The organism is Lelliottia sp. 7254-16, from assembly GCF_002922995.1.
Lineage (GTDB): Bacteria > Pseudomonadota > Gammaproteobacteria > Enterobacterales > Enterobacteriaceae > Enterobacter > Enterobacter jeotgali.
In genome coordinates, this window is sequence record NZ_PQVS01000017.1 from 1 (window position 1) to 57671 (window position 57671).

The following is a 57671-nucleotide window of genomic DNA, read 5'->3' on the forward strand; positions in this document are numbered from 1 at the left end:
CCTGGCGGCTTTAGCGCGGTGGTCCCACCTGACCCCATGCCGAACTCAGAAGTGAAACGCCGTAGCGCCGATGGTAGTGTGGGGTCTCCCCATGTGAGAGTAGGGAACTGCCAGGCATCAATTAAGTGAAGAGGCCATCCGGAAGGATGGCCTTTTTGCGTTTTTGTTATTTATATAAATAAGCCATAAAACTGAAAAACCGCTCAATTATTTCCCCGCCATCCACGCCTGAATAAACTCGACGATCGCATTAGTATCATTTAAATCCAGCACTGGAACTTCAAGCGACAGCGAAACGTCAGTGGCCACCGCAATAACATGCTGATCCACGGTTAACTCATCGATCTCATGCCCCGCATCGCTTCTAAAAAGCAAAATCTTGGGCACGAATTCATGTTTAAACCCCTCGACCAGCACCAGATCCAGCGTTGAATGGTCCATTCGGCTTACAAGATAATTCAGATCCAAACTTTCTGTTTCGGGGGTCTCCGTCATTAATGCCCATCGCTGCGCGCTGGCTACCATAGTTTGCGCCGCGCCGGCTTTACGCAGCTCGTAACTGTCTTTCCCCGGCTTATCGATATCCATGTTGTGGTGAGTGTGCTTAATCAATCCTGGACGGATTCCCTTAGCACACAGAGCCGGGATCAACTTTTTGAGAAGCGAGGTTTTCCCGGTACCGCTCCATGCGGCAATCGCTAAAACAGGTTTCATTCTTTCCCCTGCATCATTTGCAAATCCTCAGTAGTGTTCACGTTAATAAAAGCAGATTTCAAATCACTAAAATCAACGGAATGGCCGCCAGACTGATGCATAAACACCATGACTCGTCGTTCTCCCGCAGCCAGATAAGCTTCTAATTCAGGGATTAATTTCCGGTTAACAAGCGCAATCGTTGGATGATCGCGCTCGCCGTCATGAACCCAGACAACGGGCGCATCTTCACGTTGATGAATCAGCCGCTCAGCAAGGCTGGAGGGGATAAACGGCGTATCACACGGACAAAAGAGGAACCATTCCTCGTCAGATTGCTGCATAACGCTCAGCATTCCGGCCAGTGGACCAAGGTAATCTTCTTGGTTATCCTGGTAGACCGGATTCCCGCTTTGCCGATAAATATCGATGTGGCGGTTAGCGCTGATAGCGATGGTTTCCACTTGATTACTAAGCGTAGCGGCAACATGCTGCCATAATGGCTTGCCATTAAGCTCTTGTAAGCCCTTATCTTTCCCGCCCATTCTCGTCGCTCTTCCCCCGGCTAGAACGACGCCGATCACTTCTCGGCACTGATTCACTAATGTCGCCTCTTTTATTGTGGGATTGACCCTGCTAACGTGTTCCTATCAATGAAAGGAGCACGACAATGAAATGTAAACGTCTGAATGAAGTTATCGAACTTCTCCAGCCAGCCTGGCAAAAAGAGCCGGAACTGAACCTGATGCAATTTTTACAGAAACTGGCGAAAGAGTCAGGTTATGACGGTGAACTGACCGACCTTTCTGATGACATCCTGATCTACCATCTTAAAATGCGTGATTCTGATAAAGATGCGGCCATTCCGGGCATTAAGAAAGATTATGAGGAAGATTTCAAAACTGCACTGCTGCGTGCCCGTGGCATAATTAAAGAGTAAAACCTTGTAAGCGGCGCCACCGAAATCGCTGTGAAATGATATCCTGAATCATTCGTATAATTTCCGGATGATCGGATGAACGACACGGCTTTTACTTTCCAGACATTAAACCCGGATACCATTATGGATGCCCTCTTCGAACAGGGTATTCGGGTGGATTCCGGGCTAACTCCCTTAAACAGCTACGAAAACCGCGTCTATCAATTCCAGGACGAGGATCGTCAGCGCTTCGTCGTCAAATTTTATCGGCCCCAACGCTGGTCGGCTGAGCAAATTCAGGAAGAGCATCAGTTCGCTCTCGATTTGGTCAACGATGATGTTCCGGTGGCCGCACCCATTCAGTTTAATAACCAGTCACTGCTCACGCATCAAGGATATTACTTTGCTGTTTTTCCGAGCTTGGGTGGCCGCCAGTTTGAGGCGGATAATATCGATCAGATGGAGTGGGTTGCTCGTTATTTGGGGCGAATCCATCAGACGGGACGTAAAAAAGCCTTCAACGTACGCCCTACGATCGGGATTCAGGAATATTTGACGGAACCCCGCCAGGTATTCGAAACATCAACGCTGATTCCGAAAGCCTTGAAAGCGAATTTCCTGAAAGCCACGGATGCCCTTATTGCGGCGGTAACTGAGCGCTGGGACGATCAAACAGATATTCTGCGCCTTCATGGTGACTGCCACGCCGGGAATATTCTCTGGCGCGACGGCCCGCTATTTGTCGATCTCGACGATGCGCGTATGGGGCCAGCGATTCAGGATCTGTGGATGCTGCTGAATGGCGATAAAGCCGAACAGCGAATGCAGCTTGAAACTATCATTGAAGCCTACGAAGAGTTTAGTCCCTTTAATTCAGACGAAATCGCCCTGATTGAACCTTTACGAGCTATGCGACTTGTATATTATCTCGCTTGGCTAATCAGGCGTTGGGACGATCCCGCGTTTCCTAAAAACTTCCCGTGGTTGACCGGGGAAGATTACTGGCGTAGCCAGACAACCACCTTTATTCAGCAAGTTAAGGTTCTACAGGAACCGCCACTACAATTAACGCCAATGTATTAATCGGACACATCAGGAGAAATTTGATCATGAAAAAAATATGGCTGGCGCTGGCAGGTATGATTCTGGCATTTAGCGCATCTGCTGCTCAATTCAGCGATGGCAAACAGTTTACTACCCTTGAAAAACCGGTCGCCGGTGAGCCTCAGGTGCTTGAGTTCTTCTCATTCTATTGCCCTCATTGCTATCAGTTTGAAGAAGTTCTGCACGTTTCTGATAACGTGAAGAAAAAGCTGCCTGAAGGCACCAAAATGACCAAGTATCATGTCGAATTCCTGGGTCCTTTGGGTAAAGATCTGACGCAAGCCTGGGCTGTTGCTCTGGCGCTGGGCGTGGAAGATCAAGTGACGGCGCCAATGTTTGAAGCCGTACAGAAAACCCAAACCGTTCAGACCGTTGCCGATATTCGTAAAGTTTTTGTTGATGCCGGCGTGAAAGGTGAAGATTACGACGCAGCATGGAACAGCTTCGTGGTGAAATCTCTGGTCGCTCAGCAGGAAAAAGCTGCCGCTGATCTTCAGTTGCAGGGCGTTCCGGCAATGTTTGTTAATGGCAAATATCAGATTAACCCGCAGGGCATGGATACCAGCAGCATGGATATCTTCGTGCAGCAGTATGCCGAGACCGTGAAGTATCTGGTTGAGAAGAAATAAAAGTGAAAACGCCGGTCAGAGACCGGCGTTTTTGTTTGTAGATTTTAAATCGTTTATGAGCACATCTTTATCATTCCACAACGTATTCAGCCACAGCTGGAAGCGACGTTTGAAATTCTTATCATTGATGTAATCACCGTGTAGCTCTTCATTCACGGGCACCAGATTTACTCTCACCACGATCCGCGTCAGCTTTCCGCTCAACATATCGTAGAACGGCGTTGCGTCATTTTCTGGATAGCACAGAGTGACGTTCAGCAATTTATCAAACTGCTCTCCAAGAACATTAAGCGCCATCGCAATCCCTGCCGCTTTAGGCGGCAATAAGTTTTTATAAGGGGAGCGAGTTTGCTGGCGCTTCATTTCCGTGAAGCGTGAGCCTTCCACGAAGTTAACGATCGTCGTCGGATGTGCGCGGAATTTTTCGCAGGAGCGCCGCGTCGTTTCAACATCTCGACCGCGACGTTCCGGGTGACGAATAAGATAGCCGCGAGAATAGCGTTTCATAAACGGCATATCCAGAGCCCAACAGGCCAGCCCGATAAACGGTACCCACGCCAGTTGCTGCTTAAGAAAGTATTTATTCATTGGGATATGTTTGCGAAACAGCACGCATAACACCACGATATCTGCCCAGCTATGGTGATTACACAGCAGCAAATACCAATTTTTCTTGTTCAGGCCTTCTAGCCCTTCGATATCCCATGTCAGATGCGGATTCAGACGCAACAACAGCGCCAGACCTTCACACCAGCAGTACATCATAAAATTGCAGAACGCAGATACCGCTCGCCAGACGCCAGGAACAGGCAATAGCAGCTTAATGATTCCGGCAATGATGATCGGAACAGAACAAGCGATGGTCACCAGGATGGTTAAAATGATGCTTAACAGTAATGTTATCGCAGCGAGTAATCTCGACATGATGAGCTTTTTCAAGTAGTTAGCTGGATTCTGGCGGCCAGATCGCTGCGCAGGGCGCTGATTTTACCAGAAAACGAATAAAAGCAGGCGGCTTTCACTCTGAGAGGGTGGGGCAAATGTGCCTCAACAGAGTATTTGTCTGCAAAACAGGATTCACCGTTTCTTATATCCACATAGAGCAAATAGTCATCAATTGGAAATATGTCAACAAGATCTATTTATAACCGACTGATAAAATTGGATAAATAATTAAAACAAGATCCGGTAGTGACACGATTATTCATATGAATTAAAAGTATGCACAAACTTATCCACAGTTTGATTTTGCGAGCGATCCTGACGATCGCAAAATCTTTTCCTGTATTCCGAGCTAAAAACTGATGTTTTCATCCTTCTGTGGCATCCTTTAGCCATTAATTGATTAAAGGCACGGACATTATGGTTCAGATCCCAGAAAACCCTCTTATTCTCGTCGACGGCTCTTCATACCTGTATCGGGCGTATCATGCGTTTCCTCCTCTGACCAATAGCGCAGGAGAGCCAACCGGCGCGATGTACGGCGTGCTGAATATGCTACGCAGCCTGATCCTTCAATATCAACCGTCCCATGCAGCCGTGGTATTCGATGCGAAAGGTAAAACGTTCCGCGATGAGCTGTTTGAGGATTACAAATCCCATCGTCCGCCAATGCCGGACGATCTGCGCGCGCAGATTGAACCACTGCACACTATGGTGAAAGCAATGGGCCTGCCGTTGCTGGCGGTCTCTGGTGTCGAAGCTGATGACGTCATCGGTACCCTGGCACGTGAAGCGGAGAAACTGGGCCGTCCGGTGCTGATCAGTACGGGTGATAAAGACATGGCGCAGCTGGTTACGCCTGGTATCACCCTGATCAATACCATGACTAACACCATTCTTGGGCCGGAAGAGGTCGTCACCAAATATGGTGTACCACCAGAACTGATCATCGACTTCCTCGCCTTGATGGGTGACTCCTCGGATAACATTCCGGGCGTGCCGGGCGTAGGTGAGAAAACCGCGCAGGCGCTGCTGCAGGGACTCGGTGGATTGGATACGCTGTATGCCGAATCAGACAAAATCGCCGGGCTGACGTTCCGTGGTGCCAAAACCATGGCCGCGAAGCTCGAGCAAAATAAAGATGTGGCTTACCTTTCCTATAAGCTGGCTACCATCAAAACTGACGTTGAGCTGGAACTCACCTGCGAACAACTCGAAGTTCAGCAGCCAGTTGCAGAAGAGCTCCTCGGCCTGTTTAAGCAATATGAGTTTAAACGCTGGATAACCGACGTCGAAGCCGGGAAATGGATGCAGGCGAAAGGCGCGAAACCTGCCGCTAAGCCAAAAGAGACCATCGTTGTTGATGCCGAAGAGGAAGTGGAAGAAGCAGCCAGTACGCTCTCCTTCGAAAACTACGAAACGGTACTCGAAGAAGCGCAGCTCGTCGCCTGGATTGAGAAACTGAAGAAAGCACCGGTCTTCGCATTCGATACCGAAACCGACAGCCTCGATAACATCTCTGCCAATATGGTCGGACTGTCCTTTGCCACAGAGCCGGGTATCGCCGCCTATGTTCCTGTCGCGCATGACTATCTGGACGCGCCGGACCAAATCTCCCGTGACCGCGTGCTTGAGCTGCTCAAACCGCTGCTGGAAGATGACAAAGCGCTCAAGGTGGGGCAAAACCTGAAGTACGATCGCGGCATCTTGCAGAACTACGGCATCGAGATGCGCGGTATCGCCTACGACACCATGCTGGAATCTTACATTCTGAACAGCGTGGCGGGCCGTCATGATATGGATTCGCTTTCCGATCGTTGGCTGAAACATAAAACCGTCACCTTTGAAGAAATTGCCGGGAAAGGAAAAAACCAGCTGACGTTTAACCAAATTGCCCTGGAAGAAGCGGGTCGCTACGCGGCTGAAGATGCTGACGTGACGCTGCAATTGCACCTGAAAATGTACCCGAAACTGCAAAAGCAGGAAGGGCCGCTGAACATTTTCGAGAATGTCGAAATGCCGCTGGTGCCTGTGCTGTCGCGTATTGAGCGCAACGGGGTTAAAATCGATCCAGCCGTTCTGCACAAGCATTCGGAAGAGATTGCCCTGCGTCTGAACGAGCTGGAACTTAAAGCACACGATATTGCTGGCGAGCCCTTCAACCTGGCGTCGACCAAACAGCTGCAAACGATTCTGTTTGAAAAACAGGGTATTAAACCGCTGAAGAAAACCCCGGGCGGCGCACCATCGACGTCTGAAGAGGTGCTGGAAGAACTGGCGCTGGATTACCCGCTGCCCAAAGTCATTCTGGAATACCGTGGTCTCGCGAAGCTTAAATCGACGTACACCGATAAGCTGCCGCTGATGATCAACCCAAAAACCGGTCGCGTTCATACTTCTTATCATCAGGCGGTTGCCGCGACAGGACGATTGTCATCAACCGATCCAAACCTGCAAAACATTCCGGTGCGTAATGAAGAAGGGCGTCGTATTCGTCAGGCCTTTATTGCCCCGAATGACTACCTGATTGTCTCTGCCGACTACTCGCAAATCGAACTGCGCATCATGGCGCACCTGTCACGTGACAAAGGTTTGTTGACCGCGTTTGCTGAAGGAAAAGACATTCACCGCGCGACTGCAGCTGAAGTCTTTGGTTTGCCGTTAGAGAGTGTCACTGGCGAACAGCGCCGCAGCGCGAAGGCGATCAACTTCGGCCTGATTTACGGCATGAGCGCTTTTGGCCTCTCCCGTCAGCTCAATATTCCGCGTAAAGAGTCGCAGAAGTACATGGATCTCTACTTCGAGCGTTATCCTGGCGTTCTGGAATACATGGAACGCACTCGCGCCCAGGCGAAGGAAAAAGGCTACGTTGAAACGTTGGATGGCCGTCGTTTGTATCTGCCTGATATTACGTCCAGCAATGCGGCTCGCCGTGCTGGCGCGGAACGTGCGGCAATCAACGCCCCGATGCAGGGGACAGCTGCGGATATTATCAAGCGCGCCATGATTGCGGTTGATGCGTGGCTGGAAAACGACAAACCACGCGTAAAAATGATCATGCAGGTTCACGATGAACTGGTGTTTGAAGTGCACAAGGATGATCTGGAAGCCGTCTCGAAAAAGATCCATGAACTGATGGAAAGCAGCATGAAATTAGATGTGCCATTGCTGGTGGAAGTGGGGAGTGGGGTGAACTGGGATCAGGCTCACTAAGGGTTAGACGACAAAGCGGCTGATTATGTAAGTAAGCAACATAACAGCCCGCTTTTTGTGACAATCATTAGATTTACCTATGTAAAGAGTGAAAAAAAACTACAAAAAGTGCTTTGTCCAGCGATAAAAAAAGAGTAGAGTTATCGATGTAGGGTACAGAGGTAAGATGTTCTATCTTTCAGACCTTTTACTTCACGTAATCGGATTTGGCTGAATATTTTAGCCGCCCCAGTCAGTAATGACTGGGGCGTTTTTTATTGCGGCAAAGAAAATATTTGGACCAAAAAAAAGCGCGGTCATCGCCGCGCTTTTTTATTACTCTTCCGCTTCTGTCGCGGGTTCTATGCCGTTATACCAGCTGTCGAGCTTGTGACGCAGTACATCCACGCCCTGCTTTTTCAGGGATGAAAACGTTTCGATCTGCACATCACCGCCAAATTCTACAGCCGCATCCCGCACCATTTTCAGCTGTGCTTTACGCGCCCCACTCGCCAGTTTATCGGCTTTGGTCAGCAGCACCAGCACCGGGATTTCGCTCGCCACACCCCAGTGGATCATCTGTTGATCGAGATCTTTAAGCGGATGGCGGATATCCATGAGCACAACCAGACCTTTCAGGCACTGGCGTTTTTCAAGGTACTCACCCAGCGCACGCTGCCATTTGATTTTTACCTCTTCTGGCACTTCTGCATAACCGTATCCCGGTAAATCCACCAGGCGTTTGCCTTCGGCGACTTCGAAAAGGTTGATCAGCTGAGTACGACCAGGTGTTTTTGAGGTACGCGCCAGGCTTTTCTGGTTAGTGAGCGTATTCAGGGCGCTGGATTTACCCGCATTGGAGCGGCCAGCAAATGCCACTTCAATACCCGTATCGGGCGGTAAGTGGCGAATATCAGGCGCACTGGTGACAAAATGCGTCTGTTGGTAGTTCCAGTTAGTCACGGGGTCGTCTCCTAAAATCTTATTCTGAAGGGGAGTATACCTGAATGCAGACAAAAGGCTTTTCACTTCGCTCCTGGGCAAGATTAAAACCATTGGCATTGTAAGACATCGGCCATCATCGCTATGGGAGATTTAAGAGGATCCTCATACGGAAAAAAACACAAAGCATTTAAAATCAGTTGGTTGATTATCTGGAATTATCCGAAAGTTCTATTTTGGACTATTTAGCGGCTTGTCTGACGCACTGAAAAAGGTAAAGTAGCACCCACGGCGAGGATGCCAACAGGATAAAGACTTAAGGAAGAGGGTCAGGAGCGCCAGGAGGCGAAGACTCAGGACCACAAGGGATGGTACACGCCTGGAGGCGTTTAAAAGGGAAAAGGAACCGTATCACGGACGGTATCCGCTAAAGGATAAACAGGGCGAGTTGTTGGCAAACACGGAATGTTTGACCCGTTAAGGGTTGAGAGTCAGGAAAAAAGGCGACAGATTGCTCTGTCGCCTTTTTTCTTTGCTTGCTTTCTGCTAGATTTCGCCGCAATTCTATACTGAAGAAAACGGCTTAAAGACAAGGCATCATGAAAAAACCGACATCCACAGCGGGCGCTAAACGCCCGGCAAAAGCGCACCGCAAAACCCGTGAAGAACTGAATCAGGAAGCTCGCGATCGCAAACGTGCGAAAAAGCACAGTGGTCATGCTTCGGGTAGCCGTGCGACCGGTAGCAATGCATCCGGTTCTGCCGCGCAACAATCTAAACTAAAAGATCCGCGTATCGGGAGCAAAACTCCTGTTCCACTGGGCGTGACAGACACCCCGGTTACCAAGCAGCAAAAACCGAAGAAGAGCGAGAAACCTATGCTTTCACCGCAGGCTGAGCTGGATATGCTGGAAAATGATGAGCGCCTGGACGCGCTGCTGGAACGCCTTGAGGCAGGCGAATCCCTGAATGCTGAAGAGCAGAAATGGGTAGATGCCAAACTGGATCGTATCGATGAACTGATGCAGCAGCTCGGTCTCTCCTACGACGATGATGAAGACGAAGAAGAAGAAAAGCAGGACGATATGATGCGTCTGCTGAAAGGTGGAAACTAACATTTGCACCCGGCGGGCTCAATAGTCCTCCTTATAACCCTTCCGGTTATATGTTATCTGGTGTGGTTATTCGTTAAACTACGGCGGTTGTCGCGGCGACAGAAGTGGCTGCGCACCCGAGTTTTAGCCCGCAATGGGGTTAAAACGGGCCGCCGTATACGAACGCGACACCAACGGAAGGAGTGAGCATGTCTGTACCAAGCATCGACTGGGATCTGGCCCTGATCCAGAAATATAACTATTCCGGGCCGCGTTATACCTCATACCCGACCGCGCTGGAGTTCTCTGAATCCTTCGGCGAGGCTGATTTTTTGCAGGCGGTTGCGCGTTATCCTGAGCGCCCGCTTTCGCTCTATGTTCACATTCCTTTCTGTCATAAGCTCTGCTATTTCTGCGGCTGCAATAAAATCGTTACTCGTCAGCAGCACAAAGCCGATCAGTATCTGGATGCGTTAGAGCAGGAAATCCTGCACCGTGCACCGCTGGTGGCTGGCCGCAACGTGAGTCAGCTTCACTGGGGCGGCGGTACGCCAACCTATCTCAACAAAGTGCAAATCAACCGTCTGATGAGCTTGCTGCGCGCTAATTTCCGTTTTGATGCCGATGCCGAAATTTCTATTGAAATCGATCCGCGTGAAATAGAGCTGGATGTTCTCGATCACCTGCGTGCCGAGGGCTTTAACCGCCTGAGCATGGGCGTTCAGGACTTTAACAAAGAAGTTCAGCGCCTGGTCAATCGCGAGCAGGACGAGGAATTTATTTTTGCGTTGCTGAATCACGCACGTGAAATTGGATTTACTTCCACGAATATCGACCTGATTTATGGCCTCCCTAAGCAAACGCCGGAAAGCTTCGCCTTCACGCTGAAACGCGTGGCTGAGCTGAATCCTGACCGCCTGAGCGTTTTTAACTACGCGCACCTGCCGACGCTGTTTGCCGCCCAGCGCAAAATCAAAGATGCTGACCTGCCCTCTGCGCAGCAAAAGCTGGATATCTTGCAGGAAACCATCACTTCTCTGACACAAGCTGGCTACCAGTTTATCGGCATGGACCACTTTGCCCGCCCTGATGACGAGCTGGCGATTGCCCAGCGTGAAGGCGTGTTGCATCGTAATTTCCAGGGTTATACCACTCAGGGTGATACGGATTTACTGGGGATGGGCGTGTCGGCGATCAGCATGATTGGCGACTGTTACGCGCAGAATCAAAAAGAACTGAAGCAGTATTATCAGCAGGTGGATGAAACCGGCAACGCTCTGTGGCGCGGTATTGCGTTAACGCGCGATGACTGCATTCGTCGGGATGTCATTAAGGCGCTGATCTGCAACTTCCGCCTCGATTTTGCGGACGTCGAGTCCCAGTGGAAACTCACCTTTACCGACTACTTTGCTGAAGATCTGAAGCTGCTTGCGCCGCTGGCGAAAGACGGGCTGGTGGAGGTGACGGATAAGGCGATTCAGGTGACGCCGAAAGGACGCTTATTGATTCGTAATATCTGCATGTGTTTCGACGCCTATTTGCGCCAGAAAGCGCGACTGCAGCAATTCTCTCGCGTGATCTAAAATTTCCCGGTGGTGCTGCGCTGACCTGGCTGACAATACGTAGGCCTGATAAGCGCAGCGCCATCAGGCGTTATTCCATCCCTAATTCTTTCAACTTCCGCGTCAGGGTGTTTCGACCCCAGCCTAACAAGCGAGCCGCTTCCTGTTTGTGCCCCTGCGTATGACGCAATGCCGTTGTCAGCAAAGTGCGCTCCATTTCAGGTTGCGCTTCGGAAAGCAGGTTTTGATGACCGGAACGCAGCGCGCGATCCGCCCACTGTGCCAGCAGCGTCGCCCAGCTATCGGGTAACGACTGTCCGGTACTGCTTTCTGGTGCGGTGGCTTCAAACAATTCGCTGGGCAGATCCTGAATCAACACCTCCTGACCGGCCGCCATCACCGTCAGCCAGCGGCAGGTGTTTTCCAGCTGACGCACGTTGCCCGGCCAGGCCAGACGCGTCAGCGCTGCATCCGTTTCCGGGTGCAGCAATTTGGCTTCGACGCCCAGTTCGCGAGCGGCCACCTGCAGGAAGTGACGCGCCAGACGAGGAATATCTTCCCGACGTTCACGCAGCGGCGGGAGATGAACGCGAATCACGTTCAGGCGGTGGAATAAGTCCTCACGGAACTTACCTTCCTGCACGCGCTGCTCCAGATTCTGGTGGGTTGCGGCGATAATGCGCACATCGACTTTCACCGGCGCATAGCCGCCGACGCGATAAAACTGCCCATCGGCAAGAACACGTAGCAGACGCGTTTGCACATCCATCGGCATATCACCGATTTCATCGAGGAAAAGTGTCCCGCCGTCAGCCTGTTCGAAGCGGCCCTGGCGAATGGTATTCGCGCCAGTAAACGCGCCTTTTTCATGACCAAACAGCTCCGACTCGATCAAATCTTTCGGGATAGCGGCCATATTCAGGGCGATAAACGGGGCTTTTGCGCGTGGGCTGTGGCGATGCAGCGCGTGAGCGACCAGCTCTTTACCGGTCCCTGATTCACCGTTGATCAGTACGCTGATGGACGAACGCGACAGACGACCGATGATGCGAAAGACATCCTGCATCGCGGGCGCTTCGCCAATGATATCGGTTGTCGGGCCAAACACCGGTGCGTTGCGCGGCTGTTGCTGTTCCTGATAATGGCTGATCGCACGTTCCACCAGGGCGACGGCTTCATCAATATCAAAAGGTTTTGGAAGATAATCAAATGCGCCCTGTTGATAGGCGCTGACGGCGGCATCCAGGTCAGAGTGAGCGGTCATTATGATGACCGGAAGCATCGGATGGCGTTGCTTGATTTGCTTTAACAGCGCAAGCCCGTCCATGCCCGGCATCCGAATATCTGAAAGCAGCACGTCCGGAGTTTTGGTGATGAGCGCATCAAGCACTTCGCTGCCGCTTTCAAAGGTGGTGCAGTTTAACCCTGCGCCCGTGAGCGCGCGTTCAAGCACCCAGCGGATGGAGCTATCATCATCGACTACCCAGACTATCCCTCGTTGCATCGTCGTCACCTTATTTTTTTATTGGCAGGTAAACCGAAAACTCGGTATGACCCGGCCAACTGGTAAATTCAATTTTGCCGGAGTGTTGGTCGATCAAATTACGGGCAATGGATAAGCCCAGCCCGGTTCCGCCTTCGCGCCCGCTGACCATCGGGTAAAACAGTGTGTCCTGCAGATGCGAAGGAATACCCGGCCCGTTATCTTCAACGTCGATTCGTGCGGCGAGGCGATAGCGCACGCCATGCAGCGTCAGTTGGAACGCGGTGCGTGTGCGCAGAATGATTTGCCCGCCTTCAGCGCCAAGCGCCTGCAGAGCATTTCGTACAACGTTCAATAGAACCTGTTCAATCTGATCGGGATCGTGTGGCAATTCCGGCAGGCTCGGATCGTAGTCTCGAATCAGCGTCACGTTGGACGGTAGCTCCATCGATACCAGCTTCACGACGCGCTCAGCCACTTTGTGGATGCTTTCCGTGACGTGCATACCCGGCTGTTGCGGGCCCAGCAGGCGATCCACCAGATTGCGCAGGCGATCGGCCTGTTCAATGATGACGTTGGTGTATTCGGCAAGTGCCGGGTCGGGCAGCGCTTTGGTTAACAGCTGTGCGGCGCCCCGCAGGCCACCCAGGGGGTTTTTAATTTCATGGGCAAGGCCACGTACCAGATCGCGGGCCGCGATTTGCTGAGCGTGCTGGAGCTGCTCCTGGCTGAGTCGACGGAGATTATCCATCGGTGCCATTTCCAGTAAAATTAATCCGTCCGGCAGGCGCTGTGCTGTTAGCGAGAGAATATGCGAACGTCCGTCGATGACCAGGGTGACTTCGTTGTCGGTAAAGCCCTGTCCGGCGGCTAAACTCTCCTGCATCAGCGCAATATTCAGCGAAAAATAACTCAACAGTTCCGGGAGCGGTGTACCAAATAATTTACGCGAGCTTTGGGCGAGCAATTGCTGTGCCGCAGGGTTGGCGTAATGCACCGCCAGCTCATCGTCGACCAGTAAGATACTGTTGATTAAAGAATTGAGGATCTGCCCAGCATCGGGCAGCGTGCCAGTTGCCATTAAGCAGTCTCCTGGAGTTGGGTGCACTAATTTAGTGCAGTATAGCTTTTTCAGTGTAAAAAGCGCGTGAGATCAGTTTGTTGGTGGAGAAAAAAGCCCATCCGGAGATGGGCTAAAAAGTTTCCACGGCAACAAAAAATCTGCTTTCGATTTCAGGCGTAAAAGGTCGCCTGAAATCGTCAAACTTAAACGCTGTAGTACAGTTCGAACTCAACCGGATGTGGAGTCATGCGCACGCGGTCGTTCTCTTCGATACGCAGGGCGATGTAAGCATCGATGGCGTCGTCAGTGAACACACCGCCAGCCGTCAGGAACTCACGGTCGGCGTCCAGCGCGTTCAGCGCTTCTTCCAGAGAACCGGCAACCTGTGGGATCTCTTTCGCTTCTTCTGGCGGCAGGTCGTACAGGTTTTTATCCATCGCTTCGCCTGGGTGGATCTTGTTCTTAATACCGTCAAGACCCGCCATCAGCAGCGCTGCGAAGCACAGGTATGGGTTAGCCGCTGGGTCCGGGAAGCGCACTTCGATACGACGCGCTTTTGGAGACGCAACCACTGGGATACGGATAGAAGCAGAACGGTTACGGGCAGAGTAAGCCAGCATAACAGGCGCTTCGTAGCCTGGGACCAGACGCTTGTAAGAGTTGGTGGTTGGGTTCGCCAGGGCGTTGATCGCTTTAGCGTGTTTGATAACACCACCGATGTAGAACAGCGCCTGCTCGGACAGACCGGCATATTTGTCGCCAGAGAACAGGTTGGTTCCGTTCTTGGACAGAGACATGTGGCAGTGCATACCGGAACCGTTATCGCCGAACATCGGTTTTGGCATGAATGTCGCGGTTTTGCCGAAGCGGTGGGCAACGTTGTGAACCACATATTTGTAGATCTGAATCTCATCCGCTTTTTTGGTCATGGTGTTAAAGCGGGTTGCGATTTCGTTCTGACCGGCTGTCGCCACTTCGTGGTGATGCGCTTCAACCACCAGGCCCATCTCTTCCATGATCAGACACATGGTAGAACGAATGTCCTGAGAAGAATCGACCGGAGGAACCGGGAAGTAACCGCCTTTCACGCCTGGACGGTGACCTTTGTTACCACCTTCGTATTTGGTGGAGGAGTTCCATGCGCCTTCGATATCGTCGATAGCCACGTGGGAACCGGAGATAGATGCACCAAAGCGGATGTCGTCAAACAGGAAGAACTCTGGCTCTGGCCCGAACAGCACGGTGTCCGCGATGCCGGTAGAACGCAGGTACTCTTCAGCGCGTTTAGCGATGGAGCGTGGGTCGCGGTCGTAGCCCTGCAGCGTGCCTGGCTCAAGGATGTCGCAACGGATAATCAGGGTAGACTCTTCGTAGAACGGGTCAATGAGCGCAGTGGTTGCGTCTGGCATCAGAACCATGTCGGATTCGTTGATACCTTTCCAGCCGCCGATTGAGGAGCCGTCAAACATTTTGCCTTCTTCGAAGAATTCGGCATTTACCTGATGAGCAGGAATTGTGACGTGCTGTTCTTTGCCTTTGGTATCGGTGAAGCGCAGATCAACAAACTTCACTTCGTGTTCGTTCAGCATCGTCAAAACGTGTTCAGCGGACATACTTAACTCTCCCGGATTGGTCATTGTCGTCGTGGTAACGAGGTCTTCAATTCTGTTTAAGGCTGGCGTGGTCGCCATGTTTTTGCCGTATTTTTATAAAGCGAAATCTGTGCCAACTTTTAAATCACCCCAAAAAGGCGTTATCATGCACGTCATAGTGCAAATGAACTGCACCACGAAAGTCATCTTGCACCAGTATAGTGCTTCATTGTGAACATTGAGCACCATATTGGTGCAATTTTCGTTAAAGTGCACTTTTTACGCTGCGTGAAAGCGGTCACAAAGCAACTCTGCGATACTTGTTTGCGGAGGATGTTTGTGATCCTGTTTAGTCCTGCGATTAATCCGTGTACAATAACGCGCTATTTCTAAATGCCTGAGGCAAAGTTGTGATCGAAAATCTGCGTAATATCGCCATCATCGCGCACGTTGACCATGGTAAAACTACCCTGGTTGATAAGCTGCTGCAGCAATCCGGTACCTTCAGTAATGATCGTGCTGAAGCCACCGAACGCGTGATGGACTCCAACGATTTGGAGAAAGAGCGTGGGATTACCATCCTCGCTAAAAACACCGCTATCAAATGGAATGACTACCGTATCAACATCGTTGATACCCCAGGCCACGCCGACTTCGGTGGTGAAGTTGAACGTGTAATGTCCATGGTAGACTCCGTTCTGCTGGTCGTTGACGCAATGGATGGCCCAATGCCGCAGACGCGCTTCGTAACCAAAAAGGCATTTGCCCATGGTTTGAAGCCAATCGTGGTTATCAACAAAGTTGACCGTCCTGGCGCGCGTCCTGACTGGGTTGTGGATCAGGTGTTTGACCTGTTCGTAAACCTGGATGCGAGCGACGAGCAGCTCGACTTCCCAATCATCTATGCATCAGCATTGATGGGTATCGCGGGCAACGATCACACTGATATGGCGGAAGACATGACCCCGCTGTACCAGGCGATTGTTGACCACGTTAAAGCACCAAGCGTTGACCTCGATGGTCCGTTCCAGATGCAGATCTCCCAGCTGGATTACAACAACTACGTTGGCGTAATCGGCATCGGTCGCATCAAGCGCGGTAAAGTGAAGCCTAACCAGCAGATCACTGTTATCGACAGCGAAGGTAAAACCCGCAACGGTAAAGTCGGCAAAGTTCTGACTCACCTCGGTCTGGAGCGTATTGAATCCACCGAAGCCGAAGCTGGCGACATCATCGCGATCACCGGTCTGGGCGAGCTGAACATCTCCGACACCCTTTGCGATCCGCAAAACGTCGAAGCACTGCCAGCGCTGTCTGTTGATGAACCGACTGTAACCATGTTCTTCAACGTCAACACCTCTCCGTTCTGTGGCAAAGAAGGTAAATACGTTACCTCTCGTCAGATTCTTGACCGCCTGAACAAAGAGCTGGTGCACAACGTTGCACTGCGTGTTGAAGAAACCGAAGATGCGGACGCGTTCCGTGTATCCGGTCGTGGTGAGCTGCACCTGTCCGTTCTTATCGAAAACATGCGTCGTGAAGGCTTCGAACTGGCTGTGTCCCGTCCGAAAGTTATTAACCGTATGATCGATGGCCGTATGCAAGAGCCGTTCGAGAACGTGACTCTGGATATCGAAGAACAGCATCAGGGTTCTGTGATGCAGGCTATGGGCGAGCGTAAGGGCGATGTCAAAGACATGATCCCTGATGGCAAAGGCCGTATTCGTCTGGATTACCTGATCCCGGCACGTGGCCTGATCGGCTTCCGTACCGAGTTCATGACCATGACTTCCGGTACTGGTCTGCTGTACTCCACCTTCAGCCACTACGATGACGTTAAACCGGGTGAAATCGGCCAGCGCCAGAACGGCGTGCTGATCTCTAACGGCCAGGGTAAAGCAGTTGCGTTCGCACTGTTCAGCCTGCAGGACCGCGGTAAGCTGTTCCTGGGTCACGGTGCAGAAGTTTACGAAGGCCAGATCATCGGTATTCACAGTCGTTCTAACGACCTGACTGTAAACTGCCTGACCGGTAAGAAACTGACCAACATGCGTGCTTCCGGTACTGACGAAGCAACCACGCTGGTTCCAGCACAGAAAATGTCTCTTGAGCAGGCTCTGGAATTTATCGATGACGACGAACTGGTAGAAGTTACCCCTACCTCCGTACGTATCCGTAAACGTCACCTGACTGAGAACGACCGTAAACGTGCGGGCCGTGGCAGCAAAGACTAATACGATACCTCTCTGAGGTGCGTAGTGCGAAAAGCCGCTGAGTTTCAGCGGCTTTTTTATTTGTATAAATTCCAGGACTCTCCCTGCCTTTAACCTGAATCTGGCGCATAGCCAAAGCCTCTCTTTCCCGCTACAGTTATTTCTCCACGGCGCGAAGGGGATAAACATGCTTTATATCTTTGACTTAGGAAATGTCATCGTCGATATCGATTTCAATCGAGTGCTGGGGGCATGGAGCGATTTTAGCCGTGTGCCGCTGGCGACGCTTAAGCAGAATTTCACTATGGGAGAGGCTTTCCATCAGCATGAGCGGGGTGAAATCAGCGATGAAGCCTTCGCTGAAGCCATGTGTCATGAGATGGACCTGCCCTTAAGCTACGAGCAGTTTGCTCACGGCTGGCAGGCGGTCTTTGTGGCGCTCCGCCCGGAGGTCATCGACACCATGAATAAACTGCGCGAGCAGGGGCATCGCGTGGTCGTGCTATCCAATACCAATCGTCTGCACACCACCTTCTGGCCCGGTGAATATCCGCAAATCCATGACTCCGCAGATAAAATATACCTGTCGCAGGAGATGGGGATGCGCAAACCCGAAGCACGAATTTACCAGGCAGTATTGCAGGCAGAAGGTTTCTCGGCTGCCGATACGGTCTTTTTTGACGATAACGCCGATAATATAGAGGGAGCTAACCAGTTGGGTATCACGTCGATCCTGGTGACCGGGAAAGAGACGATACCGAACTATTTTGCGAAGTTGTTATGCTAAAAACCGTTCATCAAAAAGCCACTCATCATACGCGTCCGTTTCGGGCGTGGATAAAACTGCTCTGGCAGCGCATTGATGAGGACAACATGACCACGCTGGCGGGTAATCTCGCCTATGTGTCGTTGCTCTCGTTAGTGCCGCTGGTAGCGGTGATTTTCGCGTTGTTCTCTGCCTTTCCGATGTTTGCCGACGTGAGCCTGCAACTGCGTCATTTCGTTTTTGCGAACTTCATTCCCGCTACCGGGGATGTGATTCAGGGATATATCGAGCAGTTCGTCGCCAACTCCAGCAAGATGACCGCCGTGGGCGCGTGCGGATTAATTGTCACCGCGCTGCTGCTGATGTATGCCATCGATAGCGCGCTGAATACTATCTGGCACAGTAAAAAGGCGCGGCCCAAAGTGTACTCCTTTGCGGTGTACTGGATGATTCTGACGCTGGGGCCGCTGCTGGCCGGGGCCAGTCTGGCAATCAGTTCTTATCTGCTCTCGTTGCGCTGGGCGAGCGATCTCAACAGCGTTATCGACAACGTGTTACGCATCTTCCCACTGATTTTGTCCTGGCTCTCTTTTTGGCTGCTCTATAGCGTGGTGCCGACCACGCGTGTTCCGAATCGAGATGCCATTGTCGGGGCGCTGGTCGCCGCTGTTCTCTTCGAACTGGGTAAAAAAGGCTTCGCGGTTTACATCACTATGTTCCCGTCGTATCAGCTGATTTATGGCGTGCTGGCGGTGATCCCGATTTTGTTTGTCTGGGTCTACTGGACCTGGTGTATCGTCTTGCTAGGTGCCGAAATAACTGTCACTCTCGGTGAATATCGCAAACTCAAACAAGCCGCAGAACAAGAAGAAGCAGACCAACTATGATTGCATTGATTCAGCGCGTAACCCGGGCCAGCGTCACCGTGGAGGATGAGGTGACGGGTGAAATTGGCCCAGGACTTTTGGTGTTATTAGGTGTCGAAAAGGATGATGACGAACAAAAAGCGAACCGTTTAACCGAGCGTGTGCTGGGTTATCGCATCTTCAGTGACGCTGAAGGGAAGATGAATCTTAACGTACAGCAGGCGGGTGGCAGCGTGCTGGTGGTGTCTCAGTTTACCCTGGCCGCCGATACGGAACGCGGAATGCGTCCTGGGTTCTCCAAAGGGGCAGCTCCTGAGCGTGCAGAAGCGCTCTATGAATATTTTGTTGAACGTTGTCGCCAGCAGGAAATGAATACGCAAACCGGACGATTCGCTGCAGATATGCAGGTTTCGCTGGTGAACGATGGCCCCGTCACGTTCTGGCTCCAGGTATGAGCCAGCTGGCGGCATGGCCGCGGGTAACAAGAGAGAGTACAGCTATGTATCACCTTCGAGTACCGCAAACAGAAGAAGAATTAGAGGTTTACTACCACTTCCGCTGGGAAATGCTGCGTAAACCATTGCATCAGCCAAAAGGCTCCGAGCGCGACGCCTGGGATGCGATGGCGCATCATCAGATGGTGGTCGACGAAGAGGGCAACCTGGTTGCCGTCGGGCGTTTGTACATCAACGCGGATAGCGAAGCCTCAATTCGTTTTATGGCCGTGCATCCTTCGGTGCAGGATAAAGGTCTTGGGACCCTGATGGCGATGACACTCGAATCCGTTGCCCGCCAGGAGGGCGTCAAGCGCGTCACCTGTAGCGCCCGTGAAGATGCGGTGGAATTCTTCTCCAAACTGGGTTTCGTCAACGAAGGCGAAATCACTGCGCCGCAGACTACCCCGATTCGTCATTTTTTGATGATCAAACCCATCGCCACCCTCGATGATATTCTCCACCGTGCCGACTGGTGCGGTCAGTTGCAGCAGGCCTGGTATCAGCATATCCCGCTGAGCGAAAAGATGGGTGTTCGCATCCAGCAATACACCGGGCAGAAATTCATTACCACTATGCCGGAAATCGGCAATCAGAACCCGCACCACACTCTGTTCGCCGGTAGCCTGTTCTCACTGGCCACCCTGACCGGCTGGGGCCTTATCTGGTTGATGCTGCGCGAAAGGCATCTCGGCGGTACGATTATCCTCGCCGATGCCCATATTCGTTACAGCAGTCCCATCAGCGGAAAGCCGAGCGCGGTGGCGGATTTAGGCTCGCTCAGCGGCGATCTGGACCGTCTGGCTCGCGGACGCAAAGCGCGCGTGCAGATGCAGGTTGAGCTGTTTGGCGATGAGACCTCCGGTGCGATCTTCGAAGGTACTTATCTTGTACTGCCTGCAAAACCCTTCGGCCCGTATGAAGAGGGTGGAAACGAGGAAGAGTAAGCTCCATTCCTGATTAATCCTTACGGCCTGGTGAGCTCACTCGCCAGGCGATATCTCTCATTACATCTCGCGCAGCCTGGCTTACACCGCCCAGTTGAAAGAATCCGTGGATGACACCAGACCAGCGCTGACACGTACAGTCAACGCTCTGGTCCGTCATACGTTGATACATCGCTTCGCCTTCATCACATAGCGGGTCGAACTCGGCAGTAATGATGTGCGTTGGCGGTAGTCCACTAAAATCATCACGCCATAATGGACTGGCCTCCGGATGATGGCGATCGGTTCCAGCAAGGTAGAATTCATAGCCGCTGAGGAGCGTATCGCGAGTAATGACATAATCCGCGCCGTTACGGGTGTAGCTTTCAAAGTAGGCCGTTGCATCGAGCATCGGATAGATCAGGAGCAACTGTGCCGGTTGCCATTCTCCGACTGCTTTTAACCGCATAGCGGTCACCAACGCCAGATGCCCGCCAGCACTGTCACCGGCAAGGGTGATCCGATTTTTATCTGCACCAAATCTTTCGGCATATTGCCAAATCAGACGAGCGGCCTTCTCTGCATCATCATGAGCGGCGGGGAAGGTATGCTCCGGTGCCAGCCGATACTGAACGGCAATGACCCGACAGCGACTGTAATACGCCAGCTGACGCAGCTGGTTATCGTGCGTGTCAAAGCCACCGCTGATAAAACACCCGCCGTGAAAATAGAGGACTGCCGGTAGCGTTTCGGCGGAATCCAGCGGCGAGTAAACCCGGAACAGCAGTCCTTCGAGTTCAGTCGTTTCAATGTGAACACGGGTTTCCGTCACGCCCGCCAGTACCGTGCTGGCAACATACCCTGCGCGTCGGTCATCAATACTCTGCTTCCTGGCAGATGGCCCCCCGGAGGAAACAAAATCTTGAACCAGTTCAGCAATTCCTTTTTCCAGAGCCATAACCATTCCTGATAACTGTTTGGATATACAGTGTTATAACCTGGTTTTTGGCAGAAGAAAATGATGGATTTTAGTGGGCATGAAAATCTGGAAAGAGGCTCGCAAAATTGATCATACCTGCAAAATTACGCTTTAAAACCCTATTGCTGGTGTGTACTTTGTCGGTTAAATAACCACGATGATATACTAAGGGTATATATGAGCATAATGGTTGGAATCGATATGGGTAGAATACTCCTCGACTTGTCAGACGATGTCCTTCAGCGGCTTGATGACCTCAAGCAACTCCGTAATAAGCCGCGCGCCGAATTACTACGGGAAGCAGTTGAACAGTACCTCGACAGGCAAAGTACCTCGGTGATTCGCGAGGCTCTGGGATTATGGGGCGATAAAGTGGAAGATGGGCTTGAGTATGAACGTAAGCTGCGTGAGGAGTGGTAAAGCATGGAGCGCATGGCGGTATTCGATACCAATATTCTGATCGATCTTCTGAATAATAACGCTGACGCAGCGGATGCTATTGAAAAAGGGGCTGCTCATCGGGCAATCAGTATCATCACCTGGATGGAGGTGATGGTCGATGCACGAAAGCATAACCAGGAAGAGAAAACAGCTGCGGTATTGGGAGCATTTGAACTTATTGATGTCTCGCGGGATGTGGCGGAGCGGAGCGTGCAGCTGCGTGCAGAATTTGGCATGAAGCTGCCAGATGCCATTATTCTTGCCAGCGCCCAGATTAGACATTGCCAGCTGATCACGCGCAACACGAAAGATTTTGCCGGCATTCATCGAGTCAAAACGCCCTACTTTCTGTAGGCCGGGCAAACAAGCTATGCCCGGCAATATCACAGAAAATTACTCCCCTTCACCCGGGAACAGGAACGGGTTGATGGAGCTGCGGGCGAAGCCCTCTTGTTCCATGCGTGCGTCGAGTACCAGTGTAGCGAGATCGTCGGCGACGGCTTCCACTTTTGGGTCCTTTTCCTGATAGAGAATCTTCAGGTAAGTCCCGCAGTCACCGCAGCTTTCTGCTTTAACCGCCGCATTCTCGTTTTCCAGAGACCAGTAGTTCAGATCACGGGTCTGCTCGCAGTTACTGCATTTGATGCGCACCACGTGCCACTCGGTCTCACACAGGTTGCAGTGCAAATAGCGCAAACCTTGTGTGGTGCCAATTTGCACCATGCTGGTCACCGGCATCGAGCCGCACACTGGGCAGAACTGACGCGCTTCACCGTATTCGGCGCGGGCTTTACCTGGAATCAGGCTGGCCATTTGCGCCCAGTAAAGCGAAAGAGCGGCCCAGATAAATGGCGCTTTATCGCTGCTCACCAACGCGAAGTCGGATGCAAACAGCGCGTTCGCCATCTCTTCCAGCTCCAGTTCGGAGGCTTTTTCCAGGTTCTCGATAACCGCTAATGCGGGACCGCTCATCTCAGGTTTTAGCTCAGCAATCAGCGAGTGCAGCAGCTTCTGCCAGTGCTTATCACGCGGCAGCACGTGGATATCCAGCGGCGGCTTACCTTGCTCGTTGGCTTCTTTGATGCGCGCAGCCAGGTCCATTTGCAGCGGATGGTCGTACAGAACCACTTCCTGCGCGTGGGCGATCAGTGCAGCAAAGCGAAGAAATTCACCGAGTGGATTGTTCTCTGCCAGCTCGCGCAGACGCTCTGCGCGGCGGTTGTAGAGGTTTTTGAGTCTGGGGAATAGCAGCGGCGGAATGTATTCCGCCGTGCGTTTCTCGCTCGAACCCAGCTCATCTTGCGGGATTATGCGAATACTCATTCAGATGACTTTTCCTGTTTCTGGCGGACTTCACGGTACCAGCGCGGGTGATGCTTTTTCGCCCACGTGCTGGTTACCCATCCTTCCACCATCGCGGTAATGGTGCCTTTCACCCAAAGGGCGGCGTAGATATGCACCATGATAACCACAATTAATGCTACTGCGGCAAATGAATGCAGCATTAGCGCAAATCGGATCACCGGGATTGAGAAAGCAGGCGCAAAATACGGACGCCAGATGATCACGCCGCTTGCCAGCAACAGGACCAGGAAGATAATCGCCGCCCAGAATACGCATTTCTGGCCGAAGTTATAACGCCCGGTATCACCCACTTCCTCGTTGACGACGATCTTACGAATATTCTTCGCCCAAAAGATATCATCCCGATTGATTAGGTTATGGTGCCAGTAGCGGAAAAACATGATGATAAACGAGGCAAACATAATCACACCGACAAACGGGTGCAGAATACGCGCCAGCTGCGGAGTGCCCATAATTTGCATCAACCAGTTGAAGGACGGGAAGAAGAACCCCAGCCCGCTTATCGCCGCCAGCATGAAGCAGAAGGCGGTGACCCAGTGGTTGATACGTTCCGGCGCCGTATAGCGCACGATGGTGTCACGTCTTTTCATTTGCGCACCTCGTCTTTCTCTTCATGCAGATTATCGTCTTCCTCTTCCGCACGGTTCGGACCGACGCCGACGTAATGGAAGATACTGGCGGCAAAGGTCGCAGCAAAGCCAACGGCGGCCAGCGGTTTCCAGATGCCTTTCCAGAATTTCACCGTGGCGCTGATTTCCGGGTTCTCCGGCAGGCCGTGATACAGATTCGGCTTGTCAGCGTGGTGCAGCACGTACATCACGTGCGTCCCGCCAACGCCCGCCGGATCGTACAGACCGGCGTTATCGTAACCACGGGTTTTCAGCTCTGACACACGTTCTCCCGCCAGGGTTTTCATATCCTCTTTGGAGCCAAAGTGGATAGCGCCTGTCGGACAGGTTTTTACGCAGGCCGGTTCCTGGCCGACGTTCACGCGGTCGACGCACAGCGTACATTTGTAGACGCGGTTGTCTTCCGGGTTCAGTCGCGGCACGTTGAACGGACAGCCGGCAATGCAGTAGCCGCAGCCGATACACTGCTCAGACTGGAAGTCGACGATGCCGTTGGCATACTGAATGATAGCCCCTTCTGACGGACACGCCTTCAGGCAGCCCGGATCGGCGCAGTGCATACAGCCATCCTTACGGATCAGCCACTCCAGTTTGTCGTTCTGCTCCACTTCCGAGAAACGCATCACCGTCCAGGATTTGGCGGTCAAATCGGCGGGGTTGTCGTACACCCCGACGTTATGACCCACTTCGTCACGGAGATCGTTCCACTCCGAACACGCCACCTGACAAGCCTTACAGCCGATACAGGTGGTCACGTCGATGAGCTTCGCCACTTCCTGCTGGTGGTCCCGCGCCTGAGGCGCGGGCGTGAGACCGTTAGTCGCGGAACGACGAATAATGTCTTGCGATTGATAAGCCATAAGTCGTCTCCGTTACACCTTTTCCACGTTCACAAGGAAGGCTTTGAACTCCGGCGTCTGCGTGTTCGCATCACCGACGAACGGTGTCAGGGTGTTGGCGATAAAGCCTTTCTTCGCCACGCCCTCGTAACCCCAGTGAATCGGGATACCGATGGTGTCCACCTGTTGCCCATGTACATTCAGCGTGCGAATACGTTTAGTCACCACTGCCTTGGCCTTGATGTAGCCACGGTTAGACGAGACTTTCACCGTATCGCCGTGCGCGATACCGAGCTTGTTCGCCAGCTTCTCACCGATTTCCACAAACTGTTCCGGCTGCGCGATGGCGTTAAGCAGCGCGTGTTTGGTCCAGTAGTGGAAGTGTTCGGTCAGACGGTACGTGGTGCCGACGTACGGGAACTTATCTTTTTTACCCAGCGCGTCAAAATCGCCTTTAAAGATACGGGCAGCCGGGTTAGAGATAACGTTCGGGTGCAGCGGGTTGGTGCCCAGCGGCGTCTCAAACGGCTCGTAGTGTTCCGGGAACGGACCTTCTGCCATCTTGTCGATCGCAAACAGGCGGCCCATGCCTTCTGGCTGCATGATAAACGGCCCAACGTCGCTACCTGGTGCGGCTGCGCTGTAGTCCGGAATATCCACGCCGCCCCATTTCGCGCCGTCCCATTTCAGGAGCTGACGCTTCGGATCCCACGGTTTACCCTGCGGGTCAGCGGATGCGCGGTTATACAGAATGCGGCGGTTCAGCGGCCACGCCCATGCCCAGCCCAGCGTATTGCCGAGGCCCGACGGATCGGCGTTATCGCGGTTCGCCATCTGGTTGCCTTTCGGCGTCCAGCTACCTGCGAAAATCCAGCAGCCGCTGGCGGTTGAGCCGTCATCACGCAGATGTGCAAAGGTGCTCAGCTGATCGCCTTTCTTCGCCAGCACGGTGCCGGTGGCCGGATCAATCACATCCGCCAGCGCTTTACCGTTGCTCTCCATCGCCACCTCTTCAGGGGCTGGATTATCTGGTGTCGAATAGTTCCAGGTCATGTTCAGAACCTGCTCTGGATTCGCACCGCCTTCTGCCGCGTACATCTTGCGCAGACGCAGGAAGATACCGGCCAGGATCTCGCCGTCGTTCAGGGCGATGCCTGGGGCGTCCGCGCCTTTCCAGTGCCACTGCAACCAGCGACCGGAGTTGACAATTGAGCCGTTCTCTTCCGCGAAGCAGGTGGAGGGCAGACGGAACACTTCGGTCTGAATTTTGGACGGATCGACGTCGTTCGATTCGCCGTGGTTCTGCCAGAACGTTGACGTTTCGGTATTGAGTGGGTCAATCGTCACCAGGAACTTCAGCTTCGACAGCGACTCCACCACCTTGTTCTTGTTCGGGAACGAGGCGACCGGGTTAAAGCCCTGGCACAGATAGCCGTTCACTTTTCCCTGATGCATCATGTCGAAATACTGCAGAACGTCGTAACCCTTGTCCCACTTCGGCAACCAGTCAAAGCCCCAGCTGTTTTCCGCCGTCGCTTTATCGCCGTAGAAGGCCTTCATCATTGAGACGAAGAATTTCGGGTAGTTGCCCCAGTAGTTCACCTGGCCTTCCAGCAGCGGTTTCGGCGTGTTGGCGGTCAGGTAGGTCTGGATGTCGGTCTGCTTTTCGCTTGGCAGCGTCATGTAGCCCGGCAGGCTCTGCGACAGCAGGCCAAGGTCCGTCAGGCCCTGAATGTTGGAGTGACCGCGCAGGGCGTTTACGCCGCCGCCTGCCATTCCCATATTGCCAAGCAACAGCTGAACCATCGCCATAGTGCGGATGTTCTGTGCGCCGACGGAGTGCTGCGTCCAGCCCAGTGCGTAGAGGAACGACGCGGTTTTGTCATGAGCGCTGGTTTCGGCGATGTACTCGCAGACTTTCAGGAAGTCGGCTTTCGGTGTGCCGCAGATGTTCTCAACCACCTCTGGCGTGTAGCGGGAAACGTGCGTTTTCAGCAGGTTCCATACACAGCGCGGATGGGTCAGCGTGGTGTCGCGTTTCGCAAAGCCGTTTTCATCCAGCTCGTAGTTCCAGCTGGTTTTGTCGTATTTGCGTTTATCCGCGTCGTAGCCGCTGAACAGACCATCTTCAAAGCTGTAATCCTCACGCACGATCAGGCTGGCGTTGGTGTAAGCCTCGGTATATTCGCGGTTATATTTTTCGTTAGTTAACAGATACAGCAGTACGCCTGACAGGAAAGTAATGTCAGTACCTGAACGAATAGGGGTGTAGAAATCCGCCACTGACGCCGTACGCGTGAAGCGGGGATCGATAACAATCAGTTTCGCGCCATTGTGGATTTTGGCTTCCATCGCCCAGCGGAACCCGACTGGATGCGCTTCTGCCGCGTTTCCACCCATCACGATGATGAGGTTAGCGTTTTTGATGTCGACCCAGTGGTTGGTCATCGCACCGCGACCAAATGTTGGAGCAAGACTTGCTACCGTTGGTCCGTGTCAGACACGCGCCTGGTTGTCGACCGCGAGCATACCGAGTGCGCGCGTAAATTTCTGCGTTAAATAGCCGGTTTCGTTGCTGGATGCCGAAGCACAGAGCATGCCGGTGGAGAGCCAGCGGTTAACGGTGACGCCGTCGGCATTCTGCGCGACATAGTTGGCATCACGATCTTCTTTCATCAGTTTAGCGATACGATCAAACGCCGTTTCCCAGCTGATTTGCTGCCATTTATCGGAGCCAGGGGCGCGATATTCAGGGAATTTCAGGCGGCTTTCGGAGTGGATGAAGTCCACCAGACCGGCCCCTTTCGGGCACAGCGCGCCACGGTTGACCGGATGGTCCGGATCACCTTCGATATGGAAGATAGATGCTTTAGCGTTTTTCGCGCCGTCGCCGAGGCTATACATTAACAGCCCACAACCGACAGAACAGTACGTACAGGTATTACGGGTTTCACGGGTGCGCAGCAGTTTGTACTGCCGTGTCTCCGCCAGCGCTACGCCGGGGGCAAAGCCCAGCGCCGCTGCCGTCGTGCCTGCCATACCGCCAGCGCAGATCTTAAAGAACTGCCTTCTGCTGACCTGCATGGGTCACTCCTTGTTTCGACATTACTCGTTTTTTGTTTTTGCGCATGATTGCAAAGTAACCATAACGCTCAAAATTTGATGTATTCCCTCAATTCCACGAGGGATATGATTTGAGAATACCACAATGTCGGTAAGCCTGTTCCGATGGGGTTAATACAAAGTGAACGTATTATCACTCTGATGATTATAAAGTGTGATATTTATCACATTTCGGTCCTGGCTTGTTAAAGAGCTGTATCAGCACTTCAGTTGTGCCACTCCCAAATGAGTAGGTAAACTTGATGAGTATGGCTGCCGAAAAGTTGATCCATACTATGCGTAAGGCCTGCGGTTTGTGATGCAATAGCAGGCTCACTTTTGTGGTTGCTCAGGAATACCGTTGTGTTTAAACAAAATCGTGATACCCAGTCGTCTCCACTGCCTGTGGGCGTAGTGGAACATTCGGTACATCGACCCCCTCACATTGCGCACGCCGTCCCCGATTTTTTGGCGGAGGAAGTGCCTGTTGCCCTGGTTTACAACGGTATTTCACATGTCGTGATGATGGCCTCGCCAAAAGATCTTGAGCTGTTCGCGATGGGCTTTTCTCTTTCCGAGGGCATTATCGAGCGCCCGCAGGAAATTTACGGCATGGACGTGGTGAAGGTCTGTAACGGCCTCGAAGTGCAAATCGAGCTTTCCAGCCGCCGTTTTATGAATCTTAAAGAGCGCCGTCGTGCACTCGCAGGGCGCACGGGCTGCGGTGTGTGTGGCGTCGAGCAGCTCAACGATATCGGCAAGCCGATAGTCCCGCTGCCTTTTACCCAAACCTTTACGCTTAAACACCTCGATCACGCGCTCGAGCATCTCAATGACGTCCAGCCAATCGGCCAGTTGAGCGGCTGTACGCACGCAGCGGCGTGGGTTTTGCCTTCCGGGAAAATTGCCGGCGGCCACGAAGATGTCGGGCGTCACGTTGCGCTGGATAAACTGCTCGGGCGTCGTGCTGGTGAAAACGATGAATGGCAGCAGGGCGCGGCGCTGGTATCAAGCCGTGCGAGCTATGAGATGGTGCAAAAAGCGGCCATGTGCGGGGTCGAGATTCTGTTTGCCGTCTCGGCGGCGACCACCCTAGCGGTGGAAGTGGCGCAGCGCTGCAACCTGACGCTGGTGGGGTTTTGTAAGCCAGGAAGAGTGACCATTTATACCCATTCTCAGCGTCTTATTTTTGATCAATAAATTTGAATGACGTGAGCAAATCCTTCCGCTTTTAGTTGTCAGTGATGAAGCCTATTATTATCACATCAAGGCACAACGCCTTATCTAAACAACTTACTGAAGGATTTACATCATGAAAAACATCAAAACTTTTGTTGCAGTTATCGCTCTGGCCGCTTCTTTTGGTTCATTCGCTGCACAGACCGTGACAGCAACTTCTTCCACCATTGACGGTGCAGAAGCCAAAATCGCCGCTCAGGCTCAACAAGCTGGCGCATCGTCTTACACCATTACCCAGGCTTTCTCCGGTAACCGTGTGCACATGACCGCTGAACTGAACAAATAAGAACAGTAGCCACTGTCCCCTGCTCTTCGGAGCAGGGACAGGTCTTAGCGCAGTAACGCAATAAACCCCTCGTAGTCTGCAATTTTCTCGATTGTCTCCACCGAATGGCCGTTCAGTACGTTGGCCAGAAAGCTAAAAATTTTCAGCTCCTGTCGATTCGCCGCGCTGGCGCAAGCCATCACCAGATGCTGCACCTCTTCACCGTTCACCAGCAGTCCGCGTTCAAGCGTAACGAAAAATCCGCGAAACGGTTTTTGCCGATCGCTCCAGCAGTGGGGAATCGCGATGCGATTCACGATAAGATTTTCACCTTCCTGTTCTCGCTGACACATCCGCTGTGACTCTTCGGGCGTTAACCGCTTTTCGGCACACAGACGCGTTGCGATCGCCTCGACAATCTGCGCCCAGCTTTCGCCCGCCGCGTTGTGATAATGAAAATAGCCCTCAGGCGGGAAAAAGCGTTCCGGCTGCTGGCGAATAAACGCCGAGGCGAGGAAGTCTTTAATCTGATCGATGCCTGCTGAAGTGATGATATTGCGGATGGTCAAGACGTGACGCGGCCCGCCATCAAGTGTGTAAGGACCGTTGTTGACGATAAGCGCTGGCGTCAGCTCTTCACAGATGGCTTCGACGTCATCAGGATTGCGCGCCACAATCACCCGGCAGTTCAGCACCTCGCGCTCAATCGCCATTTTGTTGATTGCGGCAATGGCGTTCTGGTCAGCCAACAGGATAACCGGCGTCGATTCGTGCTGATGGCGCTCCAGCGCACAGGCGAAGTAGAGTCCCGGAAGATCGCTGTCAATCAGCGGAATATCCATCACCGTTCGCAGATGATTGATAAATTTCACGCTCATATCAAATGCGGCTGGCCACGCGGTCTTAAGGTTATTCATCGATCCCTGACGATTTTCCACCAGCCACTGCGGCATCGCCACGCAGCGCTTAAGATGACCAGTCAGATCGTCAATCAGCTGCGCATCTACCACATGCGGTGAGCCCGGGCTGGAACTGGCGGTGAGTAACTCCCTGACATACTCGGGCGTCATACTGTCGGCCTGGTCCTGCAAATGATTGAGCCGTTCCCGCACTTTCTCTGGAATCGTTGGGCCGGGGCATTGTGGACATTCCCGCAGCGCACAGGCTGCAAGGATCATACTCACCCGATAATCAGCGGAGATATTCGGCCAGCCTGTCTGCCGACGACCCTCTTCCAGCAGTCGGGCGTAAGCGTCAGGCGTGATACCCGGCAGAGGATACACAAAGGGGTCTTTGCGAAAGACATTGGCGAGCAGGAGAAAACGTTTTGCTTCATCAACTGCCACGAAATGGCCCGCACCGGGACGGCTCGCCAGGTTGAACGCCCTCTGGTGGCGGGTTTTCAGCCGGGGTAGGCGCTCGGCGACCCAGCTATCAGGCAACTTGAGCGCGTCGGCTAATTGAGCGCGGGTAATCACCGGATGGATCAGCAGCAGGGCCAGCATCCGGTCATCATTATCATGGCGCTGTAAAAGCTGGAAATAGCTTTTGCGATCAACGATATCCAACTGATACAGGGCGTTGCCCGCCGTGCGAATGTGCGCCTTGCCGCTCAGGGTAAAGTTCAGATAATCAATATCACGCAGAATAGTGCGCGCCGAAACGCCAGTCTGCCGCGCCAGCACGCTCAGCGATACGGGCTGTGATTCAATGGCATCGAGTAGGGAAAACTGGCGTTCATTCAACATGCTGTATCCTTAGCGAAACTGCGTAAACGCGGCGACGTGCTCCTCGTCGAGGGACATCAACAGCTCATAGACAATAGTGAATGCCGCGTCGTAATCCGTTGCTGAAATCATACCGCTATTGGCGTGCAGATAACGTGTCGGCAGGCAAAGCGCCACCACCGGGCGGCCACCGCCCATCACGTTATACCGCCCGCCGTCAGTGGCACCGGTTTTCATGGTGCTAAATTGCAGCGCCGCTTCCTGTTTTTCTGCGCTCGCTTTCAGCGCCGCCAACAATTTCTGATTCGGGAAGTAGCGTTTGTCGAACAACATCACGCCCGGCCCATAACCCAGTTTCAGCGGATATTTCACCGCGTCGATGCCCGGAACATCGCCCGCTACGGCGGTATCCAGCACGATCACCACGTCCGGTTTAATCGACTCGGCGGAGGTTTGCGCCCCGCGAAGCCCAACCTCTTCTTCTACACTCCCGACGCCATAAAGGGTGATATTCGGATTATCGACGCGTTGGAAAAGCTCCGCCATCAGGGCGCAGCCGACGCGATTATCCAGCGCTTTGGCGACAATTTTGTCCTCGCCCCAGCGGGCGAAATTGGCTTCCGGGCTGATAAAGTCTCCCATCGCAATGCCACGATTGACGACCTCTTCACGGCTGTTCGCACCAATATCGACAAACATCTCGTCAAAGATCATCGGCTGCTGCTTCTGCTTTTCGCTCAACGCATGGGGCGCAACTGAACCGATCACGCCGGGGATTTTGCGCCCGCTGCGGGTACGAATCGTAACGCGATGGTTGAGCATCGATTGGCTCCACCAGCCGCCGATGGTGTCGAAGCGGATAAACCCCTCGTCGGTAATATGAGTCACCATAAAACCCACTTCGTCCATGTGCCCGACGATGGCGACTTTCGGGCCGCGCGCGCCTTTGCGGGCGATAAAACTCCCCAGCCCATCAAAGCGGATTTCATCAGCGTGTTCTTCGAGGGTGTCGATAAGCACATCGCGCACCTCCTGCTCATCCCCGCTAACCGCGCTGCAATCGCACAATGCTTTCAGTAACTCAATGTTCATGAGACATCTCCAGACGGGCGGCCTGACGTTTCAGCCACCAGCCTTTCAGTAAAATAATCAGTGAGATATTCAGCGCCAGCCCAATCGCCAGCACCAGATAGAAAGAGCCTGCCGGAGACATCAGGCCGATCAGCGGATCGAATACGCCCAATCCCGGCGCCAGACGCTGAATGCCAAACGAAATCGTCAGCATCCCCGCAATACCGCCGCTCAGGGTATTCGCGGTCAACATCGGCAGCGGCGCGGCGAGGGCGTAAGGAATGGCCGGTTCGGTGGCGACGGTCGCGCCCACCACAATCGCGCTACTGGCTGCCGCTTTTTCCTGGGCGGTAAAGAGTTTCGGCGCGAGATAGGTCGCAATACCCGCCGCGACAGGCGGCATCAGGGCAACCACGCCGACGATGGCGTACCAATCGTAGATATGTTTTTCCAGCAGGGAGAAGCAGAAGAACCACGCGGTTTTGTTGACCGGGCCGCCCATATCAAAGGCCAGCATCGCGCCGACCAGGAAGGCCGCGCCGAGCTTCATCGACGGCGGAATGGTGTTCAGGAAATGCAGCAGGCCGCCCATTAAATCGGACATCAGCGGGCCAATCACGTAATACGTCAGCACGCCAAATACCAGCAGGGTAACAAACGGGATCAGCATCGACCCCAGCAGCGGTTGCAACGCCTTGCCCAGTTTCACCTTGCGGAACCACAGTACGAAATAACCGATTGCCAGCCCCAGCACCACCGCACCGAGAAACCCCGCGCCGGACTGGGTGCCGAGCAGCCCTTTGTCGTTCGCCAGATAGCAGACCAGAAACGCCGGGGCGAACGCCGGTTTATCGGCAATCGACAGGGCGATGTACGCGCCCATAATCGGGATCATAAAGGTGAATCCCAGATAACCGATGGACTCGATAACCCAGGTAAACGACGGTGCGCCTTTGGCCATATCGGTGTACGGCAGGCCAAACTGCACCAGCATATTGGCGAGGGCGACGAGAATACCGCCGCCAATCACAAACGGCAGCGCCGCTGAAACACCCGCCATAAGGTGGCTCATCACGCTGCCCTGCGGCACATCCTGCTTACCCAGCTTCACGCTGTTATCGGCGGCAAACCTCTGCGATTGCGCGGGTAAATTTTCAAAAATGGCGTCGATATTTTTCAGCGCCTGGGATATGGGAATCTGATAAACCTGCTTGTCCGCAAAGCGCGCGCGGTCATCGGCGCTCAGACCGCGCCCGGTCGCCAGAATCACATAATCGGCGGCAAGAATGGCGGCGTCGCTGAGGTGATTCTCCACGCCGCTCGACCCCTGGGTTTCCACCTGAATAGTGTGGCCTAAATCGCGTGCTTTACGTTCCAGCGCTTCCGCCACCATATAGGTGTGGGCGATGCCTGCCGGGCAGTTGGTGATCGCCACCAGGCGTAAGGATTTTTCCATGATTGACCCCTTATTGGCTGAGCGTCTGGTTTAGCAGCGTCAGAATCTGGTCGGCATCGCCTTGTTTGAGTTGGGCGATAAAATCGGCGTGGATAATTTTGCGGCACAGGCTGCCGATCACTTTTACCTGATCGTCCTCGCCCTCCTGCGGTACACCGAGGCAAATCCAACAGGTGACGGCCTCGTTATCGCTGGCTTTCCAGTCCACCCCTTCGGTTTGACGGGCAAAGAGAACAAAAGGCTGTTTGACGGCGACACTTTTGCCGTGTGGCACCGCAATGCCCGAGCCAAACCCGGTGGAGTGCAGTTTTTCGCGCAGTAACAGTGTTTGCAAAAAGGCGCTGCGATCGGTGATAAAGCCATTCTGAAAGGCCATATCGGACAGCGCTTTCAGCACAGAATAGGGACTGTTGCCGCGAATGTTGAGGTCAATACAGTGAGGCGTAAGAAGGGCCATGATGCCACTCCATCAGAGAATGTCTGCTGCCATTCTACGGGGGCGATGCGCTGGCTATGAGAGGGAATATGTCAGTGAAAAGTGACAACAGAACAGGGAAGCAAAGCGGCGTTTTGTGGGCGAAACCACACTTTGACGTGTGAGGTTTCCCTGATGAATCTTTCATCATCAGGGAATGTGTTTTATCAATGGATGCCCGCTATGCGCAGCAGTGCCGTCACTACTGCCGCCGCGATAATCACCACGATCAGCGGCACTTTGCGCCACGCCAGGAACACCGCAAACGCCACGCCCAGCACCCGAGCCATTCCGGCAAAATGTTCGCCTTCGTAGAAAGTGGTCGCCAGCGCCACGGAAAACAGCAGAACCGTTGCGGCATCTGAGAGCAACGCCTGGGACCGCTCAGAGAGCGCCAAACGGTTGCCGAGTTTCGCCCCGCCGAGGCGCATCAGATAGGTTCCTGCCGACAAAATGGCGATGCCGAGGATAAAGACCGTCATGTTTTCCATTATTTCTTCCTTGCTGCCAGACCGAGTAACGACAGCAGTACCGGTAAACCGACCGGCGCGAACGGTACCGCGGCCAGCGACAGCGCCGCCCCGCTACAGGCGCGGACAAGCGTAGTACGGTTTTTAAACGCCGGGACCACTAACGCCAGCAAAATTGCCGGGAACACGGCATCGAGACCGATAGTTTCAGGCGCTGGCAGCAGTTTGCCGACCATCGCGCCTAAAAGCGTGCCGAGTGGCCAGATAATCGCCACGCCCATGCCGCACAGCCAGTAGGCGGCTTTGCGCTGCTCGGGCGTTTTTTGCGACAGGCCAAACACCACGCTTTCGTCGTTCATGATGTGGCAGCCGAGGAAGCTCAGTCCGCGTTTCCCCACCAGTTCGCGCACCGTCACGCCGAACGGTACGTGGCGTGCATTCACCAATAAACCCGCCGCCGCTGCCGCAAGCGGATTACCGCCGCTGGCGACAATGCCAATAAACATAAATTCCGACGCGCCCGCGAGAACGGTAATCGAGAGTAAAAATGGCACCCAAACCGGGAAGCCGTAAGCCATCGCCAGCGAGCCGTAGGACATGCCGACGACGCCCACGGCGAGGCACACCAGCACGATCGCTTTTATCGTGTCGCCTTTCAGGCAGGAGAGGGAGTTCTTCATACAATTTTAGCCATATCGAACGAGATTCCATTATAATGAACGCATCAGTATCGTTTTTCAAGATGAACGATTCGTTCGATTTATAGAACAAGAGGCCGTTTTATGACGCAGCCAATCAGCGTGATTGCCAAAAGCCTGGTGCGGGAACGCCTGCGGACCGGGCTGTCGCTGGCGGAAATCGCGCGCCGTGCCGGGATCGCCAAATCCACGCTGTCCCAACTGGAATCAGGCAATGGAAATCCTAGCCTGGAAACGCTCTGGTCGCTGTGCGTGGCGCTGGGTATTCCTTTTGCCCGGCTATTAGAGCCGCAGCAGCCGACCACGCAGGTGATCCGCCGGGGTGAAGGGACGAAGGTGATTGCCGAGCAGGCGAACTACCAGGCGATTTTGCTGGCGTCCTGCCCGCCAGGTGCGCGTCGGGATGTCTACCTCCTGATGACCCAGCCGGGCGCAGACCGCATTTCGCAGCCGCACCCGCCGGGCTCTGTGGAGCATATTATCGTCACTCAGGGCCGCGCGTTAATTGGCCTGACGGACGCACCGGAAGAGCTAGGTCCGGGCGATTACATCTGCTATCCCGCCGATCAGCCGCATATCTTCAAAGCGCTGGAGCCGGATACCCACGCGCTTTTAGTGGCGGAACAAAACTAACTTCTTCGGACCCGGAAATCATGTCGCTCAAAGCCATTGCCAAAGAACTGGGGCTGTCTGTTACCACGGTCAGCCGCGCCCTCAACGGATATGATGACGTTTCTCGTGAGACGCGTGCGCGCGTGGAAGCCGAAGCGCAGCGCCGTGGCTATCGCCCGAACACCTTTGCCCGTCGTCTGAAGATGGGCAAAATTGACGCCGTCGGGCTGGTGTTCCCCGTCCATCCAGTTCCGCTCAATAACAGCGTATTTATGGACATGGTCGGCGAAATTAGCCACGAACTGGCGCGACATGAGATTGATTTGCTGCTGATCGCTGACGATGATCTTGCCGACAAACACAGCTACATGCGCATGGTGCAAAGCCGCCGCGTGGATGCCCTGATTGTCGCCCATACCCTCGATCAAGACCCGCGCCTCACGCAGCTGCAAAACGCCGGTTTTCCGTTCCTCGCCCTGGGTCGTAGCCAGCTGCCGAAACCCTACGCATGGTTTGATTTCGACAACTACGCGGGCACCTATCGCGCCACGCGCTGGCTGATCGACAAAGGCCATCAGCGCATCGCCCTGTTAGGCGAAAACAACAGTCAGGCGTTTATCACCCAGCGCCGTTTAGGTTATCTCGACGCCCTGTGCGAAGCGGGGTTGTCCAGCGAATGGCTGCGCGCCATGCCGCCGTCACGCCGCGCGGGCTATACCGCGACGCTTGAGCTGTTGTCGCTGCCCAACCCGCCCACCGCCATTGTCACCGACTGCAACACCCACGGCGACGGAGCCGCGATGGCGCTGGCCCAGCAGGGGCGACTCACCGGTCGCGATGCGGTTTCGCTGGTGGTGTACGACGGTCTGCCGCAGGACAGCATTGTCGAGGCCGATGTAGCGGCGGTGATCCAGTCCACCCGCGAGGGCGTGGGCAAGCAAATCGCCGACATGGTGCGCCAGCTGATTAATGGGGATGATATTTCCCGGCTGCAGGTGCTGTGGCAGCCTGAATTCTCACCGGGCCAGACGGCCTAAATCTCCGCAAAATTCAAAAGTCGATCACAGATCCGAAACGTTTGGGTTGGTACCCGAAACGTTTCGGATCAACACTCAGGACATCTGATGACAGGAGATGTCCGATGCAAGATTCCATTTTACGACTCACAAGCCCGACGACGGACGTGGTGATCAAAACTCACCCGTTCGCCGAAATTGTCTACTGGGGACCACACCTTCACCACTTTTCGCCGCAGGATGCGCAAAGCCTGATTCGCCCGGTCGCCAACGGCAGGCTGGATGTCGATATTCCGCTGACACTGATGGCCGAACTGGGCCACGGTCTGTTTGGCGCGCCGGGAATTGAAGGGCATCGTCAGGGGCTGGACGGGTCGCCGGTTTTTAAGACCGTTGCCGTCGAGCAGCAGTGCCAGAGCCTGTCTATCACCGCGGAAGACGAACACGCCGGGCTACGCCTGACCAGCGAACTCGCCCTTGATGAGAGCGGCGTGCTGGTGGTGCGCCACGGTTTGACTAACCTGCGGGAGCAGCCGTGGCAGGTGGATCGCCTGGCCGTAACGCTTCCGGTGTCGGAGCGCGCAAAAGAGGTGATGGCGTTTCATGGCCGCTGGATCCGCGAATTCCAGCCGCATCGCCTGACCCTTGAGCACGACAGTTTTGTGATTGAGAACCGCCGCGGGCGCACCTCTCACGAACATTTCCCGGCCCTGATGACCGGCACACCGGCGTTCAGCGAAATGCACGGCGACGTGTGGGGTGTTCACCTTGGCTGGAGCGGTAACCATCGTCTGCGCGCCGAAGTCAAAACCGATGGCCGCCGCTACGTGCAGGCCGAAGCGCTCTATCTGCCGGGGGAAATGGCGATTGCCGAGGGCGACACGCTCTGGACGCCGAAGCTCTACGCCAGCTACTCCGCGCAGGGGCTGAATGGGATGAGTCAGCAGTTCCACCGCTATCTACGCGATAATATTATTCGCTTCCCGGAAAACAAACCGCGCCCGGTGCATCTCAACACCTGGGAAGGGATTTATTTCAACCACGACCCGGAATACATCATGCGCATGGCCGACGAAGCCGCGGCGCTGGGCGTGGAGCGTTTCATCATCGACGACGGATGGTTTAAAGGGCGCAATGACGACCACGCCGCCCTCGGCGACTGGACGCTCGACGAGAAAAAATACCCCAACGGCCTGATGCCGGTGATCAATCACGTCAAAAATCTCGGCATGGAGTTTGGCATCTGGGTTGAGCCGGAGATGATTAACCCGGACTCCGATCTCTACCGCGCGCATCCTGACTGGGTGTTGGCCCTGCCGGGGTATCCGCAGGCGACGGGGCGACATCAGCTGGTGCTGAATCTGAATATTCCTGAAGCCTTTGAGTATCTGCTGGAGCGCATGAGCTGGCTGCTGGGCGAACATCCGGTGGACTATGTGAAATGGGACATGAACCGCGAGCTGGTGCAGCCGGGCCATCTCGGTAAAGCGGCGGCGGACGCGCAAACGCGCCAGTATTATTGTCTGCTTGAGACACTGGGCCAGCGCTTCCCGCAGGTGGAATTTGAATCCTGCTCGTCCGGCGGCGGACGCATTGATTACGAAGTCCTGACCCGCTGCCATCGCTTCTGGGCGTCCGATAATAACGACGCGCTTGAGCGCAACACCATCCAGCGCGGAATGAGCTACTTCTTCCCGCCGGAGGTAATGGGTGCGCATATCGGTCATCATAAATGCCACGCCACGTTCCGCCAGCACAGCATTGAATTCCGTGGGCTGACGGCGCTGTTTGGGCATATGGGGCTGGAGCTGGATCCGCTTACCGTCGACGAGCACGAACGCGAAGGCTACCGCCGCTATGCCGCGCTGCACAAACAGTGGCGCGAGGTGATTCACCACGGCACCCAGTGGCGCGTGGATATGCCGGATGCCAGCACCCAGGCACAAGGTATAGTGAGTGAAGACCAGCGACAGGGGCTGTTTATCGTCAGCCAGCTGGCGATGCCGGATTACACCCTGATGATGCCGCTGCGCATGCCGGGCCTGGCAGCAGACGCGCAGTACCGCATCACGTTGCTCGATCACCCGAATATCCGCCTGACCGGCGAAGGGGGCCACACCATGCGCAAACTGCCGGCATGGATGGAAGCGCCGCAAACGGTGAGCGGCGAATGGCTGATGCAGGCGGGGATCGTCCTGCCGATTCTGGACCCGGAAACCGCCATTCTGATTGGCGTTGAACGCGTGTAAGGGTGATGGGCCGGGCGACCGGCCCTGAGTTGAGGATAAAAATAATGAACACGACTGCCTGTACCCACAAAGACAACCCTAATTTCTGGATTTTCGGGGCGTTCTTCTTTCTCTACTTCTTCATTATGGCCACCTGCTTTCCGTTCCTGCCGATCTGGCTGTCGGATATCATCGGCCTGAATAAAACCCATACCGGGATTGTCTTCTCCTGTATCTCGCTCTCGGCGATTGCCTTCCAGCCGGTGCTGGGCGTCATTTCCGACAAGCTGGGGCTGAAAAAACACCTGCTGTGGATTATCGCGGTTCTGCTGTTTTTGTTCGCACCGTTCTTCCTCTACGTTTTCGCGCCGCTGCTGAAAATGAATATCTGGCTCGGGGCGCTAAGCGGCGGGCTGTATATCGGCTTTGTCTTCTCGGCGGGCTCGGGGGCGATTGAGGCCTACATCGAGCGCGTGAGTCGCAACAGCTTCTTCGAATACGGCAAAGCGCGGATGTTTGGCTGTCTGGGCTGGGGGCTGTGCGCTTCAACGGGCGGCGTGTTGTTCAGCATCGATCCGTCGTATGTCTTCTGGATGGGCTCCGGCGCGGCGCTGCTGCTGATGCTCCTGCTGGTGGTCGCCAAACCTAAGCCAAACCAGACCGCTGAAGTGATGAACGCGCTGGGCGCGAACCAGCCGCAAATCACCGCCAAAACCGTCTTCACCCTGTTCCGTCAGCGCAAAATGTGGATGTTTATTCTGTACGTGATTGGCGTGGCCTGCGTGTATGACGTCTTCGATCAGCAGTTTGCCACCTTCTTCAAATCGTTCTTTGCGACGCCGGAAGAGGGAACGCGCGCCTTTGGTTTTGCGACTACGGCCGGGGAAATGTGTAACGCGATCATCATGTTCTGCTCGCCGTGGATCATTAACCGCATCGGCGCGAAAAACACTCTGCTGATTGCCGGGCTGATAATGGCGACGCGCATTATCGGTTCGTCCTTCGCCACCACCGTGACGGAAGTGATCGCCCTGAAAATGCTCCATGCGCTGGAAGTGCCGTTCCTGCTGGTGGGGGCGTTTAAATACATCACCGGCGTGTTTGATACCCGTCTTTCAGCGACCATCTATCTGATTGGCTTCAACTTTGCCAAACAGTCGGCGGCCATTTTCCTGTCGGCTTTCGCTGGGAATATGTATGACCGGATCGGTTTCCAGGACACCTATCTGATGCTCGGATGCTTCGTGCTGGCGGTGACGGTAATCTCGGCGTTTACGCTAAGCAGCAGGCAGGAAATCGCTGCCGCAAGGGCGGCAGCATAATCTTTCGTAGGCCGGGTAAGGCGCAGCCGCCACCCGGCAATCACACAACACCTTACTCGAGGAAAAACACCTCTTTCAGCTCCGCACTCACCGGGCTATTGTCCGCATTCGCGGGCATCACGTCACGCATGTGTTTCCACCAGCGCTGGCACACGTCGGTATTCGCCACCGCGTTCCAGCGCTCTTCCGATTCAACCTCCACGGTGGCAAACAGCAGGTTACGATCCTTGTCGAGATAAATGGCGTAGTGATGCGCGCCGTGGTCTTTCAGCACCGATTCCAGTTCTGGCCAGATCGGGGTGTGGCGGCGTTGATACTCCTCGTGGGCATCCGGGTTTACCTGCATCACAAAAGCTTTGCGGATCATAAGGCCTCCAGATACAGCTCGCGCACCTCGTCACGGCTGGCGGTGCGCGGGTTGCACGGTGCACACGGATCGGCGAGGGCTTTGTCCAGCCAGCCTTCGATGTCCGCTTTGGTGACGCCGAGTTTACTGAAACCGGATGGAATTCCGACGCGCGTGCTCAGGGCGCGAATGGCGTTGATCGCCTCCATGCTCGCCGCTTCATCGCTCATCCCGCGCGTCTCCACGCCCATCGCCTGCGCCACGCGGGCAAAACGCGCCACCGCATTCGGACGGTTAAAGTTTTCGATGATCGGCAGCAGGATGGCGTTGCACACGCCGTGCGGCAGGTTGTGCGTCGCGCCCGGCTGATGCGCCAGGGCGTGAACCAGGCCCAGACCGGCGCTGTTAAAGGCCATACCCGCCAGATACTGGCCGAAGGCCATTTGCTCGCGCGCTTCCAGATTATGTCCGTCATCGACCGCTTTCGGCAGCCACAGGCTGATCAGGCGAATCGCTTCCAGCGCGTTAGCGTCCGTGAGCGGGTGCGCGCCAACGGAAACATAGGCTTCAATAGCGTGGGTCAGGGCGTCCATCCCCGTAGCGGCGGTAACGGAGGCGGGAATATCGAGCATCACGCTGGCGTCGTCCACGGCGATATCCGGGATGATATTCGGGTCGATAATTACCTCTTTCACCTGGCGCTCGCTGTCGATGATCACCGCGTTGCTGGTCATCTCCGCCGCGGTGCCTGCCGTGGTGTTGATCGCCACCAGCGGCACACCGGCGTTTTTCACCTTGCCGACGCCGGAGTAGGCGGTCGACGGACCAGGGTTGGCGGTGAGGATTTTAATCGCTTTCGCCGTATCAATCGGGCTGCCGCCGCCGAAGGCAATCACGTAATCACATTCAGCGCTCTGATACGCCGCAAAGCCTTTTTGCACCAGCGCTTCCGTCGGGTTCGGGAACACCTCGTCAAACAGGTGATACGACATTTGATGGGCGTCCAGGGCGGTAAACAGGCTGTCGAGCAGGCCCATTTTCACCAGCTGGCCGTCGGTGACAATCAGCGCTTTGCCCCACTGTTTGCTCGCCACCAGATTAACCATATCGCCGATAGCACCTGCGCCGTGCAGGCTGATTTTCGGCAGTGCCAACATAAAGCTCATGATAATTCTCCTTAATGATTTTTTGGGTAATCCTTGCCCCTCACCCCAGCCCTCTCCCCAAGGGAGAGGGGGGAAAGGCCGCACCGAGCAGTCCCCTCTCCCTGTGGGAGAGGGTTAGGGTGAGGGCATCAAATCCGTCTTCGCTGCAAAACCCGGCGGGTGATAATCGGCAGCGAAATCACCACAATCAGCATCGCGCCGATGATCACCGACATTACAATGCCGGGCACGTTGAGCAGGCTCAGGCCAAAGGTCACCAGCCCCATCAGGAAGGCGGCGATAATCACGCCCACCATGCTGCCGGACCCGCCGAGAATATTGACGCCGCCGAGCACCGCCATCGTCACCACCGCCAGCTCCCAGCCCATCGCAATGGTCGGGCGCGTGCTGCCGAGGCGTGAGGTGAGCAGCACCGAGGCCAGGCCCGACATCAGCCCGACCAGCGCAAACAGCAGCAGGTTGTGACGCTTCACGTTAATGCCCGAATACCACGCCCCGGTTGGGTTATTGCCGATGGCGTAAGTCCGGCGGCCAAAGTTGGTGCGATGCAGCACAAAGGCAAACACCGCCGCCAGGACGATAAACAGCGCGAACTCAAACGATAGCGCGCCCCACACGTAACCCTGCCCGAACCAGGCGAAGCTCTCTGGCCAGGTGTTCAGCGCCTGATCGCCGAGCAAAATGTAGGTAATGCCGCGATACAGACTCATGGTGCCGATGGTCACCACGATCGACGACAGGTTAAAGCGCGTCACCAGAAAGCCGTTGAACAGCCCGCACAGCAGCCCGACGCCTAGTCCCACGCCGACCAGCAGCGGCGTATCCACCCCCGCCGCCGCGCAAAAGCCCATCGCCGTGGAGCTGAGCGCGATGGTCGACGCCACCGACAGGTCGATCTCGCGGGCGATAATCAGCATCGCCATCGGCAGCACGATGATCGCCTTTTCGGTGAAGTTGAAGGTGGCATCCGACAGGTTCCAGATATCGAGGAAATATGGCGAAGCCATCGCATTGACGATAAACACCGCCAGCGTCACCGCCAGCAGGAAGCCCTCCCAGCATAGCAGGCGCTGGAAAATGCCCGTCGGGGCGGGACGATTGTTGATCTCTTCGGTAGTCATCATTTTGCTCATGAGTTCACCGCCTGTTTCTGCTGCTGCCGCGCGGCATCGCGCAGAATTAACCGCCCTTTGCGTTTGTTGCCGCGCTCATTGAGCAACACCGCAATCACGATCACCGTTCCGGAAATTGCCATCTGCCAGAACGGCGAAACGCCGATCACCGGCAGTGCGTTGTTGATAACGCCAAGGAACAGTGCGCCAAACAGACAGCCCAACACCCGGCCCGTACCGCCCATCGTGCTGATGCCGCCGATCACGCACGCGGCAACGACCTGCAATTCAAAACCGTTGGCGACATCGACGTAGGCCACGGCGAAGCGAGAAATCCACAAATAGCCGCAAAATCCGGCCAGCGCGCCCGAGAGGCAGAAGCTGACGAACTGCATTTTGCCGGCGTTGATCCCGGTGTAATACGCCGCCGTGGCGTTGCCGCCTGCGGTGTAGAGGGCGCGCCCGGTGCGGCTGTAGCGCAGGAAATAGCCGACCAGCAGCAGAGCGGCAATCGCGCACCAGCTCAAGACCGGCAGGCCGAGCAGGGAGGCGCGCGGTAGAGCAAGGAAATCCACGCCCATCTGGTTGGAGTTCACCCAGCCGCCGCCGGTGAGTAAAAAGATAATTCCGCGATAAATGCTCATGGTGCCGAGCGTCACCACAATCGCCGGGATCCCCAGTTTCCACACCAGCAGGCCGTTGATGGCGCCCATCAGCAGACCGAGCGCGGTCGCCAGAAACAGCAGCGCCCAGACCGGCACGTCGGGATAGTGGAAGTTAATCAGCGCGACAATCATCCCCGTTAGCGCCAGATTGGCCGCCATCGACAGGTCGATGCCTTTGGTCAGCAGGACCATCATCTGGCCCAGCGCGAGAATGATCAGAATCGAGGTGTCGTTAAACATCTCCACCAGATTTCCCGGCGCGATAAACGACGGCACGCGGCTGCCGATGGCGAGTATCATCAGCACGATGACGCCGCCCAGCAGGGCTTCGCGGTGTTTCAGGAGTGACTGGAACATTACGCGGCCTCCTGTTTTGCGCCGCTGGCCGCGCTGACGATGGTTTCCGCCGTCGCGCCGCCAGCCGGGTATTCCGCCACCATCAGCCCCTCGTGCATGACGATGATGCGATCGGCCATGCCCATCACTTCCGGCAGTTCCGATGACACCATGATCACCGCCAGCCCCTGGCCGACCAGTTCGGACATAAACTGATGAACGGCGGCTTTCGAGCCAATATCTATGCCTTTTGTCGGCTCATCGAGGATGATCACCTCAGGATGCGTCGCCAGCCATTTGCCAATAACCACCTTTTGCTGATTACCGCCGGAGAGCGTCTCGACCGGCTGTTTCCAGCTAAAGGCCTTCACCTGCAAGCGTCGGGCGTACTCATCGGCCAGCGCCCATTCGCGATCGTGATTCAACACGCCGCCGGGATTGAGTTTGCTCAGCTGCGGCAGGCTGATGTTCTGCGCAATCGACAGCTCGATAATCGCCCCCTGCTTTTGCCGCTCCTCCGGCACGCAGACAATCCCCGCGCGAATGGCGTCGGCGGGCTGGCGGAAACGTTGCGCGTTGCCGTTCAGCACAATTTCGCCGGAAGAGGGGCGCGTGACGCCGGAAAGCGCCTGCATCAGTTCGGTTCGCCCGGCACCGACCAGCCCGTAAAAGCCGAGAATTTCGCCTTTGCGCAGAGAGAAAGAGATGTGCGCGAACTCGGTGGGATGACAGAGATCTTTCACCTCCAGCACCGTCTCCCCTTTTTCGCACGCCACTTTCGGGAAGGTCTGGGTGATTGCCCGACCCACCATCATTGCCACCATCCGCTCTTCGGTGATGTCGTTGATCGCCCCCGCGCCGACAAATACGCCGTCGCGCAAAATGGTGTAGTGGTCCGCCAGCTCAAAAATCTCGTCGAATTTGTGCGAGATAAACAGGATCGCTTTCCCGTCCTGCTTGAGGCGCTCAACGATCTGATAAAACTCGAGGATTTCGTGCTGCGACAGGGCGGCGGTGGGCTCGTCGAGGATCACCACCTGTGCCTCAAACGACAGGGCGCGGGCAATGGCGACCATATGGCGTTGGGCGATGCTCAGAGTTTTAAGTGTCGCTCGTGGGTCGATTTGCACCTCGAGGCGCGTGAGGATCTCCTGCGCCCGGCGGTGCATCTGGGGCCAGTCGAGCTTTTTGAACAAGCCCTTATGCAGGTACTGGCCGACAAAAATGTTTTCGGTCACCGACAGCTCATCGAACAGCACGGTTTCCTGATGAATCGCGGTTATCCCGACCTTGTGCGCCGATTCCGGCGTCGGGAGATGAATGGGGATCGCTTTATAAAGGATTTCGCCCTCTTCGGGCTGGTAAATCCCGGTCATCACTTTGACCAGCGTCGATTTGCCTGCGCCGTTTTCACCAATAAGGGCGGTAACTTTGCCGGGCCAAAGCTCAAGCTGCACGTTCTCAAGGGCGCGCACACCAGGGAAAATCTTGGTGATGCCCTTGAGCTCCAGCAGCGGGGTGGATGCGGTCATGAGAGTTCTCCGGATAATCCCCTCTCCCCCCGGGAGAGGGTTAGGGTGAGGGGACGTGCGGCCTGATGCCCTCACCCCGGCCCTCTCCCACAGGGAGAGGGAGAAGGGATTAAAAGATTTTCGAGAACTTATCAATATTGCTCGCATCGTAGACGAACGGCTCGGCCATTGCGCCGCTGCCGTCGGCATCAAGCTTCACTTTGCCGAGTTTGCCCATGCTGGCTTCGTCTTTGGTGGCGGTGCCTTTCACCAGGTCGTCGGCTAAGTAAGTGGCGGCGTAGCCCAGATCGATCGGGTTCCAGATAGCGAAGCTTTTGCTCGCCCCGGATTTCACCGCGCCGGCCATTTCAGACGGCAGGCCTAAGCCCGTCACGTACACTTTGCCAATCTTGCCCTGATCCTTCACCGCCTGCGCAGCGGCCACGATCCCGACCGACGACGGGGAGACGATCACTTTTAAATCCGGGTAGGTTTTCAGCAGGCCGACCGCTTCGCGGTAGCTCTTGTCCGACAGATCGTCGCCATAGGCCACGGTCACCAGATTGACGGACGGGTACTGCGGCAGCACCTTTTTCATTTCGGCAATCCAGGTATTCTGGTTGGTGGAGGTCGGGGTGGCGCTCAGAACTGCCACTTCGCCTTTGTCGACGTTCAATGCTTTCAGCGCCTCGGCGGCCAGCTTGACGTTGGTTTCACCGATCAGCGCGTTATTCGATGGATTGAGGTGGATCTGACGCCCGGCTTTCGCCACGCCGGAATCCCAGGAAACGACTTTGATCCCGCGCTGCATCGCTTTTTTCAGCACCGGCACCAGCGCATCGGGATCGTTGGCGGAGATGGCGATCGCATCTACGCCCTGGGCGATCAAACCGTTCAGCACTTCGATCTGCGCTTCGGCGGTGGTGGTGGTCGGGCCGGTATAAATCACTTTCACATCACCCAACTCTTTGGCCGCCTCTTGTGCGCCAACGTTCGCTGCCTCGAAGAATCCATTTCCGAGAGATTTCGCCACCAGGGCGATTTTCACTTCTGCAAGTGCGGAACCGGACAACGCCAGAGCGGCAACGGTGAGGATTAAGCTTGTCTTTATTTTCATTGCTTTGACTCCACTTAGGATGACATGTGTAGGGTTTGCAGGTGTTTTTTCGCCCCGTCTCAATGAGCGGGGCGCGATGTTGTTATTTGTACAGCTCTAACGCCGATTTCAGCGGGGTGACACCGAAGCGTTTACCCAGCGCAATCAGCTCTTCCTGGGTGATGGTCTGCTTCATTCCGCCCATGGAATAGACCTTCACCAGCACTTCAGCCGACTTCTCGGCGGTATCGATCAGGCCGAACGCTTCATCAAGCGTCGGGCCACTGCCGAACACGCCGTGGAATGGCCACAGTACCAGGGAATGTTTTTGCATCTCTTGCGCGGTGGCTTCGCCGATTTCATCGGTGCCAGGCACCATCCACGGCAGAATGCCCACGCCGTCCGGGAACACCACCAGACACTCGGTGCTGCCTTCCCACAGTTTGCGGGTGATGAAGTCGGTGCTGTTTTCCAGCACGTAGGTCAGGGCGATCAGGTTGGTCGCGTGGCAGTGCATGATCACGCGGTCTTTGCCGTCCGTCGCCTTGATGCGCTCGCAATGGGAGAGGAAGTGCGCCGGGAGCTCAGAGGTCGGCACCGCTTCGTTCGTCAGCCCCCAAAGAATGTGGTAGCCCGCGCCGTCGCTGTCCACTTTTACGATGCCTAAATTGGCGGCGGGATCGAGCTGCACGTTACGGAAGAATTTACCGGAACCGGTGACGATAAACGGCGTGTTGGCGAGCAGCGGCATCGGCTGGCTCAGGGCGATATAGCGCGGCTTCTGGTGGAAATCGGCTTCGAACGGTGCGATATCGGCGTCGTTGAGGCGCAGCGTCAGGTTGCCGCCGTTGCGCTCGTCCCAGCCTTTCAGCCAGGCGTCGGTGGTGGCTTTGATCATGCCCTGGACGAACCAGGCGTTGGTGATGGTGTGCATAGTGTTCATGTTCCTGTTAATTCGGCGAGGCCTGATGCCCTCACCCTAACCCTCTCCCACAGGGAGAGGGGACTGTTCGGAGCGCTGGTTTTCTCCCTCTCTCTCAGGGAGAGGGCAGGGGTGAGGGTTGTTTTAGCTACGAGTCGCCAACACCTCTTTCTCATACGCCCGCACGTTGTCCAGCCACTGGCTGCCTGCTGGCGCATCGTTGCGCTGGCAGTACATTTCCCACACGGCCTGCCACGGCAGGGATTTTTGCTCTTCGAGCAGCGCCAGACGCGCGGTGTAGTCGCCTTGCTCTTCGAGCGTACGCAGGGCCGCCGTCGGCTCCAGCAGAGCGCGCAGCAGGGCTTTTTTCATGTTGCGTGTGCCAATCACCCACGCCGCGATGCGGTTGATCGAGGCGTCAAAGAAGTCGAGGCCGATATGCACGCGGTCGAACAGATCGTGGCGAATGATTTCGCTGGCGATGGCCTGGGTTTCGTCATCCAGCAGCACCACGTGGTCGCTGTCCCAGCGCACCGGGCGGCTGACGTGCAGCAGCAGGCGCGGGACGTAAAGAATGGCGGCAGAGATTTTGTCGGAGATAACCTCAGTCGGGTGGAAGTGGCCCGCGTCCAGGCACAGGGCGGTCTGGCGGCTGGTGGCGTAACCCATGTAGAACTCGTTCGAGCCAACGGTATAGCTCTCTGCGCCGATGCCGAACAGTTTGCTTTCCACCGCATCAATGTGATGCGCCGGATTCAGTTTTTCACTGATCACCTCGTCGAGCGCCTCCAGCAAACGCTGGCGCGGAGCCAGACGGTCCACGGTGATGTCTTTCATGCCGTCCGGGATCCAGATGTTCATCACCGATGGCGTGCCGAGCTGTTCACCGAAGTACGCCGACACGCGGCGGCTGGCTTTGACGTGGTCGATCCAGAACTGACGAATTTCGTCGTCGGCGTGGGAGAGGGTAAAACCGTCGGCGCTCAGGGGGTGCGAGAAGCAGGACGGGTTAAAATCCAGCCCCAGTTTGTTGGCTTTGGCCCACTCCACCCAGTTCTTAAAGTGTTCCGGTTTGATTTCGTTACGTGCGACCGGCTCGCTGGCTTCATGATAAATCGCGTGCAGATTCAGGCGCTTTGGACCAGGAATTAAACTCAAGGCCAGTTCCAGATCGGCGCGCAGTTCGGTGGCATTACGCGCTTTACCCGGATAATTGCCGGTCGCCTGAATGCCGCCCGTCAGCGCGCCGCCACTGTTTTCAAAACCCGCGACATCATCGCCTTGCCAGCAGTGCATGGAGACCGGCAGACGGTCGAGCTGACGCAGCGCCTCTTCGACATCCACGCCCACGGCGGCGAAACGCTGTTTAGCCAGTTCCCAGGCTTGTTCAAGTTGAGTGGTCATGCGCAAAGCTCCTTTGTCAGTCGTTTTTGCAGAAACTGTGCCTGATAGCGGGCAATTTCATGGCAGGGATTAGGGGTAAAAGTGGTGAGCGGGTAGTTGTGGGTCACAACCGCCCGGAAATCGTCAACGTTGGATAGCTCGTCCAGGGTCATCAGCTGAATGCCGATATTGCCCAGCGTCGAGGCCTCCACAGGGCCGGCAACCACAGTGATGCCGCAAGCGTCGGCGCAAAGCTGGTTCAGCAGCTGGTTCTGACAGCCGCCGCCAACGATGTGCAGCTGGCTAAATGGCTTACCGCACAGCGTCGCCAGCTCGTTCAGAACATCGGCGTAAAGCAGGGCGAGGCTGTCGAAAATGCAGCGTGCCAGCTCTGCCGGAGTTTGCGGAACCGGCTGCGCGCTCTCGCGGCATGCTGTCTGAATTTCAGCGCTCATGTTGTGTGGATTGATAAAGCGGTCGTCGTTCGGGTTGATCACAAAACGGCAGGCTGGCAGTTTTTCCGTGTCGGCAATCAGACGTGCCAGGTCGGTGATGTTCTGCTCTTTCAGCACTCGCTGGAGCAGCCACAGCCCCATGATATTTTTCAGCACCCGGTAGCGGCCTTCCGCACCGCCCTCGTTGGTGATGTTCGCCGCCAGCGATTTTTCACAGGTGTAGGGCGTTTTGCTCTCAAAGCCCATCAGCGACCAGGTGCCGGACGAGAGATACGCCGCGTCTTTGTCGGCCAATGGCGAGGCAATCACCGCGCTGGCAGTATCGTGGCTGGCCACGGCGACAACCGGGATTTCATTCTTCTGCGGGCAAATCCAGTGACCGATCACATTACCGGGATGGGTCGGCGTGCCGAACCAATTGGCGGAGGCGCCTGTCCAGTTGAGCAGGTTTTCGTCCCAGTTATCGGAATTGATGTTCACCAGTTGGGTGGTGGTGGCGTTGGTGTATTCCCAGTTCATTTTCCCGGTCAGGCGGTAGCTGAAGTAATCCGGGATCAGCAGGGCGTGGGCGACGTTCGCCACCAGCTCCGGCTGCTGTTCCACCAGGGCGCGCAGCTGATAGAGAGTATTAAAGGGCAAAAACTGGATGCCGCTGCGCCCGTAGATGTCGGCTTTGCCGAGCTGTTCAATAGCGCGGGCCATCACGCCGTCGGTCCGGCTGTCGCGATAGGCAACGGGCAGGCCGACGCGATCGCCGCTGGCATCCAGCAGGACAAAATCGACGCCCCAGGTATCGATGCCGATGCTGTCGATTAAAATGCCTTCGTCGCAGACCTTGTTCAGCCCGGTGCGGATTTCCGCTTCCAGACTGTCAATATCCCAGGTCTCCACGCCGTCCTGCTTTTGCAGGCAGTTACCGAAGCGATGGATTTCACGAAGCGAAAGTGCACGCTGTGCAGGCACGTAGCTGGCGAGCATTACGCGCCCGCTGGATGCGCCTAAATCGACAGCCACACAATGGCGAGAGGTCATAATTCGGTCCTTCTTGAAGTCATTGCGAAACAGTCTAAGAAAGGGAAGAAAAACGCACCTTCTCGCCACTGACAGGCAAAATCGCGCGCTGGCAAGAAAGCAAAGATGAACGTGAGGAAGTTCACAGTTTCCAGTAATGACGGGGATTTCAGGCCATGTGACCGTTGCCGCATTTCCCGATCTTTCCCGCTGTTTCTTGAAAAACTGACAGGCTTTGCACGGTTTGATGTCGAAAATTGAAGGTGAGAAACCCGGCCCTTAATTACTATTTTGAGAACATTTCTCATTGGTGGTGGCCGTGATGACCGTACTGCACAGCGTGGATTTTTTCCCTTCAGGAAGTTCGCCGGTGGCGATCGAGCCGCGGCTGCCTCAGGCGGCCTTTCCGGAACATCATCATGATTTTCATGAAATTGTGATTGTTGAGCACGGGACGGGCATTCATGTGTTTAACGGCCAGCCCTACACCATCAGCGGTGGAACGGTGTGCTTTGTGCGCGATCACGACCGGCACTTGTACGAACATACGGACAATCTGTGCCTGACCAATGTGCTGTACCGTTCCCCGGATGCGTTCCAGTTTCTCTCCGGGCTGAACCAGCTGCTGCCGCAGGAGCAGGACGGGCACTATCCGTCGCACTGGCGGGTGAATCAGTCGACGCTGCAACAGGTGCGTCAGCTGGTGGGGCAGATGGAAAACGCGGAAGACAATACTGAAACCCATGCGCGCGCCAGCCGTGAACTGTTGTTCATGCAACTGCTGGTCCTGCTGCGCCGCAGCAGCCTGGTGGAAGGGGCGGAAAACAACGACGCGCGCCTCAATTTGCTGATGGCGTGGCTGGAAGATCACTTTGCAGAAGATGTGAGTTGGGAAACGGTGGCGGACAGGTTTTCACTTTCGCTGCGCACCCTGCATCGTCAGCTCAAGCAGCACACGGGCCTGACGCCGCAGCGCTATCTGAACCGGCTGCGTCTGATCAAAGCCCGGCACTTGCTGCGCCACACGGACGGTAGCGTTACGGATATCGCGTATCGCTGTGGATTTGGCGATAGTAACCACTTTTCGACGCTTTTCCGCCGGGAATTTAGCTGGTCGCCGCGCGAAATCCGCCAGGGAAGGGATGCGTCACTTCAGTAACGCGAGGACAATCACCGTTTTTTCGGCGCAAAACAGCTAATAATGTCAGGTTATTAGCTGTTGAGGTGTGTTGTGGGCGCTCCGTTAATCCTTCGCAAAACCGATTTCTTTGCTAACGCCGTGCAGGCCGTGGCGGTGGCCGATCGCTATCCGCAAAACGTCTTTGCCGAGCACACGCACGAGTTTTGCGAACTGGTGTTGGTGTGGCGCGGCAACGGCCTGCATGTGCTTAACGATCGTCCTTACCGCATCACCCGTGGCGATCTGTTTTATATCCGCGCAGAAGACAAACACTCCTATGCCTCGGTCAACGATCTGGTTTTACAGAACGTGATTTATTGTCCGGAGCGGCTGAAACTCAACGTCGACTGGGCGGGGCTGATCCCCGGATTTCGTGAAGCACATTCCGCGCCGCACTGGCGTTTGAGCAGCAACGGCATGACCCAAGTGCGACACGTCATCACCCAGCTTGAACAGGAAAGCCTGAAAGCTGAACCGGGCGCGAATGAGATGGCCGAGTTGCTCTTTGCCCAGCTGGTGATGACTCTCAAGCGCTACCGCTACGCGATTGATAACCCGTCTGCCAATGAGCAGGAAGCGCTGCTCGACAGGCTGATTACCACGCTGGCGGGCAGTCTGAACCGTAGCTTTGTGCTGGAGAAATTTTGCGAGCAGGAACAGTGCAGCGAGCGCGCGTTACGCCAGCAGTTCCGCACCCAGACGGGGATGACGGTGAACCACTATCTGCGCCAGTTGCGGATCTGCCACGCGCAGTATCTGCTGCAACATACGGAGCTGATGGTGAGTGAGGTTTCGACGCGCTGTGGCTTTGAGGACAGTAACTATTTTTCGGTGGTGTTTAATCGCGAGGTAGGGATGACGCCAGTTCAGTGGCGTCATCACAGTCGAAAAGCAGCGTGATTAATTCGCCATGCCAAGTCCGACAATGTTGGCCGCAATAATAATCACTACGCAACCCAGACTCAGCACGCTCACCGGACGCCGTCCGGCGTTGTTCCACTCTTTCAGCACCAGCCCGACAATCCCGCCGCACAGCACGTAGAAGCTCATGTGCAGCATCCAGCTCATATAGTCATACTGCGGTGGAATGCTGGCGTGGCCCCAGGCGTAGAAGAAGAACTGCAAATACCACATCAAGCCGCCGAGTGCCGACAGCAGCACGTTGGTGATGATCAGGTTTTTTGCCAGCGAGAAGTCGGCTTTTACCGACAGATTCTTCACTTTTGCCAGACGAATGAAGCAGAAGCCGAGGTTAACCAGCGCACCGCCTCCCATGATGACTACGTAGCTTGGCAACGCGACGTACAGCGGGTCCACGCCCAGCGCAGCGGCAGCTTCATGCATCGGTTTGGCGGCGTTCATGGCAAATGACATCCCGGCGGAGAAAATACCGCACATCACCGCCAGAATTAGACCTTTCTTCAGATTGAACTCTTCCGCGCGAATCCCCATTTTGCGCTCTTTCAACTGACCGGCGCGGGTGACAATCCCCACGCCGACCACCGCCACCAGCACGCCCAGCAGCGTCATCTGGCCGCCTTTGGTGTTGATCAGTACGTCGAAATTACCGTTCAGAATTGGCGTCATCAGGGTGCCGACAATCAGGGTGATGCCAATCGCAATCCCGATGCCCATCGACATGCCGAGATAGCGCATGGTCAGGCCATAGTTGATATTGCCGATGCCCCACATCGCGCCGAACAGAAACACCGGTAGCAGCGTCGAGGCGCTAAAGGAGGAGAAATATCCCCAGAAATCGGGCAACAGCATGGCGCTGATAGTCCACGGCAGGATCAGCCATGAAACCGTACCGCCGACGGACCACATGGTTTCCCATGACCAATGTTTGACCTTTTTAAACGGGGCATAGAAACAGGCTGCACTGGCTGCGCCTATCAAATGCCAGAAAATACCCATCGTAATCGCATGATTCATTTTTACATCCTCATCGTTTTTATAGGCCGGTGGCTTCCCTCCGACTCCGATGAGTTTAAAAATTAAGCGGCGAGCGAACCTTCAGAAGGTTGCCGTACTTTTCTTGTCTATGGCAATCAGCGCGTTAACCGCGTGAGCAGACTCACAAATTCGCGTTTGCAGCAAAATGAATAACCTTATAAAAACTACGGTATTGATAATCATTTTCAATATCATTTAATTAACTATAATGAACCAACTGCTTACGCGGCATTAACAGCTGTGCCGCCCGACAATAATGGAGAGGATTATGAGTTATACACTGCCATCCCTGCCGTATGCCTATGACGCACTGGAACCGCATTTCGACAAGCAGACGATGGAAATCCATCACACTAAACATCACCAGACTTATGTGAACAACGCGAACGCAGCGCTGGAAAGCCTGCCAGAATTCGCCAGCCTGTCTGCTGAAGAGCTGATCACCAAACTGGATCAACTGCCGGCTGACAAGAAAACCGTTCTGCGTAACAACGCGGGCGGTCACGCTAACCACAGCCTGTTCTGGAAAGGCCTGAAAACCGGCACTACCCTGCAGGGCGATCTGAAAGCCGCTATCGAGCGCGACTTCGGTTCCGTGGACAACTTCAAAGCTGAGTTTGAAAAAGCGGCAGCGACCCGTTTCGGTTCTGGCTGGGCTTGGCTGGTACTGAAAGGTGACAAACTGGCTGTGGTTTCTACCGCAAACCAGGACTCCCCGCTGATGGGTGAAGCAATTTCTGGCGCGTCTGGCTTCCCAATCGTGGGCCTGGACGTGTGGGAACACGCTTACTACCTGAAGTTCCAGAACCGTCGCCCGGACTACATCAAAGCCTTCTGGGATGTCGTCAACTGGGACGAAGCAGCCGCGCGTTTCGCTGCTAAAAAATAAGGTTGCACTAGCGCCTGCGAGAAGCGAGTCTGATGACTCGCTTTTTTTGTATCTGCAGAAAGGAGCCACGATACATGCAGCATCCGGTGAATGTGTTTACAGGCAAGATCAGGGACTACGACGGCAGCCGGCCGAGCGCGATTGCTAAAGTGCAGGTCGACGGCGAACTGACTCTGACCGAGCTCGGGCTGGTGGGGGATGAGCAGGCCGAGAAGAAAATCCACGGCGGGCCGGAGCGCGCGCTGTGCCATTATCCGCGCGAGCACTACTTGCACTGGTCACGGGAATTTCCCGAGCAGGCAGAGCTTTTTGTTGCGCCAGCATTTGGTGAGAATCTGTCGACCGAGGGTCTGACCGAGAAAAACGTCTTTATCGGCGACATTTTTCGCTGGGGCGATACGCTGATTCAAGTCACGCAGCCGCGCTCGCCGTGCTTTAAGCTGAACTACCACTTCGGCATCAGTGATATGTCCGCGCAGCTGCAAACGGCAGGTAAAACCGGCTGGCTGTATCGGGTGATTCTGGCTGGGAAAGTGTCGGCGGATGCGCCACTGGAGCTGGCCTCCAGGCTCAGCGATGTGTCGGTTTACGATGCCTGCGCGATTGCGTGGCATATGCCGTTTGATGATGAGCAGTATCGTCGTTTGTTGTCGGCGGCGGGGTTATCGACCAGCTGGACGAGAACGATGCAGAAGCGCCGCATTAGCATGCAGATCGAGGATAATTCGCGGAGATTGTGGGGGAAATAGGGGTTTCCGTGCGGCCTGTGTTGCCCGGTGGCGCTACGCTTACCGGGCCTACGATTAGGTTTTGTAGGCCGGGTAAGGCGAAGCCGCCACCCGGCACAAAGCCCACACAGAATTCGTAGGCCGGGTAAGGCGTAGCCGCCACCCGGCACCACAGCGACTACGAACGCTTATACAGCGGCAACCACAGCGTTAAGCGCAATCCACCCAGCGGACTGTCGTCGGCTTTCACCCAGCCGCGATGCTGCTGAATGGCGGTCTCGACAATCGCCAGCCCCAGCCCTGTCCCACCGGATTCACGATCGCGCGCTTCATCGGTGCGATAGAACGGGCGGAAAATCTGCTCGCGGTCTTCCGGGCTCACGCCTGGACCGTCATCATCCACGTTGATGGTGATGCCGTCTTTATCGACCGAGAACGCCACCTCAATCTTCGTATGCGAGTACCGCAGGGCGTTACGCACGATATTCTCCAGCGCGCTCTCCAGCGTGTTGGGGTTACCGTACAGCGGCCACGGGCCAGGCGGGAAGTTGACGGTGAAGGATTTCCCCATCTGCTCCGCTTCGAACGCCGCGTTGTCCAGCACCTCATGCCACAGGTGGTTGGCTTTCACCGTTTCGCTCACCAGCGCGTTTTTCTGCTGATTGCGCGACATCACCAGCAGATCGTTGATCATGCTGTCCAGACGATGCGCTTCCATCTCGATACGCTCCAGCTCTTTGCTCTCTCCGCTGCGACGACGCAGTAATGCGGTGCCCAGCTGTAAGCGCGTCAGCGGTGTGCGCAGCTCGTGGGAGATGTCCGACAGCAGGCGTTGCTGGGTGGTCATCATCCGCTCAAGTGCGGTCACCATCTGGTTAAAGCTGGCCCCGGCGGCGAGAAATTCTTGCGGCCCGGCTTCCAGTTCCGGGTGCTGTCGCAGGTTGCCCTGCGCCACTTCATCGGCGGCGTTTTTCAGCTTACGCGCCGGTTTTGCCAGGCTCCACGCCAGCCATAACAGCAGGGGAGAACTCAGCAGCATGGTGACAATCAGCAGCAGCAGCGGTCGGTCAAACAGCAGGTTGATAAAGTCGGTCTGGGAGCTGCTCGCCGGTCGAATCAGATAGAGTTGGTAATTATCTTCCCCATCCTTGATGGAAAATGGCCCTACCATTTCTACCCGACCGTATTTCTTTTTCTGCGGGTGATCGGCGTTATCCGCCTGGCCAATGAAGTTGCGGATGATCTGCATTTCATTGCGTTCCGCACCGATCACGCGGCCTTCGCTGGTGACCAGCAGCAGGCGTTGTCCGGGCGGCGCCCACTTGTCGATAGCGCGAAACAGCCTGCGCCACCACATCAAATCGTTAGGCGGGTCGTTTGCCAGTTCGGCTTCCACGTGTTGCTCGATCATCACGCCCTGACGCTGCTCGCTGTCGAGAAGCTCCGTCATCTGGCGTGAGTCGAGTTTGGGCAACATCAAAACCAGCATTAAAACCAGTGCCAGCGTCAGCCAGAAAATGGCGAAGATGCGGGCGGTTAAACTGCCTATCATGAAGCGGAAACCATCAGATAACCGCGACCACGCAAGGTTTTAAACCACGGGTGACCATCTTTGCGCTCCGGCAGCTTACGACGCAGGTTAGAGATGTGCATGTCGATGGCGCGGTCAAACGGCGTAAGACGCTTGCCGAGCACTTCCTGGCTTAAGTGTTCACGCGATACCACCTGGCCGAGATGCTGCGCCAGCAGATACAGCAGGGTGAACTCGGTGCCGGTCAGCTCCAGCGTCTGGCCGTCGAAGCTCGCTTCCTGACGACCTGGGTTCAGGCTCAGGGAGTCCACTTCCAGGGTCGGAGAGCTGTTGTCGGTATTCTGCTGCTGCTCGCTCCAGTGGGAACGGCGCAGGATCGCGCGAATACGGGCCACCAGTTCACGGTCGTTGAACGGTTTAGGTAAATAGTCATCCGCGCCCAGCTCAAGGCCGAGAACGCGATCCAGTTCGCTGCCGCGCGCGGTCAGCATAATTACAGGCGTCTGGTGTGTCTGGCGTAATTCTTTCAACGTATCAATACCGTTTTTCTTCGGCATCATCACGTCAAGCAAAAGCAAATCGATGCTGTCATCAAGCAGACTTAGCGCTTGTTCCCCGTCGTGGGCAACCAGAACATTAAAGCCTTCCATGTCGAGCAACTCTTTCAAAAGAGAGGTGAGCTCTCGGTCATCATCAACTAACAGGATTTTATTCATTGTTTAAATACCTCCGAGGCAGAAATTACGACATCAAGGCTATCTAATCCATGACTTTACGTTGTTTTACACCCCCTGACGCATGTTTGCAGCCCGAATCGTAAGATGTCTCTCGTTGAATCGCGACACGAAAGATTTTGGGAGCAAGTGATGCGCATAGTTACCGCTGCCGTCATGGCCTCAACACTGGCGTTTAGTGCTCTTAGCCAGGCTGCTGGAGTCATCACCGGCGATAACGGTCCCTCGGTAGAGGG

At 55.1% G+C, this 57671-nt stretch carries 54 protein-coding genes and 1 rRNA gene (1 of these 55 running past the window's edge); 25 read left to right on the plus strand and 30 right to left on the minus strand.

Annotated features, from left to right (window positions below; translation table 11 throughout):
- Window positions 1-116 (plus strand): 5S ribosomal RNA (rrf, locus tag C3708_RS18945).
- Window positions 117-207: 91 nt separating this feature from the next.
- On the opposite strand, the gene mobB is transcribed toward rrf, so the two are convergent.
- A complete protein-coding gene (gene mobB, locus C3708_RS18950) occupies window positions 208-714 on the minus strand; it encodes a molybdopterin-guanine dinucleotide biosynthesis protein MobB (protein WP_103949985.1) in 507 nt (168 codons plus the stop codon).
- Window positions 711-1295: a molybdenum cofactor guanylyltransferase MobA gene (gene mobA / locus C3708_RS18955; protein ID WP_103949986.1), complete on the minus strand. Its 585-nt coding sequence runs from the start codon at window positions 1293-1295 to the stop codon at window positions 711-713. The genes mobB and mobA overlap by 4 nt, the downstream gene beginning before the upstream one ends.
- A 68-nt stretch (window positions 1296-1363) precedes the next feature.
- Between mobA and C3708_RS18960 the strand changes: the two genes are divergently transcribed.
- The 3 genes from C3708_RS18960 (at window position 1364) to dsbA (ending at window position 3345) form a co-directional block, all read left to right on the plus strand.
- Window positions 1364-1633, plus strand: a complete 270-nt coding sequence (locus C3708_RS18960) for a YihD family protein (protein ID WP_095284060.1) — start codon at window positions 1364-1366, stop codon at window positions 1631-1633.
- Between the two features lie 75 nt (window positions 1634-1708).
- Window positions 1709-2695, plus strand: a complete 987-nt coding sequence (locus C3708_RS18965) for a serine/threonine protein kinase (RefSeq protein ID WP_103947806.1) — start codon at window positions 1709-1711, stop codon at window positions 2693-2695.
- Window positions 2696-2721: 26 nt separating this feature from the next.
- Window positions 2722-3345, plus strand: coding sequence for a thiol:disulfide interchange protein DsbA (gene dsbA, locus C3708_RS18970; RefSeq protein WP_095284057.1), 624 nt, complete (start codon window positions 2722-2724; stop codon window positions 3343-3345).
- 15 nt (window positions 3346-3360) lie between these two features.
- On the opposite strand, the gene C3708_RS18975 is transcribed toward dsbA, so the two are convergent.
- Window positions 3361-4269, minus strand: a complete 909-nt coding sequence (locus C3708_RS18975; RefSeq protein ID WP_095284056.1) for an acyltransferase — start codon at window positions 4267-4269, stop codon at window positions 3361-3363.
- A 438-nt stretch (window positions 4270-4707) separates the two neighbouring features.
- On the opposite strand from C3708_RS18975, the gene polA reads away from it, so the two are divergent.
- Window positions 4708-7500 (plus strand): DNA polymerase I, encoded by a 2793-nt coding sequence (gene polA, locus C3708_RS18980; RefSeq protein WP_103949987.1) that lies wholly within the window; start codon window positions 4708-4710, stop codon window positions 7498-7500.
- 315 nt (window positions 7501-7815) lie between these two features.
- Here the strand turns inward: polA and yihA are convergent, their stop codons facing one another.
- Window positions 7816-8442: a ribosome biogenesis GTP-binding protein YihA/YsxC gene (gene yihA, locus C3708_RS18985; protein ID WP_095284052.1), complete on the minus strand. Its 627-nt coding sequence runs from the start codon at window positions 8440-8442 to the stop codon at window positions 7816-7818.
- A gap of 578 nt (window positions 8443-9020) precedes the next feature.
- Here yihA and yihI point away from each other — a divergent pair.
- Both yihI and hemN read left to right on the plus strand, forming a co-directional pair.
- Window positions 9021-9536 carry a Der GTPase-activating protein YihI gene (yihI, locus tag C3708_RS18990; RefSeq protein WP_103947804.1) on the plus strand — a complete coding sequence of 172 codons (516 nt, stop codon included), beginning with the start codon at window positions 9021-9023 and terminating at the stop codon, window positions 9534-9536.
- 188 nt (window positions 9537-9724) lie between these two features.
- Window positions 9725-11098 (plus strand): oxygen-independent coproporphyrinogen III oxidase, encoded by a 1374-nt coding sequence (gene hemN / locus C3708_RS19000; protein ID WP_103949988.1) that lies wholly within the window; start codon window positions 9725-9727, stop codon window positions 11096-11098.
- Between the two features lie 70 nt (window positions 11099-11168).
- Here the strand turns inward: hemN and glnG are convergent, their stop codons facing one another.
- The 3 genes from glnG to glnA all read right to left on the minus strand — a co-directional run bounded on the left by glnG (window position 11169) and on the right by glnA (window position 15236).
- A complete protein-coding gene (gene glnG / locus C3708_RS19005; protein ID WP_095284043.1) occupies window positions 11169-12581 on the minus strand; it encodes a nitrogen regulation protein NR(I) in 1413 nt (470 codons plus the stop codon).
- A 10-nt stretch (window positions 12582-12591) separates the two neighbouring features.
- Window positions 12592-13641, minus strand: coding sequence for a nitrogen regulation protein NR(II) (gene glnL, locus C3708_RS19010; RefSeq protein WP_095284042.1), 1050 nt, complete (start codon window positions 13639-13641; stop codon window positions 12592-12594).
- A 185-nt stretch (window positions 13642-13826) separates the two neighbouring features.
- Window positions 13827-15236 carry a glutamate--ammonia ligase gene (gene glnA, locus C3708_RS19015; protein WP_095284040.1) on the minus strand — a complete coding sequence of 470 codons (1410 nt, stop codon included), beginning with the start codon at window positions 15234-15236 and terminating at the stop codon, window positions 13827-13829.
- 389 nt (window positions 15237-15625) lie between these two features.
- Here glnA and typA point away from each other — a divergent pair, with 389 nt between their 5' ends.
- The 5 genes from typA (at window position 15626) to fabY (ending at window position 20501) form a co-directional block, all read left to right on the plus strand.
- A complete protein-coding gene (typA, locus tag C3708_RS19020) occupies window positions 15626-17449 on the plus strand; it encodes a ribosome-dependent GTPase TypA (RefSeq protein ID WP_095284037.1) in 1824 nt (607 codons plus the stop codon).
- 166 nt (window positions 17450-17615) lie between these two features.
- Window positions 17616-18215 (plus strand): glucose-1-phosphatase, encoded by a 600-nt coding sequence (yihX, locus tag C3708_RS19025; RefSeq protein ID WP_095284036.1) that lies wholly within the window; start codon window positions 17616-17618, stop codon window positions 18213-18215.
- The gene (locus C3708_RS19030; RefSeq protein ID WP_095284034.1) at window positions 18209-19081 is read left to right on the plus strand and encodes a virulence factor BrkB family protein; all 873 of its coding nucleotides are present in this window, start codon (window positions 18209-18211) and stop codon (window positions 19079-19081) included. The genes yihX and C3708_RS19030 overlap by 7 nt, the downstream gene beginning before the upstream one ends.
- Entirely contained in the window at window positions 19078-19515 is a 438-nt protein-coding gene (gene dtd / locus C3708_RS19035) for a D-aminoacyl-tRNA deacylase (RefSeq protein WP_095284033.1), read from the plus strand. Before C3708_RS19030 ends, dtd begins: the two co-directional genes overlap by 4 nt.
- Before the next feature lie 44 nt (window positions 19516-19559).
- The gene (gene fabY / locus C3708_RS19040) at window positions 19560-20501 is read left to right on the plus strand and encodes a fatty acid biosynthesis protein FabY (protein ID WP_158251375.1); all 942 of its coding nucleotides are present in this window, start codon (window positions 19560-19562) and stop codon (window positions 20499-20501) included.
- Window positions 20502-20514: 13 nt separating this feature from the next.
- Here the strand turns inward: fabY and C3708_RS19045 are convergent, their stop codons facing one another.
- A complete protein-coding gene (locus C3708_RS19045) occupies window positions 20515-21438 on the minus strand; it encodes an alpha/beta hydrolase (protein ID WP_103949990.1) in 924 nt (307 codons plus the stop codon).
- Window positions 21439-21636: 198 nt separating this feature from the next.
- Between C3708_RS19045 and C3708_RS19050 the strand changes: the two genes are divergently transcribed.
- Window positions 21637-21879, plus strand: coding sequence for a ribbon-helix-helix protein, CopG family (locus tag C3708_RS19050; protein ID WP_103949991.1), 243 nt, complete (start codon window positions 21637-21639; stop codon window positions 21877-21879).
- 3 nt (window positions 21880-21882) lie between these two features.
- The gene (locus tag C3708_RS19055; protein ID WP_103949992.1) at window positions 21883-22254 is read left to right on the plus strand and encodes a PIN domain-containing protein; all 372 of its coding nucleotides are present in this window, start codon (window positions 21883-21885) and stop codon (window positions 22252-22254) included.
- Between the two features lie 39 nt (window positions 22255-22293).
- Here C3708_RS19055 and fdhE read toward each other — a convergent pair whose 3' ends face one another.
- From fdhE to fdnG, 4 genes are read right to left on the minus strand one after another with little or no spacing between them, the layout of a single operon-like run.
- A complete protein-coding gene (gene fdhE / locus C3708_RS19060) occupies window positions 22294-23223 on the minus strand; it encodes a formate dehydrogenase accessory protein FdhE (RefSeq protein WP_095284026.1) in 930 nt (309 codons plus the stop codon).
- Entirely contained in the window at window positions 23220-23855 is a 636-nt protein-coding gene (fdoI, locus tag C3708_RS19065; protein ID WP_095284024.1) for a formate dehydrogenase cytochrome b556 subunit, read from the minus strand. Before fdoI ends, fdhE begins: the two co-directional genes overlap by 4 nt.
- Window positions 23852-24754 (minus strand): formate dehydrogenase subunit beta, encoded by a 903-nt coding sequence (fdxH, locus tag C3708_RS19070; protein ID WP_095284023.1) that lies wholly within the window; start codon window positions 24752-24754, stop codon window positions 23852-23854. Before fdxH ends, fdoI begins: the two co-directional genes overlap by 4 nt.
- 12 nt (window positions 24755-24766) lie before the next feature.
- A complete protein-coding gene (gene fdnG, locus C3708_RS19075; protein WP_103949993.1) occupies window positions 24767-27817 on the minus strand; it encodes a formate dehydrogenase-N subunit alpha in 3051 nt (1016 codons plus the stop codon).
- 381 nt (window positions 27818-28198) lie between these two features.
- Between fdnG and fdhD the strand changes: the two genes are divergently transcribed.
- Together fdhD and C3708_RS19085 are read left to right on the plus strand one after the other, a co-directional pair.
- Window positions 28199-29035 (plus strand): formate dehydrogenase accessory sulfurtransferase FdhD, encoded by an 837-nt coding sequence (gene fdhD / locus C3708_RS19080; protein WP_103949994.1) that lies wholly within the window; start codon window positions 28199-28201, stop codon window positions 29033-29035.
- A gap of 112 nt (window positions 29036-29147) precedes the next feature.
- Window positions 29148-29360, plus strand: a complete 213-nt coding sequence (locus C3708_RS19085) for a YdgH/BhsA/McbA-like domain containing protein (protein WP_095284019.1) — start codon at window positions 29148-29150, stop codon at window positions 29358-29360.
- A gap of 44 nt (window positions 29361-29404) precedes the next feature.
- Here the strand turns inward: C3708_RS19085 and C3708_RS19090 are convergent, their stop codons facing one another.
- The 6 genes from C3708_RS19090 to C3708_RS19115 form a co-directional block, all read right to left on the minus strand.
- Complete coding sequence (locus C3708_RS19090) at window positions 29405-31087, minus strand: putative frv operon regulatory protein (protein ID WP_103949995.1); 1683 nt, start codon at window positions 31085-31087, stop codon at window positions 29405-29407.
- 9 nt (window positions 31088-31096) lie between these two features.
- Complete coding sequence (locus C3708_RS19095; RefSeq protein WP_103949996.1) at window positions 31097-32158, minus strand: aminopeptidase; 1062 nt, start codon at window positions 32156-32158, stop codon at window positions 31097-31099.
- A complete protein-coding gene (locus C3708_RS19100) occupies window positions 32148-33593 on the minus strand; it encodes a PTS fructose-like transporter subunit IIBC (RefSeq protein ID WP_103949997.1) in 1446 nt (481 codons plus the stop codon). Before C3708_RS19100 ends, C3708_RS19095 begins: the two co-directional genes overlap by 11 nt.
- A 10-nt stretch (window positions 33594-33603) precedes the next feature.
- Window positions 33604-34050, minus strand: coding sequence for a PTS fructose transporter subunit IIA (locus C3708_RS19105; protein ID WP_095284015.1), 447 nt, complete (start codon window positions 34048-34050; stop codon window positions 33604-33606).
- 185 nt (window positions 34051-34235) lie between these two features.
- On the minus strand, window positions 34236-34559 hold the full coding sequence (locus C3708_RS19110; protein WP_095284014.1) for an AzlD domain-containing protein: 324 nt from the start codon (window positions 34557-34559) through the stop codon (window positions 34236-34238).
- Window positions 34559-35218, minus strand: a complete 660-nt coding sequence (locus C3708_RS19115; protein WP_095284013.1) for an AzlC family ABC transporter permease — start codon at window positions 35216-35218, stop codon at window positions 34559-34561. The genes C3708_RS19110 and C3708_RS19115 overlap by 1 nt, the downstream gene beginning before the upstream one ends.
- A gap of 102 nt (window positions 35219-35320) precedes the next feature.
- Between C3708_RS19115 and C3708_RS19120 the strand changes: the two genes are divergently transcribed.
- The 4 genes from C3708_RS19120 (at window position 35321) to C3708_RS19135 (ending at window position 40414) form a co-directional block, all read left to right on the plus strand.
- Entirely contained in the window at window positions 35321-35869 is a 549-nt protein-coding gene (locus C3708_RS19120; protein WP_095284012.1) for a helix-turn-helix domain-containing protein, read from the plus strand.
- Between the two features lie 20 nt (window positions 35870-35889).
- On the plus strand, window positions 35890-36885 hold the full coding sequence (locus C3708_RS19125) for a substrate-binding domain-containing protein (RefSeq protein ID WP_103949998.1): 996 nt from the start codon (window positions 35890-35892) through the stop codon (window positions 36883-36885).
- A gap of 104 nt (window positions 36886-36989) precedes the next feature.
- A complete protein-coding gene (locus C3708_RS19130) occupies window positions 36990-39113 on the plus strand; it encodes an alpha-galactosidase (RefSeq protein ID WP_103949999.1) in 2124 nt (707 codons plus the stop codon).
- Between the two features lie 44 nt (window positions 39114-39157).
- Window positions 39158-40414 (plus strand): MFS transporter, encoded by a 1257-nt coding sequence (locus C3708_RS19135; RefSeq protein WP_103947793.1) that lies wholly within the window; start codon window positions 39158-39160, stop codon window positions 40412-40414.
- 52 nt (window positions 40415-40466) lie between these two features.
- Here the strand turns inward: C3708_RS19135 and rhaM are convergent, their stop codons facing one another.
- From rhaM to rhaB, 9 genes are all read right to left on the minus strand, one after another.
- Window positions 40467-40781, minus strand: a complete 315-nt coding sequence (gene rhaM, locus C3708_RS19140) for an L-rhamnose mutarotase (RefSeq protein WP_103950000.1) — start codon at window positions 40779-40781, stop codon at window positions 40467-40469.
- The gene (gene fucO, locus C3708_RS19145) at window positions 40778-41926 is read right to left on the minus strand and encodes a lactaldehyde reductase (RefSeq protein WP_103950001.1); all 1149 of its coding nucleotides are present in this window, start codon (window positions 41924-41926) and stop codon (window positions 40778-40780) included. The genes rhaM and fucO overlap by 4 nt, the downstream gene beginning before the upstream one ends.
- 128 nt (window positions 41927-42054) lie before the next feature.
- Window positions 42055-43059, minus strand: coding sequence for an ABC transporter permease (locus C3708_RS19150; RefSeq protein ID WP_103950002.1), 1005 nt, complete (start codon window positions 43057-43059; stop codon window positions 42055-42057).
- The gene (locus C3708_RS19155; protein WP_103950003.1) at window positions 43056-44060 is read right to left on the minus strand and encodes an ABC transporter permease; all 1005 of its coding nucleotides are present in this window, start codon (window positions 44058-44060) and stop codon (window positions 43056-43058) included. Before C3708_RS19155 ends, C3708_RS19150 begins: the two co-directional genes overlap by 4 nt.
- Window positions 44060-45571, minus strand: coding sequence for a sugar ABC transporter ATP-binding protein (locus tag C3708_RS19160; RefSeq protein ID WP_103947788.1), 1512 nt, complete (start codon window positions 45569-45571; stop codon window positions 44060-44062). The genes C3708_RS19155 and C3708_RS19160 overlap by 1 nt, the downstream gene beginning before the upstream one ends.
- 109 nt (window positions 45572-45680) lie before the next feature.
- Window positions 45681-46667 carry a rhamnose ABC transporter substrate-binding protein gene (gene rhaS, locus C3708_RS19165; RefSeq protein WP_095283999.1) on the minus strand — a complete coding sequence of 329 codons (987 nt, stop codon included), beginning with the start codon at window positions 46665-46667 and terminating at the stop codon, window positions 45681-45683.
- An 82-nt stretch (window positions 46668-46749) separates the two neighbouring features.
- Window positions 46750-47580 carry a rhamnulose-1-phosphate aldolase gene (rhaD, locus tag C3708_RS19170; protein ID WP_095283998.1) on the minus strand — a complete coding sequence of 277 codons (831 nt, stop codon included), beginning with the start codon at window positions 47578-47580 and terminating at the stop codon, window positions 46750-46752.
- Between the two features lie 132 nt (window positions 47581-47712).
- Entirely contained in the window at window positions 47713-48972 is a 1260-nt protein-coding gene (rhaA, locus tag C3708_RS19175; RefSeq protein ID WP_103947786.1) for an L-rhamnose isomerase, read from the minus strand.
- Window positions 48969-50438, minus strand: coding sequence for a rhamnulokinase (gene rhaB / locus C3708_RS19180; RefSeq protein WP_103950004.1), 1470 nt, complete (start codon window positions 50436-50438; stop codon window positions 48969-48971). The genes rhaA and rhaB overlap by 4 nt, the downstream gene beginning before the upstream one ends.
- A 301-nt stretch (window positions 50439-50739) precedes the next feature.
- On the opposite strand from rhaB, the gene rhaS (C3708_RS19185) reads away from it, so the two are divergent.
- Both rhaS (C3708_RS19185) and rhaR read left to right on the plus strand, forming a co-directional pair.
- Window positions 50740-51576 (plus strand): HTH-type transcriptional activator RhaS, encoded by an 837-nt coding sequence (gene rhaS, locus C3708_RS19185; protein ID WP_103950005.1) that lies wholly within the window; start codon window positions 50740-50742, stop codon window positions 51574-51576.
- A 72-nt stretch (window positions 51577-51648) separates the two neighbouring features.
- Window positions 51649-52497 (plus strand): HTH-type transcriptional activator RhaR, encoded by an 849-nt coding sequence (gene rhaR / locus C3708_RS19190; RefSeq protein WP_095283991.1) that lies wholly within the window; start codon window positions 51649-51651, stop codon window positions 52495-52497.
- Here the strand turns inward: rhaR and rhaT are convergent, their stop codons facing one another.
- Entirely contained in the window at window positions 52498-53532 is a 1035-nt protein-coding gene (gene rhaT / locus C3708_RS19195) for an L-rhamnose/proton symporter RhaT (RefSeq protein ID WP_103950006.1), read from the minus strand.
- Between the two features lie 289 nt (window positions 53533-53821).
- On the opposite strand from rhaT, the gene sodA reads away from it, so the two are divergent.
- Together sodA and yiiM are read left to right on the plus strand one after the other, a co-directional pair.
- Window positions 53822-54442, plus strand: a complete 621-nt coding sequence (sodA, locus tag C3708_RS19200; protein WP_063144341.1) for a superoxide dismutase [Mn] — start codon at window positions 53822-53824, stop codon at window positions 54440-54442.
- Window positions 54443-54516: 74 nt separating this feature from the next.
- Window positions 54517-55191: a 6-hydroxyaminopurine reductase gene (gene yiiM / locus C3708_RS19205; protein ID WP_103950007.1), complete on the plus strand. Its 675-nt coding sequence runs from the start codon at window positions 54517-54519 to the stop codon at window positions 55189-55191.
- A gap of 157 nt (window positions 55192-55348) precedes the next feature.
- On the opposite strand, the gene cpxA is transcribed toward yiiM, so the two are convergent.
- Together cpxA and cpxR are read right to left on the minus strand one after the other, a co-directional pair.
- Complete coding sequence (gene cpxA, locus C3708_RS19210) at window positions 55349-56722, minus strand: envelope stress sensor histidine kinase CpxA (protein WP_095283986.1); 1374 nt, start codon at window positions 56720-56722, stop codon at window positions 55349-55351.
- Window positions 56719-57417, minus strand: coding sequence for an envelope stress response regulator transcription factor CpxR (cpxR, locus tag C3708_RS19215; RefSeq protein ID WP_006179159.1), 699 nt, complete (start codon window positions 57415-57417; stop codon window positions 56719-56721). The genes cpxA and cpxR overlap by 4 nt, the downstream gene beginning before the upstream one ends.
- A 150-nt stretch (window positions 57418-57567) precedes the next feature.
- On the opposite strand from cpxR, the gene cpxP reads away from it, so the two are divergent.
- Window positions 57568-57671 carry the start of a cell-envelope stress modulator CpxP gene (cpxP, locus tag C3708_RS19220; RefSeq protein ID WP_095284427.1) on the plus strand. The gene runs 397 nt beyond the window's last position, so only the first 104 of its 501 coding nucleotides appear in the window; the start codon lies at window positions 57568-57570; its stop codon lies beyond the right edge, outside the window.

Bases quoted from the DNA above. Each gene is read 5' to 3' on its own strand.
- C3708_RS19130 (WP_103949999.1), top strand. From the start codon at position 36,990: ATGCAAGATTCCATTTTACGACTCACAAGCCCGACGACGGACGTGGTG.
- C3708_RS19120 (WP_095284012.1), top strand. From the start codon at position 35,321: ATGACGCAGCCAATCAGCGTGATTGCCAAAAGCCTGGTGCGGGAACGC.
- cpxR (WP_006179159.1), bottom strand. From the start codon at position 57,417: ATGAATAAAATCCTGTTAGTTGATGATGACCGAGAGCTCACCTCTCTT.
- C3708_RS19085 (WP_095284019.1), top strand. From the start codon at position 29,148: ATGAAAAACATCAAAACTTTTGTTGCAGTTATCGCTCTGGCCGCTTCT.
- rhaD (WP_095283998.1), bottom strand. From the start codon at position 47,580: ATGCACACCATCACCAACGCCTGGTTCGTCCAGGGCATGATCAAAGCC.
- fdxH (WP_095284023.1), bottom strand. From the start codon at position 24,754: ATGGCTTATCAATCGCAAGACATTATTCGTCGTTCCGCGACTAACGGT.
- C3708_RS19050 (WP_103949991.1), top strand. From the start codon at position 21,637: ATGAGCATAATGGTTGGAATCGATATGGGTAGAATACTCCTCGACTTG.
- glnG (WP_095284043.1), bottom strand. From the start codon at position 12,581: ATGCAACGAGGGATAGTCTGGGTAGTCGATGATGATAGCTCCATCCGC.
- sodA (WP_063144341.1), top strand. From the start codon at position 53,822: ATGAGTTATACACTGCCATCCCTGCCGTATGCCTATGACGCACTGGAA.
- C3708_RS19110 (WP_095284014.1), bottom strand. From the start codon at position 34,559: ATGGAAAACATGACGGTCTTTATCCTCGGCATCGCCATTTTGTCGGCA.
- fucO (WP_103950001.1), bottom strand. From the start codon at position 41,926: ATGAGCTTTATGTTGGCACTGCCGAAAATCAGCCTGCACGGCGCAGGT.
- cpxA (WP_095283986.1), bottom strand. From the start codon at position 56,722: ATGATAGGCAGTTTAACCGCCCGCATCTTCGCCATTTTCTGGCTGACG.
- C3708_RS18960 (WP_095284060.1), top strand. From the start codon at position 1,364: ATGAAATGTAAACGTCTGAATGAAGTTATCGAACTTCTCCAGCCAGCC.
- rhaB (WP_103950004.1), bottom strand. From the start codon at position 50,438: ATGACCTCTCGCCATTGTGTGGCTGTCGATTTAGGCGCATCCAGCGGG.
- C3708_RS19095 (WP_103949996.1), bottom strand. From the start codon at position 32,158: ATGAACATTGAGTTACTGAAAGCATTGTGCGATTGCAGCGCGGTTAGC.
- C3708_RS19125 (WP_103949998.1), top strand. From the start codon at position 35,890: ATGTCGCTCAAAGCCATTGCCAAAGAACTGGGGCTGTCTGTTACCACG.
- yihX (WP_095284036.1), top strand. From the start codon at position 17,616: ATGCTTTATATCTTTGACTTAGGAAATGTCATCGTCGATATCGATTTC.
- C3708_RS19105 (WP_095284015.1), bottom strand. From the start codon at position 34,050: ATGGCCCTTCTTACGCCTCACTGTATTGACCTCAACATTCGCGGCAAC.
- rhaS (WP_103950005.1), top strand. From the start codon at position 50,740: ATGACCGTACTGCACAGCGTGGATTTTTTCCCTTCAGGAAGTTCGCCG.
- fdoI (WP_095284024.1), bottom strand. From the start codon at position 23,855: ATGAAAAGACGTGACACCATCGTGCGCTATACGGCGCCGGAACGTATC.
- C3708_RS19055 (WP_103949992.1), top strand. From the start codon at position 21,883: ATGGAGCGCATGGCGGTATTCGATACCAATATTCTGATCGATCTTCTG.
- hemN (WP_103949988.1), top strand. From the start codon at position 9,725: ATGTCTGTACCAAGCATCGACTGGGATCTGGCCCTGATCCAGAAATAT.
- rhaT (WP_103950006.1), bottom strand. From the start codon at position 53,532: ATGAATCATGCGATTACGATGGGTATTTTCTGGCATTTGATAGGCGCA.
- rhaS (WP_095283999.1), bottom strand. From the start codon at position 46,667: ATGAAAATAAAGACAAGCTTAATCCTCACCGTTGCCGCTCTGGCGTTG.
- C3708_RS19090 (WP_103949995.1), bottom strand. From the start codon at position 31,087: ATGTTGAATGAACGCCAGTTTTCCCTACTCGATGCCATTGAATCACAG.
- C3708_RS19160 (WP_103947788.1), bottom strand. From the start codon at position 45,571: ATGACCGCATCCACCCCGCTGCTGGAGCTCAAGGGCATCACCAAGATT.
- dsbA (WP_095284057.1), top strand. From the start codon at position 2,722: ATGAAAAAAATATGGCTGGCGCTGGCAGGTATGATTCTGGCATTTAGC.
- C3708_RS19030 (WP_095284034.1), top strand. From the start codon at position 18,209: ATGCTAAAAACCGTTCATCAAAAAGCCACTCATCATACGCGTCCGTTT.
- C3708_RS18975 (WP_095284056.1), bottom strand. From the start codon at position 4,269: ATGTCGAGATTACTCGCTGCGATAACATTACTGTTAAGCATCATTTTA.
- C3708_RS18965 (WP_103947806.1), top strand. From the start codon at position 1,709: ATGAACGACACGGCTTTTACTTTCCAGACATTAAACCCGGATACCATT.
- dtd (WP_095284033.1), top strand. From the start codon at position 19,078: ATGATTGCATTGATTCAGCGCGTAACCCGGGCCAGCGTCACCGTGGAG.
- C3708_RS19100 (WP_103949997.1), bottom strand. From the start codon at position 33,593: ATGGAAAAATCCTTACGCCTGGTGGCGATCACCAACTGCCCGGCAGGC.
- rhaM (WP_103950000.1), bottom strand. From the start codon at position 40,781: ATGATCCGCAAAGCTTTTGTGATGCAGGTAAACCCGGATGCCCACGAG.
- mobB (WP_103949985.1), bottom strand. From the start codon at position 714: ATGAAACCTGTTTTAGCGATTGCCGCATGGAGCGGTACCGGGAAAACC.
- C3708_RS19135 (WP_103947793.1), top strand. From the start codon at position 39,158: ATGAACACGACTGCCTGTACCCACAAAGACAACCCTAATTTCTGGATT.
- C3708_RS19155 (WP_103950003.1), bottom strand. From the start codon at position 44,060: ATGTTCCAGTCACTCCTGAAACACCGCGAAGCCCTGCTGGGCGGCGTC.
- C3708_RS19115 (WP_095284013.1), bottom strand. From the start codon at position 35,218: ATGAAGAACTCCCTCTCCTGCCTGAAAGGCGACACGATAAAAGCGATC.
- C3708_RS19150 (WP_103950002.1), bottom strand. From the start codon at position 43,059: ATGAGCAAAATGATGACTACCGAAGAGATCAACAATCGTCCCGCCCCG.
- glnA (WP_095284040.1), bottom strand. From the start codon at position 15,236: ATGTCCGCTGAACACGTTTTGACGATGCTGAACGAACACGAAGTGAAG.
- glnL (WP_095284042.1), bottom strand. From the start codon at position 13,641: ATGGCAACTGGCACGCTGCCCGATGCTGGGCAGATCCTCAATTCTTTA.
- yiiM (WP_103950007.1), top strand. From the start codon at position 54,517: ATGCAGCATCCGGTGAATGTGTTTACAGGCAAGATCAGGGACTACGAC.
- yihI (WP_103947804.1), top strand. From the start codon at position 9,021: ATGAAAAAACCGACATCCACAGCGGGCGCTAAACGCCCGGCAAAAGCG.
- rhaA (WP_103947786.1), bottom strand. From the start codon at position 48,972: ATGACCACTCAACTTGAACAAGCCTGGGAACTGGCTAAACAGCGTTTC.
- fdhE (WP_095284026.1), bottom strand. From the start codon at position 23,223: ATGAGTATTCGCATAATCCCGCAAGATGAGCTGGGTTCGAGCGAGAAA.
- fabY (WP_158251375.1), top strand. From the start codon at position 19,560: ATGTATCACCTTCGAGTACCGCAAACAGAAGAAGAATTAGAGGTTTAC.
- C3708_RS19045 (WP_103949990.1), bottom strand. From the start codon at position 21,438: ATGGCTCTGGAAAAAGGAATTGCTGAACTGGTTCAAGATTTTGTTTCC.
- polA (WP_103949987.1), top strand. From the start codon at position 4,708: ATGGTTCAGATCCCAGAAAACCCTCTTATTCTCGTCGACGGCTCTTCA.